Genomic DNA, 55,492 nt, shown 5'->3' with positions numbered 1-55,492 from the left:
CCTCGGGCGCACCCCGCCCGGCGGGCGCCGGTGGCCGGGGGCCGCCGGTGGCGGCGGCCGTCCGCGGCGCCGTCGACGGCGGGTCGGCCCCGGACGCCAGCAGCACCTCCCGCAGCTGCCTGAGGCAGCGCGACAGGATGCGGGAGACCTGCATCTGCGAGACGCCGATGACATCGGCGATCTGCTGCTGAGTGAAGTCCTGGTAGAACCGCAGACGCAGGACGAGCCGGTCCCGCTCCGGCAGCCGCCGCACGGCGGAGTCCAGCGCCACGCTGTCCAGGACCCGGTCCAGTTCCCGGTCCTCGGTCCCGACGAGGGACAGCAGCGTGCCGTCGACGCCGCTGTCGGTCTGCGCGTCCAGGGACCGCGCGCGGCACGCCTGGACGGCCCGCAGTGTCCCGGTGACCCGGTGCGGCTCCAGGCCCGTGTGCGCCGCGATCTCCACCGGTGACGGGGAGCGGCCGCCGTTGCGCTGCTGGAGCTCCTCGACGGCCTGCAGCACGGGGCCGCGGGCCTCCTGCACCGGGCGGGGGAGTCGCAGGACTCCTGTCCGGTCCCTGAGGTGCCGCCTGATCTCGCCGACGACCGTGGGCACCGCGTACGCCAGGAAGGCGTAGCCGCGATCCGGGTCGTACCCGTCGACCGCCTTGATGAGCCCGACGGAGGCGACCTGGACGAGGTCGTCGTCGTCCTCGCTGCGGCCGTGGAAGCGGCGGGCCAGGCGGCGGGCCAGCGGCACGAGCAGGCCGATGGTCCGCTCCCGTGCCGCCCGGCGCTGCGGGCCGGGCGGGAGCGCGGCGAGTTCGCGCATCAACGCGTCGATGTCCTCCGACGACGGGGCCGGGGACGTGGAGCCTCCGGCCGGAGGCGCGGTGGGGGTGGCTGCGGGATACATGACCTCGGGTGTGTCGGCGGGGCGGAGGGTCGGCAGAACACACCTGCGAGCAGACCCTGAGCAACGCGCGACCGCTCCGGTCGCAGGGCCCTCTCGGTGGCGGGCAGCTGCCGTTATCCGTGCGCACGGTCCGCACACGGTTGCCGGTATGGCGTCGAACCGGTGGCATGGGCGGACCCCTGTCACCATTCGGCTTGTGAAGTCACCCGTTGCGCCGCAGCGAAACATCGTGCGGACCCCTGATCACCCGGACGGCCCCGCCATCGGATCCGTCCGGCCCGCCGCCCCCGGCTTCCCCGCCCGCTCGACCTGCCGGCAGTCCGGGCCGCCGGTCGGCGGCCGGGCGGTCGGGGCGGCAGTGCGGAGCGGACACGGCGAAGTCCCCCGCACAGGCCGTGCGGGGGACGCCCGGACACACCGCGCGGCGGGGCGTGGCGACGGCGCGGAGCCGGCCGGTGCCTTCAGGGCACGACCGGCCTGCCGCGCGCCGGGTCACGCCAGGCCGCGGTGCGCCGGGTCACGCCTGCGGCGTGTTCCGACCCCACTGCGTGGTGGGCTGGAGAACGGCCTCCTCCAGTGCCCGGGTGCGCAGCTCGGTGACCTTCTGGTACTCGGGATCGGCCACCATCCTGCTGAACGCCTCGCGGTTCGGGTACCGCACGAGGATCACCGCGTCCCAGGCCTGCCCGTCCTCGGCCACCAGCGCGGTGGCGCCGGTGCCGGCGTACAGGACCTGGCCGCCGTAGCGGGGAAGGAAGGTCTCCTCCAGATGGCGGGCGTACTCCTGGTACGGGCTCCTGCCGCCCGGCGCGAAGCGCAGCAGGTTGAGCATGACCACCGGGCCACCAGGGTCCTCGGTGAGCAGGCGCTTGAGATCGGCGCCCGTGGGGTCGACGGCCACGTAACACCCCTTTCACGGAAGTCTTCGCCCTCGGCGGAGGGCCGGCCGCCTTCGAGCATACCGTTCGGTATGTCCGGATCCCGTGGGCGCCCGCCTCGCCCCGCTCCGGCGAGGGGGCGAGGGGCGCCCGTGCCGGCGCCGGTCCGGTGGACCGGCCGGATTCAGCGCTGGGTGCTGCGGCGGGTGAGCCCGATGGTCAGACCCATGGCAGCCAGGCCGAGAACGAACGTCGCGCCGCCCATCCAGCAGTTGTTCCAGACGATGCCGGCCCGCGCGCTGTGGCTCGCCGTCACCACCCAGGGCGAGAGCAGCAGCCATATGCCGAGCGGTGCCACGACCCAGGCCAGCCGGAACATCCGCTCCGGCGCGAGGGTCAGGGCGAAGCCGATCAGGCCGACGGTGATGCCGACGACGAGGTTGTTGACGGTGATGTTGGGTTCGTTGGTGAAATGCACGACCCACGGCGAGATCGCGGTGTAGACACCTGCGAGGAGGATCAGACCCTCCACGGCGATGGCCTGGCCGCTGGACGCGGTGCGTTCGAGGCGCTCCCGCATCTCGGCGATCTCGGGGTGTGTTGTCATCTCGCCGGTGTGCTGCGGATACGACATGGGGGTCGTCTCCTCTCCGGGAGTGATGTGTGACTTGTGTGACGAGTCCCCTTCACAGGAGCTTTATTCAGCTTCCCGGCATCTTGTTCAGCTCGCTGTCTGCGCACGCCTCCCCCGGCCGTCCCGTCGGCCTGTCCGCCCCTCCGGCCACCGGGCCTTTTCGGTACCTGCTCGCTCCTCTTCGGTACCTGCTCGCGTCCCGGTGTGCCGGCTCGACGTGTGTGGGGTCCGAAGCCCACCGGCCGACCCGCTCCACCGTGCCGGGCGCCGGCCCTGCCCGCTCCGGGGCGGACGTTCACCGGGCCACGCGCCCACCCTCGTGCCGTGCCCTTGACGGCCCGTCGCGTCCCCGGGGCCCGCACGCCCCCACCGGGCCCGCGCGCCTTTCGGCGCCGGGGTCCCGCGCGGACCCCCGGACGGCGGATCCTCGTTCCGCCACAGGAGGCGCCGCGGTGTGAACCGTGTGAGCGTGGTGGAACGCATGGCGGACGTAGGCCTTGCCAGCCGGACGAGGAGGCGAGATGGCGGTCGGTGCCCAAGAGGGATGTCCCGAGGGGACGGTGCTCCCCGACGACGTGTTCGAGCGCTTGCGCGCGGTTGCCGACGCCGTCCTCTACGAGGGCTACCTCCTCTACCCCTACCGCCGCTCCTCCGCCAAGAACCGGGTGCGCTGGCAGTTCGGCGTCCTCGCCCCGCGCGAATGGGCCGAGCGCGACGGCCCCGTGGCCGAGGGGCTGTCCGGGGCGGTGGACGCCTGGTACCAGCAGACGGAGTGCCTGGTGCGCGCCGTGCCGGGGGCCGTGTTGCGGGTGCGCGTGCGCTATCTGCACCTCCAGCGCAAGCAGGTCGAGGAGCGGCTGCCCGGCGGGGGCCATCGGCCGGTCGAGTCGCTGGCGGACGGCGACGACGTGCACCTCACCTTCGACGAGGCGGTGCCCCGCGAAGTGGATGTCACCGTCGCCCTGGACCGGTTGCTCGCAGGCGATCTGTGCCTGATGGCCGGGGCTGCCTCCGGGGAGGAGCACGAGAGCGTCGCCGGCGGAGCCGGGCGCGTGGTGCGCCGCCGTGAGCAGGTGGACGCGGTCACGACTGTTCGGGCCGAGCCCGTGCGGGACGGTCGGCCGGGCGCCCCGGCGCTCTACCGGATCCGGGTACGCACGGAGAACACCGGGCCCGCGCGCTGCGGCGCCGCCGCACCGCGTGGCGAGGCGCTCGCCCACGCGCTGATGGCCACGCACACGCTGATCGGCGGTGAGGGGGTCGAGTTCGTCTCCCTGACCGACCCGCCGGCCGACTGCGAGCAGCACGTCCGCTCGTGCCGGAACGTGCACACGTTCCCCGTCCTCGGTGGTGAAGCCGGGTGCGGTGAGGTGGTGCTGTCATCGCCGATCCTGCTGCCCGACCATCCGCAGGTGGCTCCCGAGAGTCCCGGCGACCTGCATGACGCCGCCGAGATCGACGAGATCCTCACCCTGCGCACCCTCCTTCTGACCGACGAGGAGAAACGCGAGGCACGGGCCACCGACCGGCGCGCCGCCGACATCCTCGACCGCGTCGAGACGATGCCGCCGGAGATCTTCGCCCGGCTGCACGGCGCCATCCGCTCCCTGGAACCCGCGGCGCAGCCGCCCGGGCAGCCCGGGCGGCCGCCCGGGCACCGAGCCGCACGGCCGCCGGCGTGGTCCGCCGTGCACGTGCAGGGCCAACCCTTTCCCGCGGCCGCCACCTCGGCGGCCGCCGGACCCGCCGCCGGCGTGCCGTGGTGGGGGGACGGTGCCGACGACGGGCTGTCCCCGACCACCGACAGCGTCCTCGTGGACGGCGTCCCGGTCGCCGCCGGCAGTGCCGTGCGGCTGCGCCCGGCCGCGCGGGGCGCCGACGCCCAGGACATGTTCCTGGACGGGCGTACCGCCCGCGTCGCCGCCGTCCTGCACGACGTGGACGGCAGCATGCACGTCGCCGTCACCGTCGACGACGACCCCGCGGCCGAACTCAACGGCTGGTACGGCCGTTTCCACTACTTCCGCCCCCACGAACTCGTCCCTCTGGCCGCGACCGACGAAGGAGGGCGCGATGGACGGCCTTGACCTGCTGGTCAACGACCACCGCAGGGCGGAGCAACTGTTCCGCAACTACCACGCCGCCGCGTCCGGCCGGCAGCGGCGGGCCGTCGTGGACCTGATGATCCGGGAGCTGTCCCGGCACGCGGCCCTGGAGGAGATGCTCGTCTACCCGCTGGCCAAGGAGGCACTCCCCGACGGGGAGCAGGAGGTCGAGCGGCACCTGGCCGACCACATGGCCCTGAAGAAGACCCTCTTCGCTCTGGACCGGCTGCCCGCGGGCGACGAACGGACCGGCGACCTCGTGGCCGAGTTGCGGGCCGAGGTCGAGGACCACGTGCGCGAGGAGGAAGAGGAGTTCATGCCCCGGCTGCGTGCGGCCGTGTCCCAGGGGGAACTGGACCGGCTCGGGCGGCACCTGGTGAAGGCCGAGCGCAGCGCCCCGACCCGTCCCCATCCCAACGCCCCGGAACAGCCCCCCGCCCTCACCCTGGCCGGACCGCTGGCCGCGGCCTACGACCGCTTCCGGGACCGCATCCAACGGAGGCCGATGACATGACCACCGACAGCGGAACCACCGACGTCAGCCAGGACACCGCCCGCGCCGAGCAGCGCGAGGGGTTCGACGAGGTCCACATCCTCTGGATCTCCGAGGGCATGAGCTGCGACGGCGACACCGTCTCGCTCACCGCCGCCGGACAGCCTTCGATCGAGGACCTCGTTCTGGGCCTCGTCCCCGGCCTGCCCAAGGTGAACCTGCACAACAAGGTGCTCTCGCCCAGCCTGGGCGGCGAGGACTTCCTCGCGCCCTACCGGGCCGCGGCCCGCGGCGAACTGGGGCCCTTCATCCTCGTGATCGAGGGATCCATCCCCAACCAGAACATCATCGAGGGCGACGGCTACTGGACGTCGTTCGGCAACGACCCGGAGACCGGCGAGCCCCACACCCTGAACTGGTGGATCGACCAGCTCGCCCCCCGGGCGTGGGCGGTCGTCGCGGCCGGCACGTGCGCCGCCTACGGCGGGATCCACGCCATGGCCGGCAACCCCACCGGCTCCATGGGCCTGTGCGACTACCTGGGCTGGGACTACAAGAGCCAGGGTGCCCTGCCCGTGGTCAACGTCCCCGGCTGTCCCATCCAGCCCGAGAACTTCATGGAGACCCTGGTCTGGGTGCTCTACCATGCCGCCGGTGCCGCCCCGCCGCCCCCGCTCGACCACATGCTGCGTCCCCAGTGGCTGTTCGGGCGGACCGTCCACGAGGGCTGCGACCGGGCCGCCTACTACGAGCAGGCCGACTTCGCCAAGGACTACAACGCCCCCAAGTGCCAGGTGAAGGTGGGCTGCTGGGGCCCGGTGGTCAACTGCAACGTCCCCAAGCGGGGCTGGATGAACGGCATCGGTGGATGCCCCAACGTGGGAGGCATCTGCATCGGCTGCACCATGCCGGGCTTCCCCGACGCGTTCATGCCGTTCATGGACGAGCCCACCGGCGGCAGCCTGTCGTCGATCCTCATCAAGCCCTACGGGTCGTTCATCCGGCGGATGCGCGGCATCACCAGCGCCGCCGTCAACCGGGAGCCGAAGTGGCGGCACAACGAGCCCGCGCTGAGCAGCGGATACGACCCGCACTGGCGTGCCTGAGAGCGCATCACACCCCCAACGAGCTAGGGCAGGAAGTGACATGACACAGACCGAGGACCGGGCCGGGACACGCCAACCCGGGCAGCTCGTGGAGATGTCCTGGGACCCGATCACCCGGATCGTCGGCAACCTGGGCATCTACACGAAGATCGACTTCGCCAACCGGGAGGTGGTCGAGTGCCACAGCACCTCGTCCATCTTCCGGGGCTACTCGGTGTTCATGAAGGGCAAGGACCCCCGTGACGCCGGGTTCATCACCTCGCGGATCTGCGGCATCTGCGGCGACAACCACACCACCTGCTCCAACTACGCGCAGCAGATGGCGTACGGCATCAAACCGCCGATGCTGGCCGAGCACATCGTCAACCTCGGCGAAGCGGCCGAGTACATGTTCGACCACACCATCTTCCAGGACAACCTGGTCTTCGTGGACTTCTGCGAGGCCATGGTCAAGGCGACCAACCCGGGCGTCCTGGCGCGCGCCGAACGCACCGACGCGCCCCGGGGCGAGATCCACGGCTACCGGACCATCGCCGACATCATGCGGGCCTTCAACCCCTTCGAGGGCGAGGTCTACAAGGAGGCCCTCAAGGTCAGCCGGCTGACCCGGGAGATGTTCTGCAAGATGGAGGGGCGCCACGTCCACCCGTCGACCCTGTACCCCGGCGGCGTCGGCACCGTGCCCACCCCGACGCTCTTCACCGACTACCTCTCCGGGCTGATGAAGACCCTGGACTTCATCAAGCAGGCCGTCGCCATGAACGACGACGTCTTCGACTTCTTCTACGAGGCCCTGCCCGGATACGAGGAGGTCGGCCGCCGCCGGGTCCTGCTCGGCTGCTGGGGCGCCTTCCAGGACCCCGAGGTCTGCGACTACCGCTACGAGACGATGAACGACTGGGGCAAGGCGATGTTCGTCACCCCCGGCATCGTCGTCGACGGCGAGCTCGTCACCAACAACCTCGTCGACATCAACCTCGGCATGCGCATCATGCTCGGCAGCTCCTACTACGAGGACTGGGCGAACGAGGAGCCGTTCGTCACCCACGACCCGCTGGGCAACCCCGTCGACATGCGCCACCCGTGGAACCAGACCACCGTCCCGGTGCCGCAGAAGCGCAAGCTCGACGACAAGTACAGCTGGGTGATGAGCCCGCGCTGGTACCACCAGCAGAGCGACCAGCACCTCGCCCTGGACACCGGCGGAGGCCCGCTGGCCCGGCTGTGGTCGACCGCGCTGAGCGGCCTGGTCGACACGCCGTACGTGAAGGCCACCGGCAACAGCGTCCGCATCACGCTGCCGAGGAGCGAGAAGCTGCCCGAGCAGACGCTGGAGTGGAAGATCCCCCAGTGGAGCAACACCATCGAGCGCGACCGGGCCCGCCCCTACTTCGTCGCCTACGCCGCCGCGATGGCCTTCGACTTCGTGGAGAAGGCGATGGGACTGGTCCGGGCGGGCGAGGTCAAGACGTTCGAGAACTTCGAGGTGCCCGACGAGGCGATCGGCTGCGGCTTCCACGAGGCCGTGCGCGGTGTCCTCTCCCACCACCTGGTGATCAAGGACAGGAAGATCGCCAACTACCACCCCTACCCGCCGACCCCGTGGAACGCCAGCCCCCGCGACAGCTTCGGCACGCCGGGCCCCTACGAGGACGCCGTCCAGGGCCAGCCGATCTTCGAGGAGAACGGCCCCGACGACTTCAAGGGCGTCGACATCATGCGCACCGTGCGCAGCTTCGACCCCTGCCTGCCGTGCGGCGTCCACATGTACCTCGGCAAGGGCAAGGAGATCACCACGATGCACACGCCGACCTACGGGGCCGGCAATGGCTGACGCGGAGCGGCTCGACGACACCGCGGTCAGCACGCGGCTGGCCCGCATCGACGACCTGCTGGAACGCCTGGAGAGCAGCCCCGGGCCCACGGCCCGGGACGCGGTGCAGGCGGTACGGGACCTCACCGACGTCTACGGCGAGGCGCTGGCCCGCGTCGTCGACCGCGCCGATCCGGCACTGACCGGGGCGCTCGCCGACGACGAACTCGTCGGCCACCTGCTGATCCTGCACGACGTGCACCCCGAGCCGCTGCTGACCCGGCTGGAACGCGCGGTGGGACGGCTGCGGGACGAACTGCGGCGGCACGGCGGCGACATCGAGCTGACCGGTGTGGACGAGGGCGTGGCCCGGGTGCGTCTGACGGCCGGGGGCTGCGGCTCCGCCGCCTCCGGTGTGCTGGACGCCGTACGCGAGAGGCTGCTCGCGGTGGCACCCGAACTCGACGACGTCCGGCGTGAACCGGACGCCGGGCAGGGGGTGGCGTTCGTGCCGCTGGACGCCCTCACCCGGCCCGCGGCGCAGCCCCAGGGGGCGCCGTGACCGGGGGCGGCGCCCTCGCCCGGGTCATCCGCTCGGCCGCCGGCCGGCGCGGCGCGGACGAGGAACGCTGCGACCTGTGCGCGGCACCCGTCGCCGGGGAGCACCGCCATGTGTACGACGGCGAGCGGCAAGAGGTGCTCTGCGCCTGCCGCCCCTGCGCGCTGCTGTTCGTGCGCGACGAGGCGAGCGACGGCCACTACCGGCTCGTCCCCGAGCGCCGCCTGCGGCTGCCGCCGCTGGACACCGCGCCCCTGGGCGTGCCCGTCGGCCTGGCCTTCTTCGTCCCCCACCCCGACGGCACCGTCACGGCCCACTACCCGGGTCCGGCCGGTGCGGTCCGCTGGCAGGTGGACGCCGCCGCCTGGCGGGAGGTCGCCGCAGGGTGTCCACTGGTGGGGAGCGTGACCCCCGATGTCGAGGCACTGCTCATGAACACCGCGCGCGACGCACGGCACCACTGGATCGTCCCCGTCGACGACTGCTTCCGCCTGGTGGCGCTCGTACGGAGGGAATGGCGGGGCCTGTCGGGCGGCACCCGGGTGTGGCCCGCCGTCGACGGGTTCTTCGCGGACCTGACCAGCACAGGGAGCACTTCATGGGAACCATCAGGGTCGGACACCCGGACGTGAAGCCGGACGCCCCCACCCACGTCTTCGGCCTGCACCAGGGCAACAAGGGGCCCTATTCCCACCAGGCCGGGCACCACGAGGACGGCACCGCCGACGCGCGGCGCTCCACCGGCATCCACAGCAAGAAGCACAACGCGATCCTGACGGTGATGCCGAACATCCCTCCGGGATGAGGCGGACGAGGAGTACAGATGGCACAGCTGACGGGCCGGAGCGTCCTGACCGCTCAGGCGGCGCTCCTGGCAGGAGCGGCCCTGGCCCTGTTGATCAGGGAGTTGCCGGGGCTGGTACGGGAGATCAGGATCTGGCGGATGGTCGGAGTGCGGTCCCGCTCCGGCCACCCCCGGTGACACCCGTGCACGAGTTGTCGATCGCCACGGCCGTCGTGGAACAGGCGGACGAGGTGGCCCGGGCCCACGGCCCGGGCCCCGTCTCCGCCGTGCACGTACGCGTCGGGGAGCTGTCGGGGGTCGTCCCCGAGGCCCTGGCCTTCGCCTTCGAGGTGGCCCGGGGCGGGACGGCGCTCGCGGCGGCCGAACTGGTCGTCGAGGAGATCCCCGCCGTCGCCCACTGCGGCCCCTGCGACGAGGACTTCCCGGTGGGTAGCCCCCCGTTCTTCTGGTGCCCGCGCTGCGACCGCGCTTCCGAAGGGCTTCGCAGCGGGCGGGAACTGGAGATCACGGGAGTCGAACTCGCCGACGCACCGGCCTGTCCCGGCCTTGGCGGCGCAGCACCCGCCGACGCACCGGGTTGACCCGGCCGCCTCGGCACGGCACCCGCCACGGCACGGGGTGCCGTCAACGAGCGGCGAACGAGGTGACGAGCGGCTCTCGGCAGCTGTGGCGGCGGGTTGTCGGCTCGTGCGAGGGCCAAGCGGCCGGTCGTCAGCGGTAGTAGTGATTCCGCCCGGCGCCGGTGAACCTCCGGAGCCTGCCCGGGGGCTGCTTGCTCCCCGGTGTCCGGGCTACGGCTACCGGGCCGTGACGTGCCCGTGCCGGCGCATCAGGTGTCTCCTGAGCGACGGGCCAGGAACTTGCCCAGTTCCCACAGGAGCAGCAGCGCGAGGGCGGCCAGCACGGCCCAGCCGAACTGCCGCGCGTCGATCTCGGTCGTGCCGAGGATGCGCCGGAAGCCGTCCACCTGCGTGACCAGCACCGCCAGCACGAACTGGGTCAGTGCCACCCGGTTCATCTGCCTGCTGTCGAACGTGGACGTCGTCAGCACCGAGTCCGTCTCGCTGCGGCATTCGAACGCGGCCACGACCAGACAGAGGGCGAAGGCGGTGAACGCGATCGACCGACCGGTCTCGACGCTGCCGAAGTGGGCCTGACCGAGCTTGATCAGTCCGAGCAGGAGGGCGGTGATCGCCAGCCCGCCGAGCCCGACCGTGACCAGTACGGGCCGGGTGAGGACGGACTCCCCTCGCGGACGCGGCCTGCGCCGCATGAGCCCGGGGCTCTCCCGGTCGAAGCCGAGCGCGAAGCCGAAGGAGGCGTTGACCACGAAGTGGATCCACAGCACCTGCGGCGGGGTGAAGGGCTCACCGGCGGCGATGTTCAAGACGGTGGCCCCGAGGAAGGTCAGGACGAAGGCGACGAGCAGGAGCAGGACGAATCGGATGTACTTGGTGAGGTTGTCGTAGATTCGCCGGCCCTGCTCCACGGCGTAGACGATGGTGGCGAAGCGGTCGTCGGAGAGGATCATGCGTCCGGCGTTCTTCGCCACGTCTGTGCCGCTGCCCATGGCGATGCCGATGTCGGCGGCTTTGATGGCAGGGGCGTCGTTGACACCGTCCCCGGTCATCGCCACGACATCACCCCTCTTCTTGAGGGTGTCGGCGAGCAGCACCTTGTGCTCCGGCGCGACGCGGCCCACCACACCGATGCCGTCGATGCGGGCGAGTTGTTCGTCCTCGCCCATGGCCGCGAAGTCGGCGCCGAGGACCGCCTCGCCGGGGATGCCGAGCTGCCGGGCGATCGCCGCACCGGTGGTGACGTCGTCACCGGTCACCATGCGGACCCGGATGTGCCCCGCCTGTGCTCCGGCCACGGCTGCCCTGGCGTCCTCGCGGGGCGGATCGACCATGCCGACGAGACTGGTCATCCGCAGTTCGGTGACGTACGCGAGCAGGTCGCCGTCCGGGTCGAAGCCGGCCGGGTCCAGATCACGGGTGGCCGCGGCCATCACCCGGTGTCCCTCGCCGCCCATCCGCCGGGTCTGTGCCTCGGCGCGCGCGATCAGTTCGGCGTTCCACGGGATGGTCCCGCCTGCCGCGAGCGCGGTGGCGGCCCGTGTCACCACCGCCGGGACCGCGCCTTTGACGAAGCACCGGACGACCTGCCGTCCGGAGGCGTCGACCGCCTGGTTGAACGTGGCCATCAGCTTGTAGTCCGGGTCGAACGGCAGCGTGGCGAGCCGGGGGAGGCCCTCGCGGGTGGCGTCGATGTCCAGTCCTGCCTTGTGAGCGAGCACCAGCAGGGCTCCCTCGGTCGGATCGCCCACCACCTCGCCGTCCACCAGCTTCGCGTCGCTGGCCACCACGTACGGCAGGATCGCGTCCTCGATGCCCGCGGCGGAACCCGACGTGCCCGCGGCGTGGTGGATCTTCCCGCCGAGCCCGTAGCCCGTACCCGAGACGGTGTACCGGTCGGTGGGACTGACGACTTCGACGGCGGTCATCTGGTTCATGGTCAGGGTGCCGGTCTTGTCCGAGTTGATCGCCGAGGTGAACGCCAGTGTCTCGACCGACGGCAACTCCTTGACGATGGCGTTGCGCTGCGCCAGGTTGAGGCTGCCGACGGAAAGGATCGCCTGGGTCACGGTCGGCAGGGCCTCGGGGATGGCCGCGATGGCCAGCGAGACCGCGCTGACGAACAGGGAGTCCCAGGCCTGGTCCCGTTGCCGTCCCAGGGCGAACATCACGATCATGGTCAGGACGGCAGCCCCGATGATCCACAGCGTCAGGGTGTCGAGTTCCCTGGTGAGCGGCGGTACCTCCTTCTCGGTGGCCGACAGCATTCCGGAGATCCTGCCGACCTCGGTCGTGGCGCCGGTCGCGGTGACGACGAGTACGCCGCTGCCGTGGGTGACCGGGGTGTTCTTGAACGCCATGTTCGTCCGGTCGCCGGGCGCTGGGCGGGGGCCGGCCAGCGTGCCGGCGTCCTTCGCGGAGGGGACGCTCTCGCCGGTGAGCGCCGACTCGTCGATCTGCAGGGCACTGGCCTCGATGATGCGTCCGTCGGCCGCGACCTGGTCCCCGGCGGCGATGAGCACGATGTCGCCGAGGGCGAGCTGTTCGGCGGGGATCTCGGCCTCCGTGCCGTCCCTGCGTACCCGCGCCGTCGCCTTCATCATCGACTGCAGCGCGTTCATCGCGCTCTCGGCCTTGCCCTCCTGGCGCAGGCCCACGACCGCGTTCAACAGGGTCAGGACGAACAGCAGGATCGCGGTGGCCCACTCCTGGATGAGCAGCGAGACGACCGCTGCGGCCACGAGGACGATCTGCATGTAACTGCGGTACTGCGCGAGGAAGCGACGCCAGGCCGGAGGCGGTTTCTCCTCGGGCAGCGTGTTCGGGCCGTGTGAGGTCAAGAGCTGCTCGGCCCGTGCCGTGGAGAGACCGACCGCCGGATCCACGCCGAACGCCGCCAGGACCTCCTCGGGAGCGTGCGCGTACCAGTCGTCCTGGGCAGCCCGGGGCTGCTGTCCCACGGAACTCGAACGCACCGTCATTGTTCCGCCTCCGGTCCGTGCCCCGTGCCCTGTGCCCCGAGCCGTGGCCGTGGACGTGTCCCGGCCGGTCGAGCGCTGGTTCGACGGGTCTCAGCCGCGCTTCTTCCTGGCCGACGGATGCCGGTCGGCGTAGGGATCGGCCGATGCCCCGGCGGGGGCCTCCCGCTCCAGCTCCCGTTTGGTGACGAGCAGTTCCCTCCGCGCGGCCTTCCCCACGTCGGGGTACTGCGGATCGATGTCCATCAGGGTGTGCGCGAGGATCGCGGCCGCGCAGATCCGCGCGAACCACTTCCGGTCCGCCGGCACGACGTACCACGGCGCCCACTTCGTGCTCGTGGCCGACAGCATCTCGGAGAACGCGTACTGGTATTCGTCCCAGTAGCGCCGTTCCCGGACGTCGGCCGCGGAGAACTTCCAGTTCTTCTCCGGCAGGTCGATCCGCTTCAGGAAGCGGGTGCGCTGCTCCTCCTTGGACAGGTTCAGGAAGATCTTCACCACCTTGAACCCGTTGTCCGTGAGGTAGCGCTCCCAGCGGTTGATCTCCCGGTAGCGCCGCTTCCATATGCCCGGTCCGCGTGCGTCGTCCGGCAGCCTCTGCCGGACCAGGTTCTCCGGGTGGACCCGCACGACGAGAACCTCCTCGTAGTGCGAGCGGTTGAAGATGGCGATCCCGCCGCGCTCGGGCAGTCGCCGGGCGTACCGCCACAGGTAGTCGTGGTCGAGTTCCTCGGCGGAGGGCACCTTGAAGCTGCTGACCCGTACGCCCTGGGGATTGACGCCGCTCATCACATGGCGGATCGTCCCGTCCTTGCCACCGGCGTCGAGTGCCTGCAGACAGAGCAGCACCCCGTAGGTGTCCTGGGCGGCCAGCCGCTCCTGGTACTCGGCCAGCAGCGACACCCCGGTCCGCAGCAGTTCCTTTCCGTCCCGCTTCTTCAGACCGGCTTTGAAGCGGGGATCGAAGCCGCGGTCCAGGCGCACCTTCGACCCTGGTTTCACCCGGAGGGTCGCGACGAGATCCGCAATGCGTTCGGCTCTCTCATCCGACATCACGATCAGCCCTTCGATCGTCATGACCGCACCGATCCCACGTCCCATGACCTCCGGACCGCAGAACCACGTGTCCCGCCACAGCCGCGGACAGGCTCCCTCGCGCCCATTGTCCGCGCGCCCGGACAAGATCGCCCCCTCAGGCCGGGTGGCCGGGAAGGCGTGGGGGAGGAGACGTCGGCACCGCGGCCGGTCCGCTCGTCGAGGGAACTCCTCGACCGGTGCCACCGGCCCCGGGCGCCCGTGCCGGGTCCGCACGCCCCGCCGGGCCGCTTCGCGGATGCCCGTGTCCGGTGTATGGCGGCGCCTCGACCGTCCAGCCCGCGGTGTCCACCTCTACGGGGTGGACACCGCGGGCTCCTCACCGTCAGCAGATGCGCGGTAGCTGCTCCCCGAGCGGCATGTCCACGACCCGGGTGCCGCCGAGCCCGGTCGACACCACCACCATGCCGGGGTGGTCCTCGACGCATTCCCCGACCAGCGCGGCCCCCGCCCCCTGCGGATGCGCCCGCATCGCCGCCAGCACGGCCTCGGCGTGCTCGCGGGCCACGAACGCCACCAGCCGGCCCTCGTTGGCGACGTACAGCGGGTCCAGGCCCAGGAAGGCGCAGGCGTTGGCGACGGCGTCCGGCACCGGGACCGCGCGCTCCGTCAGCCGCACCCCGGTGCCCGACGCACGGGCGATCTCGTTCAGCGACGCCGCGAGCCCGCCCCGCGTGGGGTCGCGCAGCACGTGGATGTCCGGGGTGACCCGCAGCATCGCCTCGACCAGCCCGGCCAGCGGCGCGGTGTCGCTCGCGACGTCCACCCCGAACTCCAGTCCCTCCCGGACGCTCATGATCGCGACACCGTGCAGACCGATCGGACCGCTCACCAGGACGGCGTCCCCCGGCCTGGCCCGCTGCGGCCGGATGTCCACCCCGTCCGCGACCAGACCGATGCCGGAGGTGGTGATGTACACGCCGTCGCCGTGGCCGCTCTCGACGACCTTGGTGTCGCCGGTGGCGACGGTGACACCGGCCGCCCGCGCCGCAGCGCCGACCGCCCCGGCGACCCGCTCGACGACGTCCATCGCCACGCCTTCCTCCAGCACGAAGGCCGTGGACAGGAACGCGGGCACCGCACCGCTCATGGCGAGGTCGTTGACGGTGCCGTTGACGGCGAGGTCGCCGATGCAGCCACCGGGGAAGAACAGCGGACGCACCACGTAGGAGTCGGTGGAGAACGCCAGACGTGCCTCGCCGAGCCGGACCACCGCCGAGTCGGCCAGCTGCGCGAGGACCGGATTGCCGAAGGCCGGCGCGAAGACGCCGTCGACGAGTTCCGCCGACAGGGCGCCGCCGCCCCCGTGGCCCATCACCACGACCGGCCGGTCGCGCAGCGGGGCGGGGCAGGACCAGTTCGCCGGGTCGACGGGTGCGGTGGCGGTCGAATCAGCCAACGGGGCTCATCTCCTTGCGCGTGGTGGTGTCCATCCGCCGGTAGAGGTAGTACGCGGCGCAGGCGCCCTCGCTGGAGACCATCGTGGCGCCCAGCGGGGTGCGCGGGGTGCAGCTCGTACCGAACGCCGGGCACTCGGTCGGCTTGATCAGGCCCTGGAGGACCTCGCCGCTGCGGCAGACCGAGGGCTCCTCGGTGCGGATGCCGGTGACGTCGAAGCGGTGCTCGGCGTCGTGGGCGCGGAAGGCCTCGGTCAGCCGCCAGCCGCTGTCCGGGATCCGCCCGATGCCGCGCCAGGAACGGTCGGTGACCTCGAACACCTCCTCGATCATGCGCAGCGCGGCCGGGTTGCCGGCCTCCTGCACCGCGCGGGCGTAGGCGTTCTCCACCCGGTGCTCGCCGCGCTCCAGCTGGCGCACCGCCCGCCGGATGCCCTCCAGGATGTCCAGGGGCTCGAAGCCGGTCACCACGAGGGGCACACGGTGCCGCTCGGCCAGGTCCGGGTACTCGGCGGTGCCCATCACGCTGCACACGTGACCGGCCGCCAGGAAGCCCTGCACCCGGCAGGACGGGGCGGTCATGATCGCCTCGATCGCCGGCGGCACCCGCACGTGCGACACCAGCAGGCTGAAGTTGGCCAGGCCCAGGCGGCGCGCCTGGTGCACCGCCATGGCGTTCGCCGGCGCCGTGGTCTCGAACCCGATGCCGAAGAACACGACCTCGCGGTCGGGGTGACGGCGGGCCAGGTCCAGCGCGTCCATGGGGGAGTAGACCACGCGCACGTCGCCGCCCTCGCTGCGGACCCGGAACAGGTCCCGGTCCGTGCCCGGCACCCGCAGCATGTCCCCGAACGAGCAGAAGATCACCCCGGGGCGCGCGGCGATGGCCAGCGCCTTGTCGATGACCTCCAGCGGTGTCACGCACACCGGACAGCCGGGGCCGTGGATCAGCTCGACCTCGTCCGGCAGGAGCTGGTCGATGCCATGGCGGATGATGGAGTGCGTCTGACCGCCGCACACCTCCATCAGCGCCCAGGGCCGGGTGACGGTGGCCCGGATGTCCTCCAGCAGCTTCCGTGCCAGCTCGGGGTCGTTGAACTCGTCGATGTACCTCATCGGGCTCCTTCCTCCGCGGCGGTCGCGCCGTCCGGGCCGGCGGGCCCCGGCAGCCCCGCCTCCTGCGCCGCCCGTCCCCAGGCGTCACCGAACTCCTCCTCCAGCAGGCCCAGTTCCTCGAAGAGCTTGAGGGAGGCCTGCGCGGATTCCTCGTCCAGCCGCTGGAGGGCGAAGCCGACATGGACGATGACGTACTCACCGACCTGCGTGTCGGGGACGTACTCCAGGCAGACGCGCTTGTGCACGCCGCCGAAGTCGATCAGTCCCGTCAGGGGGTCGGTGCCGTCCTCGATGGCCAGGACGCGGCCGGGCACTGCCAGACACATGGGTCACTCCGGGTTGTGGGCGGGCGATGGGCGGCGGGCCGCGACCACGAGCTGGCCCAGGGCGAGCCCGCCGTCACCCGGCGGGACCTCCGTGTGCCGCAGCACCGTGAAGCCGTCGGCCGCCAGCAGGGCCGTGCAGGCCTCCTCCAGCAGCGCGTTGGCGAACACCCCGCCGGTGAGGGCGACCGTGCCGGCGCCGGTGTCGCGGCGTGCCCGGCGGCACACCTCTGCGACCGCCGCCGCCACGGCCCGGTGGAACCGGGCCGCCAGCACCGGGCGGGGTGTGCCGCGGCGCAGATCCGTGATGAGCGAACGCAGCACGGGAGCCGGGTCGAGCAGCAGGGCGTCCCCGGCGCCGCGGGCCCAGGCGAAGGAGTACGCGCCGGAGTCGGCGCCCCACGCCTGTGCCGCCTGCGCCTCCAGCTCCAGCGCCGCCTGCGCCTCGTAACCCGCGCGGTGGCACACGCCCGCCAGGGAGGAGACGGCGTCGAACAGGCGCCCCATGCCGGAGGCCGGCACGCAGGCCACGTTCCGCTCCAGCTGGCGGGCCAGCAGGGCGCGTTCCTGCGCCGTGCAGGCGGTCGTGCTCGGCAGGTCCGCGTCCCAGGGCAGCCCGGCGGCACGGAGCCGGGCCAGGGCCAGGCGGCAGGGGTTGGCCACCCCGGCGTCCCCGCCCGGCAGGGGAGCGGGGGACAGATGGGCGTAGCGGCGGAAGCCGTCGTAGCCGGCGAGCAGCACCTCTCCGCCCCACACCGTGCCGTCGTCGCCGTATCCGGTGCCGTCGAAGGCGACCCCGATGACGCGGGCGCCGGCGGGCAGCGCGTGCTCGGCCATGGCGGAGGCGACGTGCGCGTGGTGGTGCTGCACCAGGTGCAGGTCCCGCTCGCCGGCCCGGCGGCGCGCCCAGCGCGCCGAGTGGTAGCCGGGGTGCCGGTCGGCCGCGATCCGTTCGGGTCCGATGCCGGTCAGGCGCCGCAGGGTGGCCTCGGCCCGCTCCAGAGCGGCCAGCGCCGCCAGCTCGCCCAGGTCGCCGACGTGCGGCCCGAACCACGCCTCCCGGCCGGCGCCGAGGCAGGGCGCGTTCTTCAGGTCGCCGCCCACCGCGAGCGTCGGCGGCACCGCGAACGGCAGCGCCAGCGGCCGGGGGACGTACCCACGGGAGCGGCGCAGCACCTGCCCCGTGCCGTCCGGGCGGATCCGCAGCACGGAGTCGTCGCACGGCGAGGTGATCGCGCGGTCGTGGGCCAGCCAGGCGTCCGCCAGTCCGGAGAGCCGCGCCACGGCCTCGCCGTCGTCGGTGACGATGGGCTCGCCGGAGCGGTTGCCGCTGGTCATCACCAGCAGGCGTGGGCCGGGCGGGTCGCCGGGCAGCCCGAACAGCAGCGTGTGCACGGGCGTGTAGGGCAGCATGACGCCGACATGCGGGCTCTTGGGGCACACCCCGGTGGCGAGCGGGCCGCCGCGGCGGCGGCGCAGCAGCACGATGGGGCGGCGCGGACCGGTCAGCTCCGCCCGCTCCGCGTCGTCTGCCTCGCCGATCCGGTCGACGGCCGTCAGATCGGCCGCCATCACCGCGAACGGCTTGCCCCCGCGCAGTTTGCGGGCCCGCAGCCGCTCCACGGCCTCGGCGTCGGTCGCGTCGCAGGCCAGGTGGTAGCCGCCGACGCCCTTGACGGCGACGATCCGCCCCGCCGCCAGCAGGCCGCGCGCCGCGGCCAGGGCCTCGGCGTCGCGCACCGGCCGCCCTCCGGAGCCGGCGGCGGGCACGAGACGCAGCCGGGGGCCGCAGTCGGGGCACGCGACCGGCTGTGCGTGGAAGCGCCGGTCACCCGGATCGGCGTACTCCGCGGCGCACGCCCCGCACATCGGGAAGGCGTCCATGGTGGTGCTCGCGCGGTCGTACGGCAGCGCCGTCGCGATCGTGAAGCGGGGGCCGCAGTGCGTGCAGGTGATGAACGGGTGGCGGTGGCGGCGGTCGGCGGGGTCGGCGAGTTCCCGCAGGCAGTCGGCGCAGGTGGCGGTGTCCGGGGGGAGCACCGTGCGTCCGCCGCCGGTTGTCGAGGCGCGGATGGTGAAGCCGTCCGCGCCCGTGACGGGCAGGTCGGCGCTGTCGACACCGGTGACGGCCGCCAGGGCGGGCGTCTCCCGGGTGAGGCGGGCGCAGAACCGCTCCACGCCGTCCGGCGGCCCCTCGACCTCGACCAGCACGCCCCCGGAGTGGTTGGTGACGAATCCGGACAGCCCCTCCTCGGTGGCCAGCCGGTGCACGAACGGCCGGAATCCCACCCCCTGCACCACACCGCGCACGCCGACCCGGCGCCGTACCGCGGTTGTGGCGGGGACCGTCATGACGCGGTGTGCTCGTGGTGCACCGATGCCGTCAGGGCCGGGCGGTGCGCCGGCATGCCGTTCCGGACGGCGAGTACGCGGTCCAGCAGGTCGTCGGCGCCCTCGCCGCGGCGTGCACTGGTGCCCACCACGTCGACGCCCGGGTTGACCCGCTCGACGTTCTCCGCGAAGACGGCCGCGTCGAAGCCCGCCGCCTCGGCCAGGTCGGTCTTGGTGACGACCACCAGATGGGCGGAGCCGAAGGCGGTGGGGTACTTCAACGGCTTGTCCTCGCCCTCCGTCACGGCCATCAGGACCACGCGCAGGGTCTCGCCGAGGTCGTAGGCCGCCGGGCAGACCAGGTTGCCGACGTTCTCCACGAACAGCAGCGTGGTGTCCTGCGGCATCCAGCCCTCCAGGTGCCCGCGCACCTGACGGGCCTCCAGATGGCACAGCCCGCCCGTCAGCAACTGCTTGACGGGCGCGCCCGAGCGGGCCAGACGACGGGCGTCGTTCTCCGTCGCGAGGTCCGCGGTGAGCGCCGCCACCGCGATGCCGTGGCGCACGGCCAGAGCGAGCACCTCGGTCAGCAGCTCCGTCTTGCCGCTGCCGGGACTGGAGAGGAGGTTGACGCTGGTGACTCCCTGCCGGCCGAGGTCGGTGCGCAGGGCCGCCGCCAGTGAGTCGTTCTTCGCCATGACGGCCTGTTGCACGTCCACGGACCGGCACATCATGCGTGCTCCTTGCTGGCGTAGGGGCGATTGCGGTGATCCTCGTCGGGCCCGGGCACGTTTCCCGGGGGACCGGCCGGGCCGTGTCCCGCGGATTCCTCCGGCCGGCCCAACGCGAGCGGGGCGGCGGGATCGGCGAGCAACCGCCGCACCACCGTGTGCAGCAGCGGCACCGCCGCCGCCACGGCCTCGCGCACCGGGGCGCTGAGCCCGCCGACGAGTTCGGTGTCGTCCTCGGGCAGGTGCTCCGGCTCGCACGCCAGCAGCACGATGCGGGGCAGCGGTCCCTCGGCCATGCGCGCGGCCAGCGCCAGCACCTTCACCGGGTCCATGCCGTGGGCCTCGGGCGCGGCCTGCGAGGCCTCGGGCGGCTCCGGGACGACGAGGGACAGCGTGCCGGGGCGGTGGCCGCGTGCCGCGGCGTCGACGAAGACCACCGCGTCGTAGCCGTCGAGGAGCCGGTAGGCGAGATCCAGGCCGCGGATGCCGAAGTCCCGCACCTCGACGGCGGCGGGCAGCGGATCCTCGCGCAGGGCCGCGATCACCTCGGGGCCGAAGGCGTCGTCGGCGAGGAAGATGTTGCCGATGCCGGCCACGAGCAGACGGGTGGATGCCAACGGACTCTCCTGCGGCAGGGGCGGGACGGACTCGGTGCGGGGCGGGGCGTGCACGGACGGGGACAGCTCGGGACGGCACGGCGGGAACGGGGCTGCGGCCCGTCCGGTCGGTCCGGCACCGGAAGGGCGCCGGTGCCCCGGCGGGGCCGGGCCGCCGGAGGCGGATCGGGCGCGCTCGGGTGCCCGGCCCGGCGCCTACGGTGTGCGCGGCGGCGCCAGGGGCCGGGGGGAACCACCCGGTGTCCTGCGGACGAAGGCCGACCGCAGCGCGTGGAAGGGGGCGGCGGGGTCGAAGAGGATGCGGCGCATGCGGGCCTGCTCGTCGCGCCGGTACGCCGCCAGCGGCCGGCGTGCCTCGTCCCGCTCCCGGGCGGCCTGCTTGGCCGCGATCCGCTCGCGCAGATCCGGCACCCCGGCCAGCGCCGCCGACAGACGGTCGACGTCGTGGGAGAAGCTGCCGGGGGAGGCCGGTACGAGACGGTCGACCAGCCCCGCCCGACGGGCCGAGAACGCGCTCACCGGCAGCGCCTGCCGGGTCAGCCGCGCGGCGGTCTCCTCCCCGGTCCGCCGGGGGAGGCTGTAGGTCCAGAACTCCGACCCGTACAGGCCCATGCGCCGGTAGTGCGGGTTCAGCACGGCTCCGGTACGGCACCACACCTCGTCCGCCGCCAGCGCGAGCATCACGCCGCCGGCCGCCGCGTTCCCGCCCAGCGCGGCCACCACCAGCCGGTCGGTCGTCCGCAGCACGGCCTCGACCAGGTCGTTCATGGCGGTGAGGTTGGTCCATGCCTCGCCGGCCGGGTCGGACGCGGCCTCGATGACGTTGAGGTGGATGCCGTTGGAGAAGAAGTCCCGCCCGCCGCCCAGGACCAGCACGGACGTCGGTCTGGTGAGGGCGTGGCGGTAGCCGGCGAGCAGGCGGCGGCACTGGGCGGAGCTCATCGCCCCGCCGGGGAAGGAGAAGTCCAGGAAGCCGACGTCACCGCGCTGCCGGTAGCGGACGTCGGACCAGGTGCGCCGCTCGGCGGGCAGGTCCAGGGGCACGGATGCCTCCGGCACGTTCCGGAGCAGCCCGCCCAGCACGTCGGCCGCGGGCCGCCGGAAGGGCGCTGGATCGCCGGAACCGCGGCGCGGCCTGAGCTCCGGGATCCACACCGCGCCGTCCCGGGTGGCCCGGCAGACCGCCCCGTTCCGCGTGGCCAGCACCTGCCCGGGACGGCCCCGCAGGATGTCCTCGGGATGCCCGCCGTGCAGGAACACCTCCCGGCCCAGCAGGGTGTCCAGGACCCCGGGACGGGAGTCGGCGCCACGCAGCTTGCGCAGGACCGTCTCCGTGGAGTCCGCCCGCCAGTCGATGCGGCGCGTCTCCTGCCGGAAGACGTCCCGCCAGACCACACCGACCGACGGGCCACTCTGCGGCTGCGGTTTGAACGAGCCGTCGGCGAAGCGCTGCACCGCCAGCAGGACGGCGGCCGCCGCCGCGTCGGCCACCTCGCCGCGGTACAGGTCGCTCTTGCCGACGGGCGGTAGCGTGCACGGGACGGAGGCCCAGATGTCCCCGGCGTCCAGGCCCGCCTCCGCCTGAAGGACGGTCACGCCCCAGCGCCGTGCGCCGTCGGCGACCGCCCAGTCGAGGGAGGACGGGCCGCGATCGCCCGGCGGACCCGGGTGGACGATCAGGCAGGTGTGCTCGCGCCACACGTCCTCGGGCACCGCCGTCCTCAGCATCGGCGCCACGATCAGCTCCGGAGCGGTCTCCCGCACGGCGGCGCGGACGGCATCGTCACCGTGCGGGGCCAGCACCACCTCCACGCGGTGTCCGCGGTCGGAGAGTTCGGCGTACACCCGTTGCGACAGGCTGTTGAAAGCACTGGCGACGAGGAGGATGTCCATGCGGCTCTTCCCGACGGCGAAGCGGAGGGCGGGCGGCGCCCCGGACGAGACAGCAGGATGGTCGCCGCCGCGGCCCGGGCGGTGCAGCGCAACGGCCGCCGCCCGCAAGTTCCACCGGATGGTCGTGCCGCGCACAGTGGGGCCGGTGGGGGAGGGCCGGGCGAGGGAGCGGCGGAACGGGGCCGGGGCGGGGCGGGCGCCGGTGACGGCGCGTGGCACGGCGTACGGCAGGCTGTGACATGTGTCTTTCATTCCTCACCAGCCTCAACCCCCTTTCCCCGGGGGCCACATGGTCGTCTGTGGTGACGACGCACTGGCGCGCCGCCTGGCCGCTGAGCTGCGCGACGTGTATCGGGAACGGGTCGTCCTCGTCGTCCCCGAGCCCCAGGCCGCGGGCGCTCCCACCCGCGCGGCGGCCCTCGCCTCGGCCCTGCTGGGGCGTGTCCCCTTCGCCTCCCCGCGCGTGCCCGGCACCCACGGCCCCGCCGCGGGGGACGACCTGGACGTGGTGTCGGCGCCGGTTCCCGACGAAACCGTGCTGGACGCGGCGGGCGTGGGCCGCGCGAGCGCTCTGGCGCTCGTGTACGAGGACGACGCGACCAACGTCCGCGCCGCCCTGGCCGCCCGCCGGCTCAACCCGCGGCTCCGGCTGGTCATCCGGCTCTACAACCGCAAGCTGGGCCAGCACCTCGCCCAACTGCTCGACCAGGCCACACCCGGTGTCGACCCCGCCGTGCTGGACACCTCCACCACGGTCCTGTCGGACGCCGACACGGCCGCACCGGCGCTCGCCGCCACGGCCGTCGCGGGCACCAGCAAGGTCGTCCAGGCGGACGGAATGCTGCTGCGCGCGGTCGAGCACCCGCCGCCCGGCGACGGACGCGTCCCCGACCCCGGCCTGTGCACGCTCGCCCTGCTGTCCTCCACCACCAGCAATCCGGCCGGAATGGAGGGCTCGGACGACAGCGGGCCGGAGGGGCCGCGGCTGCTGCCCGACGACGAGGAGGTCGCGGCGGCCGGCGCCCGCGGCACCATCGCGCTGGAGACCGTCACGTACGCCGGGCCGCCACCGCCCGTCAGCCGGCTCGGCGCCGCCCTCACCCCACTGGTCTCGCTCTTCTCCCGCCGCCTGTGGTGGTCGATCACCGGTGTCGTGGGCGCGGTGCTGGCGCTGACGGTGGCCTCGATGCTCACCCTCGACGACCATCCGCTGCACGCCGCCTACACGATCCTTCTGGACATCTTCGCCATCAACGACCCCGCGATCGGCCAGCCGGCGACCCGCAAGGTCCTCCAGATACTGGCCGGGCTCGCCGGTCTCCTGCTGCTGCCGGTGCTGGTGGCCGGCCTGCTGGAGGCGCTCGGCACGTTCCGCTCCGCCTCGGCCCTCGGGCGGGTCTCCCGCCGCATGTCCGGACACGTGGTGCTGCTCGGCCTGGGCAAGGTCGGCACCCGTGTCCTGGCCCGGCTGCACGAGCTGGACATCCCGGTGGTGTGCGTGGAGGAGAACCCCGAAGCGCGCGGCATCTCCCTCGCCCGCCGGCTGCGCGTGCCGGTCGTCCTCGGGGACGTGACCCAGGAGGGCGTGCTGGAGTCGGCGCGCGTGCACCGGGCCCAGGCGCTGCTCGCCCTCACCAGCTCCGACACCACCAACCTGGAGGCCACCCTCTACGCCCGCTCCCTCGGCCCGGCCCTGCGGGTCTCCCTGCGCCTGTACGACGACGAGTTCGCGACCGCCGTCTTCCGCACCCTGCGCACGGCGCACCCCGACGCCCTCACCCGCAGCCGCAGCGTCTCCCATCTGGCGGCGCCCGCCTTCGCCGGGGCCATGATGGGGCGCCAGGTCCTCGGGGCGGTTCCGGTCGAGCGGAAGGTCCTGCTGTTCGCCGCGCTGGACGTGATGGGGCATCCGCAGCTGCAGGGCCGTACCGTCGCGGAGGCGTTCCGGCCCGGGGCCTGGCGGGTCATCGCCCTGGACACCGCCGCGCCCGGGGAGCGGCTGCCCGACCTGTCCGCCGCCGTGCGCGGTGCGGGTGGCCGTGCCCCGAACCTCGTGTGGGACCTGCACCCCGGTTACGTCCTGAAGCCCGAGGACCGTGTCGTCCTGGCCGCCACGCGGCGCGGCCTCGCCGAGCTCCTCGGCCGGCAGCCGCAGCCGTGACCAGGACGACCCACCGGCGCCGGCAGGAGACCGGGGACCCGGCGGGCACGTCCTCCCGGACGCCCCCAGGGCCGGGCGTGTCCATGACCGGGACGGGAGGGCCGACGCGGCGGCAGCCCTCGTGGCGCACGGCGGCACGCGCGGGCGGCGGCCCCGCCGCCCGCGCCCGGCGGACCGCTCGTTCCCGGACGGGCAGGACGGCCGTGCGCGGTTCCGCCCCGGCTCAGGGGGCGCCGCACTCCGCGCACGGGCGTACCGTCCTGGTGTGGCCGAATTCGTTCGGCGGGAACCCGGCAACCGTACGCGGCACAAGGAGCGGCAGCGTGACCGGTGTGCACGAGGGGGCGACCGACGTGGAGGCACTGGACGCCGCGTTCGCGGAGACGGTGCGCCGGACGGGCGCGTCCATCGGCGCGCTCTACCTCGTCGCTCCGGACGGGCGGCACCTGGCCCTGGAGGCCCTGTACGGGGTGCCGTCCGAGCTCGCGGCGCCGTGGACGAAGGTCGCGGTGGACGCTTCGGCACCGGTGGCCGACGCCGTCCGTGAGGACCGCATCGTGTGGGTGGGCAGCCACGAGGAGCTGGCCACCACCTATCCGCGCACCGCGGTGGCGTTGCCGTACCCGCTGGCGCTCGCCGCCGTCCCGGTCATCGGCACGCGCCGGTGGGGCGCCCTGCTGCTCACCTGGCCGGCCAACCGCCCGCCGCACATGACCCGGCGGGAGCGCGCGCACATCACGGCCAGCTGCGGACGACTGGCCCGGCTCCTGGAGGAGTCGGCCGACCACGGTGGGCTCCCGGCTCCGGGCGACCGGCCACGTGTGCTGCCCGGCGGAGCGACCGGGCCGTCCGTGAGCCCGGTGTCGGCCGCCGCCGACTTCGCCGAGCGGCTGCCGGGCGGCAGCTGCGCCATGGACCTGGAAGGACGCTTCACCTACCTCAGCAAGGGCGCCTGCGAACTGCTCGGCCGCACGGCCGACCGGCTCCTGGGGACCCTGCCGTGGCAGTCCCTGCGCTGGCTCGACGACCCCGCCTACGAGGACCGCTACCGCGCCGCCGTGATCAGCCGCCAGCGCGTCGTCTTCACCGCCTGCCGCCCGCCCGACATCTGGCTCGACTTCCACCTGTATCCCGATGCCAGCGGCATCAGCGTCCGGATCGTGCCCAGCGGTGACCGGCTCCCGTCCGGACCGGTGTACCGCGGGACCTCGGGCGCCGGGGCACCGGCCCGAGCCGGCCGTCTCTACCAGCTCACGCACCTGGCGGCCGCCCTGACCGAGGTGGTCGGCGTCCAGGACGTCATCGACCTGGTGGCCGACCAGATCATGCCCGCCTTCGGCGCCCACGGCCTGGTCCTGTCCACAGCCGACGCCGGCCGGCTGCGCATCACCGGCCACCGCGGCTACACCCCGGCAGCCATCGAACGGCTCGACGGCCTGCCGCTCGACACCGGATTCACCCCGGCCGGCCGCGTGCTGGCCAGCGGCATCCCCGCGTTCTTCGCCACCGTGGAGGAGATGCGCCACCTCTACCCCGAAGCGGCCCTGGTCAGCGGCAAGCAGGCCTGGGCGTTCCTGCCGCTGATCGTCTCCGGCCGTCCTGTCGGCTGCTGCATCCTGTCGTACGACCGCCCCCACCTCTTCCCGGCCGAGGAACGCGCCGTGCTGACCTCGCTCGCCGGACTCGTCGCCCACGCCCTGGACCGTGCCCGCCTCTACGACACCAAACTCGGCCTCGCCCACGGTCTCCAGCAGGCGCTGCTCCCGCGGAACCTGCCCCCGGTCCCCGGGCTGCGGGTCGCCGCCCGGTATCTGCCCGCCACCCGGGGGATGGACATCGGCGGCGACTTCTACGACCTCATACCCCTCGGGGACACCGCGGCCGCCGCCGTCATCGGCGACGTCCAGGGGCACGACGTCGCGGCAGCCGCTCTCATGGGTCAGGTCCGCACCGCGGTGCGCGCCCACTCGGCCCTCGACGCCACGCCGGACCAGGTGCTCACCCGGACGAACCGGCTCCTCACCGATCTCGGCGCGGACCTGTTCGTCAGCTGCCTCTACGCCCACCTGGACTTCGCCGCGGGCCGCATGACCCTGGCCGGTGCCGGCCACCCGCCGCCGATCCTGCGACGGCCCGAGGGGGACGCCCGACCTCTCGACATGACCCCCGGACCCCTGCTCGGCATCGAAGCGGACGCCGACTTCCCCCTGACCGGGACCCCGCTCACCCCCGGCCTCATGCTCGCCCTCTACACCGACGGCCTGATCGAGAGGCCGGGCGTCGACCTCGACGACTCGATCGCCGACCTGGCACGGCAGCTCGCCCGCACCGGCGACCGTGACCTGGACGCGCTCATCGACTCCCTCGTGGAGAACACGGGGACCCGGGGCCGGCGCACCGACGACGTGGCACTGCTCGTCCTCCAGTGCACGGCGCGCTGAGACGCACCCGCTCTCCGCACGCCGGCCTTTCGGCCCGGCGCGTGCGTCGGTCCCGGCCACCGGCTCCGGAGGGCGGGGGACCGGTGGCCGGAGCCGTTCAGCGGGTCAGACCGTGCAGCAGCAGCTCCGCGAGGTGGGCATAGGCCTGGGCGTCGGTCAGGCCGGTGGTGGACGCCACCTGCCGACGCTGGATGCGGACCATCACCGAGGTGATGACGTCGGCGGCGAAGGCGACGTGCACCTCCCGGAAGGCGCCCGCGTCCGTGCCCTCCTCGATCAGCTGCTGGACGCGCCGCGCAGCCGCCCGGGTGTTGCGGTCGTAGACCTCGGCGGCCGGCCCGAAGGCCGCCACGTCGTCGAAGAACCGCGCGGAGGCGGGTGCCAGCTCCGCCGACACGGCGCGCAGGTAGGCGGCGAGCCGGCGGGCCGGCTCGGTCTCCGCCGCCAGGGCCGCCTCCACGCGCTCGGTCGCCCGCCGGAAGAAGTGCACCACGGCGGCCCGCACCAGCTGCTCCTTGCTGCCCGCTAGGCCGTACAGGGTGCGCTTGGAGCAGTGCAGCCGGGCGGCGAGGCCGTCCAGCGTCAGATGGGCGAAACCGTCCCGGACCAGAAGGCCCACCAGTTCCTCGAACAGCTCGGAGCGGCGTGCTGCGCCCCGGCCGGTGGGCTTCGGGCTCTCGGCGGCTGACGTCTCGATCACCCGGCCAGTATTCCAAGGCCCACCTTTGCGCTACGCTAAGCGGTACTGACGTACCTCTTTGAGTACCACTTGGAGCCACCGTGGACGTCGACCGCCTGCTCCCCACCCCGGAGGCCGCGGATCTGATCGCCCTCACCCGGGAGATCGCCGACAAGGAACTCGCCACCCGCGTCGAGCAGCACGAGAACGCGGAGACCTATCCCGAGGGGCTGTTCGCCACCCTCGGCCAGGCCGGACTGCTCGGCCTGGTCTACCCGGAGGAGTACGGCGGCGGTGGCCAGCCGTACGAGGTGTACCTCCAGGTCCTGGAGGAGCTCGCCACCCGCTGGGCCGCCGTGGCCGTCGCCACCAGCGTGCACACCCTCGCCTGCCACCCCCTGAACGCGTTCGGCACGGACGGGCAGAAGGACCGCTGGCTGCCCGCGATGCTGGCGGGCGAGCGGATCGGCGGCTACAGCCTGTCCGAGCCACAGGCCGGCTCCGACGCCGCGTCCCTGTCCTGCAAGGCCGAGCCCGTCGAGGGCGGCTACCGCATCACCGGCACCAAGGCCTGGATCACCCACGGCGGCAAGGCCGACTTCTACGCCCTGTTCGCCCGCACCGCCCCGGGAACCCACGGCATCTCCTGCTTCCTGGCCCCCGGCGCCGTCGACGGGCTCGGCTTCGGCGCCCCCGAGCGCAAGATGGGCCTGCACGCCGTGCCCACCGCCGCCGCCTACTGGGACGGGGCGTTCCTGGACGCGGACCGGCGCATCGGCGACGAGGGCCAGGGCCTGCAGATCGCCTTCAGCGCGCTCGACTGCGGGCGCCTGGGGATCGCCGCCTGCGCCACCGGCCTGGCCCAGGCCGCCCTGAACACCGCCGTCGCCTACGCCAACGAACGCACCTCCTTCGGCCGGCGCATCATCGACCACCAGGGCCTCGGCTTCCTCCTCGCCGACATGGCCGCCGGCGTCGACTCCGCCCGCGCCACCTACCTGGACGCCGCCCGCCGCCACGACCTCGGCCGGCCCTTCAGCCGGCAGGCCAGCGTGGCCAAGCTGGTGTGCACCGATACCGCGATGCGGGTGACCACCGACGCCGTGCAGGTGCTCGGCGGGTACGGCTACACCCGGGACTTCCCGGTCGAGCGCTACATGCGGGAGGCCAAGGTCATGCAGATCTTCGAGGGGACCAACCAGATCCAGCGGCTGGTCATCAGCCGAGGTCTCGCCGCCTGACGGGTCCCGCGCCCGACCGCCCCACCCGTGCCGTACCGGCCGCCCTGTCGGCCACCCTCACCGCCGAGGAGTTCCATGGACATCGCAGGATCCGCCGCCCTGGTCACCGGCGCCGCCTCCGGGCTCGGCGCCGCCACCGCCGCCGCACTCGCCGCCCGCGGCGCCACCGTCTACGGCCTGGACCTGGAGAAGGCCGTCGCCGAGGCCGGCCCGCAGCCCGACGGCGTCACGCTGCTGCCCGCCGACGTCACCCGCGAGGAGCCCGTCGAGGAAGCGCTGACCCGCATCGAGGCCGACGGCGCCCGGCTCCGCCTCGCCGTCAGCTGCGCCGGCATCGCGCCCTCCGCGCGGGTCGTCGGCCGTCGAGGCCCGCACGACCTCGACCTGTTCCGCGCGGTCGTCGACGTCAACCTGGTCGGCACCTTCAACGTCATGCGGCTCGCCGCGGCGGCCATGACCCGCAACGAGCCGGACGACGGCGGGCAGCGCGGTGTCATCGTCAACACGGCTTCCATCGCCGCCTTCGAGGGCCAGATCGGCCAGATCGCCTACGCCGCCTCCAAGGCCGGAGTCGCCGGGATGACCGTCACGGCCGCCCGCGACCTCGCCCAGCACGGCATCCGCGTCGTCACCATCGCTCCCGGCATCGTGGACACGCCGATGATGGCGGGCTTCAGCGAGGAGGTCAGGGCCGGTCTCGGCGCGAGCGTGCCCTTCCCGCAGCGTCTGGCCCAGCCGGCCGAGTACGCCCGCCTGGTCGCCATGATCACCGAGCACGACTACCTCAACGGCGAGACGATCCGCATGGACGGCGCCCTGCGGATGGGCGCCCGCTAGGGGCCGACGGCCGTCGTACCGCCGTCGTCCAGGGCCGCGAACAGCGGTGAGGGGCCGGAGCGCGAACGCTCCGGCCCCTCACTCATGCGCGGACCGCCGTGCAGGACGGCTCAGGCGGCCACGGCCTCGCCGGCGTGCCCGTGGAGGCGGGCGACGACCTCCGTCAGCTGACCGGCGACCTCGGCGTCGTCCGCCGGGTGGATCTCGGCGAAGCGGGTCACCGAGCCGGGGATCGCGAGCTTGATGTCCTCGATCACCTTGCCGCCGGCGACGCCGACGGCCTTGCGGGCGTCGTCCTGCGCCCAGATGCCGCCGTGCTGGCCGAACGCGGTGCCGACGACGGCCACGGGCTTGCCCGCGATGGCGCCGGCGCCGTAGGGGCGGGACAGCCAGTCGATGGCGTTCTTCAGCACGGCCGGAATGGTGCCGTTGTACTCGGGCGCGAACAGCAGGAAGGCGTCGGCGTCGGCGGCGGCCTCGCGCAGCTGTGCGGCGGCGGCCGGGATGCTGCCCTCGACGTCGATGTCCTCGTTGTAGAAGGGAACGTCGGCCAGGCCCTCGTGCAGCACGACCTCCGCGCCTTCGGGAGCGAGCTTGACGGCCGCCTCGGCGAGCTGGCGGTTGTGCGACCCGGCGCGAAGGCTGCCGACGAGCGCGAGGATGCGAGCAGACATGAGAACTCCAAGGGCTGAAACTGTGCCGATACGATCCGGACCGAGGTCCGTTTAAATGTGTACCAGGTAACCGGACTGCGGTCCAGTTTTGTTCCCGATGCTCTACGCTTGGCCTCATGCCCGCCGCACAGCCGCCGTTTCCGCCGCCCGACCGCGACTTCTTCGGCCCCGATCTGATCCAGCTCGGAGCCGTCGATGACGAGCCCTGCCTGCGCGCCGATGCCGCCCGCAACCGGGCGAAGCTGCTGGAGGCGGCGGCCCGTCTGATCGCCGAGCACGGCGCCGACGGCGTGACGATGGAGGCCGTGGCCGCAGCGGCCGCGGTGGGCAAGGGCACGGTGTTCCGTCGCTTCGGCGACCGCACCGGACTGCTGACGGCGCTGCTCGACCACTCCGAGCGGAAGTTCCAGGCCGCCTTCCTCGGCGGGCCGCCCCCGCTCGGGCCCGGTGCTCCACCGGTGGAGCGCCTGCACGCGTTCGGCCGCGCGCTGCTGCGCCGCACCGTGGAGGAACTGGACCTGCAACTGGCGGCCGAGCCCGGCTCGGACCGCCGCTTCGGCGTGCCGGCCTGGCGGGTCCAGCACCACCACGTGGTGCTCCTGCTGCGGCAGTCCGTCCCGGACGCGGACTGCGACCTGCTCGCCCATGTGCTGATGGCGCAGCTCGGCCCCGCCCTGGTCCATCACCTCGTACGGCAGTGCGGGATGCCCGTCGAGCGGCTGGAGGCGAACTGGGCGGACCTGGTCGCACGGATCACGGGGACCGGACCGCACAGCCGAGCCGCCCGCGCCTGAGCCCGCTGCACCTGGGCCACCCGCGCCCGCGCCAGCACCCGTGCCGACGCCGACGACGGGCTGGTGGGGGATCCGCGTGTCTCCACGCCGCCGGTCCGCCCGCCCCGGGGCCCCACCGTCACGGTGCGCGCTCGCTGTCCCACCCGACCGGAATCCCGGTCCTCGCTTCTGCCAGGATGCGCAGTGTCATGGTGCAGATACCGAACACGCCCCCGTCCGCGTCGCCCGCACCCCGCTCCGTGCCCACGAGCGCCGATGTCGCCCGCCTGGCCGGGGTCTCGCGCGCGACCGTCTCCTACGTGCTGAACAACACCAGCGCGGTCCGGATCAGCGAGGCCACCCGCCGCCGCGTCCACGAGGCCGCACGCGAACTCGGCTACGTCCCGCACGCCGCCGCCCGCAGCCTGCGCGCCGGGCACAGCCGCATGGTCCTGATGCCCGCGCCCGCCATCCCGGTCGGCCCGCTGTACAACGCGTTCATCAACGAACTCCAGTGGGCCCTCGGCCGCCTGGACTACACCGTCGTCCAGCACGGCACCGTCGCCCTCCGGGGTGACGAGGCCGCCCGCGCCTGGGCCGAACTGCGGCCGGTGGCCGTCCTGGTACCCGGTGCCGGGCTCGGCCCGCAGGGCGTGGACGTCCTGAAGCGGTCCGGGGCCCGAGCCGTGGTCACCCTCGGTCCCGGGTCCGTCGAGGGCGCGCACGCCCTGCTCATGGACCACACCACCGTCGGTCACGCCGCCGTGGCCCACCTGTACGCCCGGGGCCGCCGCCGCATCGGAGTCGTGGTTCCCGAGGAGACGGGACTGGACACCTTCTCCCGGCCCCGCCTCGACGGCGCCCGCGCGGCCGTGCAGGACACCGGTGCCGAGGTGACCGCACTGCCCCTCGCCTACGAGGAGCGGTCCGCCGCCCGGCTCGCCGGCCGGTGGCCCGGACTCGGCCTCGACGCCGTGTTCGCCTACAACGACGAGTACGCGATGCTGCTGATGCGCGCCCTCCAGGACGCCGGCGTCCGCATCCCCGCCGACACCGCCGTCATCGGCGCCGACGACCTCATGCTCGGCCGGCTCCTGCGCCCCCGGCTCAGCACGGTCCACATGGACCTGCCCTCCGGGCGCGACCTCGCCGAACTGGTCGACCGCGCGGTCCGCGACCCCGGCGCCGAACCCGAGACACACACCATCCTGGGAGCCTCGGTGGTGCACCGGGAATCGAGCTGAGGAACGGACCGCCCCGCCCCCACACCGGTCGGGGACGGCCCACCGGCCGCACCCACCGCCCCCGCACCGCTCCCGCACACGCGTGGGCCGCGCGGGAAACGTCTGCGCCCCGCACGCGAACGGGCCCGCTCCCCCGTGGCACGGGGGAGCGGGCCCGCGGAGGCGTCGGTCACCGCCCGTCCTGCCCCGACTTGGCCTGCTGCTCCGCGATGGCCCGGCGCACCTCGTCCATGTCCAGTTTGCGGGCCTGGCCGATGACGTCCGTGAGCGCCTCCGCGGGCAGTGCGCCCGGCTGGGCGAAGACGGCGACCTGGTCGCGGACGATCATCAGGGTCGGGATGGACTGGATGCCGAAGGCCGCGGCCAGCTCCGGCTGCGCCTCCGTGTCCACCTTGCCGAACACCAGATCGGGGTTGTCCTGCGCGGCCTTCTCGTAGACCGGCGCGAACTGGCGGCACGGCCCGCACCAGGACGCCCAGAAGTCGATCAGGACGAACTCGTTGTCCGTGACCGTCTGGTCGAAGTTCTCCTTGGTGAGCTCCACGGTGCTGCTCATCGGATGCATCCTCATTCCTGGCTAGGGGGTGAAGCCGTCCGCACAACACGGCCGGGCCACCGGCTATTCCGTCGATTTCCGGCGCGCGTACCCATCTGGCTCCCACGGCACACCACCCGGAAGACTGACCCCATGACGGAATCGGAATCCATCGCGTACGACGTCGTGGTGCTCGGAGCCGGACCTGTGGGGGAGAACGTCGCCGACCGTACCCGCGCGGCCGGCCTGTCCACCGCGGTCGTGGAGAGCGAACTGGTCGGCGGCGAGTGCTCGTACTGGGCCTGCATGCCCAGCAAGGCCCTGCTGCGGCCGGTCGTCGCCCGTGCCGACGCCCGCCGCGTACCGGGACTGCGCCAGGCGGTCAGGGGGCCCCTCGACGCCGCGGCAATCCTCGCCCACCGCAACGACTACACCTCCCACTGGCAGGACGACGGCCAGGTCCGGTGGCTGGAGAGCATCGGCGCGGACCTCTACCGGGGCCAGGGCCGGCTCACCGGTCCGCGCACCGTCGCCGTGACCGACGCCGACGGCGTACGGCACGTGCTGACCGCCCGGCACGCCGTCGCCGTCTGCACCGGCAGCCGCGCCCGCCTGCCCGACCTGCCCGGCCTCGCCGGCGTGCGGCCCTGGACCAGCAGGGAGGCCACGAGCGCCCAGCACGTGCCCGGACGCCTGGTCGTCGTCGGCGGCGGGGTGGTCGCCACCGAGATGGCGACCGTCTGGCAGGCCCTCGGCAGCCGCGTCACCGTCCTGGTGCGCGGCAAGGGCCTGCTCAACCGCATGGAACCGTTCGCCGGTGAGATGGTCGCCGACTGCCTCGCCGAGGCCGGAGCCGACGTCCGCACCGGCACCGCCGTCGAGTCCGTCCGCCGCGTCGACGGCACCGTGGTGGTCGTCACCGACCGCGGCGACACCGTCGAGGCCGACGAGATCCTCTTCGCCACCGGACGCGCCCCGCGCACCGACGACATCGGCCTCGACACCATCGGCCTGGAACCCGGCTCCTGGCTGGATACCGACGACAGCCTGCGCGTACCGGGCACCGAGTGGCTGTACGCCGTCGGCGACGTCAACCACCGCGCCCTCCTCACCCACCAGGGCAAGTACCAGGCCCGCATCGCCGGTGCCGCGATCGCCGCCCGCGCCGCCGGGGCGCCGCTGCCGGAGACCGGCCCGTGGGGCGCGCACGCCGCCACCGCCGATCACCACGCCGTCCCGCAGGTCGTCTTCACCGACCCCGAGGCCGCAGCGGTGGGCCTGTCCCTGGCGGAGGCGGAGGAGGCCGGGCACCGGGTGCGAGCCGTCGACGTCGACCTGTCCTCGGTCGCCGGTGCGGGCCTGTACGCCGACGGATACCGGGGACGGGCCCGGATGGTCGTCGACCTGGACGACGAGATCCTGCGCGGCGTGACCTTCGTCGGCCCCGGCGTCGGTGAACTGATCCACTCGGCCACCGTCGCCGTCGCCGGACAGGTCCCGATCGAACGGCTGTGGCACGCGGTCCCGTCCTACCCGACGATCAGCGAGGTGTGGCTGCGGCTGCTGGAGGCCTACCGCGGCTGACCCGCGCGGAACTCCGGCAGAGGTTCACTCCGGCAGGTCGAAGCCCAGTTCCCCGGCCGCCGTACGGGGTGTCGGCTGGTTCCAGCGGCCGGTCATCGCCTCACTCGAGGACAGGGAACGCAGCTCCGCACGGTCGAGGTGGAGCAGGCCGTCGAGGTGGTCCGTCTCGTGCTGCACGATACGGGCGGGCCACCCCGAGAACACCTCGTCGAACGCGCGGCCGCGCTCGTCCTCGCCCCGCAGCCGCACCTCGGAGTGACGCGCCACCACCGCCTGCCACCCGGGCACACTCAGGCACCCCTCGAAGAAGGCGGCGCGGGCCGTCCCGACCGGCTCGTACGACGGGTTGACCAGCACCCGGAACGGCTGCGGCACCCGCCCCCGCGCCGACCGCACCTCCGGCGGCACCGGAGCGGGATCCTCCAGCACCGCGATCCGCAACGGCACACCGACCTGAACGGCGGCCAGGCCCACACCGGGCGCCGCGCGCATCGTGAGGCGCAGGGCCGCCACGAAGCGGGCCAGCAGGTCCGGGCCCAACTGCCCGTCGTAGCGCGCGGTACCACGGCGCAGCACCGGATCACCGGCCGTGACGATCCTCAACGGGCTGCCGCCGGAGAGGAGTTCCTCGACCCGGTCGGTCAGCGGCGCACGATCGGGGGGACATGCCATCGTGCCAGCATGCCACGCCGCTCACCGGCGACCACCCCGCGGACGGCGCCCGCCCGCCGGGGCACGGGGGCGTCACGGGGGGCGCCGCCGTCGCCCGTCAGTCCTGCTCGAAGTCGCCGGCGAACGCCGCGGCGATCCGCAGGTGCGTCCGGGCCTCCTCCTTCCGGCCCTGGCGCTCCAGGGTGCGGCCCAGCATCAGCCGTGCGTAGTGCTCCACCGGGTCGCGCTCGACGACGAGGCGCAACTGCGCCTCGGCGCGTCGCAACTGCGCCGAGTGGTAGTAGGAACGCGCCAGCAGCAGCCGCGGCCCCGTCTGCTCGGGCACCTCCTCGACCAGCCCGTCCAGCACCCGGGCCGCGCCGGCGTAGTCCCTGGCCGCGAAGAAGAGCTGCGCACGCTCCCACCGCTCGGCGAGCGTGCCGTGTGCGTAGTAGCCGGCCTCGTGTGTCCTCTCCACCGGGAACCTCCTTCGGGTGCGGCAACCCGGCAGCCCGGTGCGGTATTCCAGCACCTGACCGGGGTCCGACGGTCCCGGATCCGGCCCCGGGAACGTCCGGGGAGTTGGCCTGCCGAAGGCAAGGGGCGGCGCTAGGTTGAGCGGTATGAGCAACCTTGACCGCCAGGCGGTGCCCAGTGTGTGCGGAGGCCGCGGCTTCGTCGTGGCGGAACCGGTCCGCGAGCTCCTCAGCCCCCGCCGCGTCCCGCTCGGCGAGTCCACCGAGGTACGCCGCCTGCTGCCCAACCTGGGCCGTCGGATGGTGGGCGCCTGGTGCTTCGTCGACCACTACGGCCCCGACGACATCGCCGACGAACCCGGCATGCAGGTGCCGCCGCACCCGCACATGGGCCTGCAGACGGTGAGCTGGCTGCACGAGGGCGAGGTGCTGCACCGCGACTCCACCGGCAGTCTCCAGCTGATCCGCCCGCGAGAGCTGGGCCTGATGACGTCCGGCCGGGCGATCAGCCACTCCGAGGAGAGCCCCCGCTCCCACGCCGGCTTCCTGCACGGCGCCCAGCTGTGGGTCGCCCTGCCCGACAGCCACCGGCACACCGAGCCCCGCTTCGAACACCATGCCGACCTGCCGACGGTGACCGCGCCCGGCCTGACGGCGACGCTGATCCTCGGCTCCCTCGACGGAGTGGTCTCGCCCGGCACGGCCCACACGCCCATCGCCGGCGCCGACCTCGCCCTCACCCGCGGTGCCGACGTCCGCCTGCCCCTGGAGCCGGACTTCGAGTACGCCGTCCTCTCCATGTCCGGCGAGGCCCACGTCGACGGTGTCCCGGTCCTGCCCGGCTCGATGCTCTACCTCGGCTGCGGACGCACCGAACTCCCCCTGCGCGCCGAGTCGGACGCCGGCCTGATGCTCCTGGGCGGAGAGCCGTTCGAGGAGGAGCTGGTCATGTTCTGGAACTGGATCGGACGCTCCCAGGACGAGATCGAGCAGGCCCGCCGGGACTGGACGGAGGGGACGCGGTTCGGAGAGGTGAAGGGCTACGACGGCGATCCGCTACCCGCCCCCGAGCTGCCCGCGACACCGCTGAAGCCGCGGGGGAGGGTGCGCTGACCCGGGGAAGCAACCGACCTCGGCGCCGGCTCGGGTGACGTGTGCTGCCCGGCGTTCCCCGCGCCCGGCGGCGTGGCGGCAGGGACCGCCGTCCGCCGAGAACAAGCCGAGCTTCGTGATCGCGGAATGCGCTGGTGCCGGCGCGGAACTAGGATCATTCCCAGGGCACGGACCACAACGCCATGAGGGGCCGCCCCCTCGGCCGGCCACCCCACAGGAGGTCCGCGATGGCGACGCTGCTGTCCGTCAACGTGGGCTTGCCCAAGGACGTCTCCTGGCGGGGAAGGACCGTCCACACCGGAGTCTGGAAGTCCCCCGTCCAGGGCCCACGCATGGTCCGGCGGCTGAACATCGAGGGCGACGGTCAAGGCGACCTGGCCGGGCACGGCGGCGAATTCCGAGCCGTCCTCGTCTACCAGCTGGAGTCCTACCACCACTGGCGGAGGCATCTCGGTCGCGATGACCTGACCTTCGGGATCTTCGGGGAGAACTTCACCGTCGACGGCCTGCCCGACGACGAGGTGTGCATCGGCGACCGGTACCGCATCGGCGAAGCCGAATTCGAAGTGACCCAGCCACGCGTCACCTGCTACCGCGTCGGCATGCGCCTCGGCGAACCCGGCATGGCCTCCCTGCTGGTCGCCCACCACCGCCCCGGCTTCTACCTGCGGGTGATCACCGAGGGACGCGTCCAGGCAGGTGACGCGATCGTCCTGACCCGCAAGGGCCCGGAGGAACTCAGCGTCGCCGACACCGACGCACTGCTCTACCTCCCCGACGGCGACTCCGCGAAACTGCGCAGGGCACTGAACGTCCCCGCCCTCAGTCCCGGATGGCAGCAGTCCTTCCGCGAACTCGCCGCCGCCCGGCAGCCCGCACGGGAACCGGTGCGGCCGGGCCGACGCGACGGCACCCGGCATCCGAGAGAAGAGCCGGCGCGTCCGGGCTTCAAGCCGATGCGCGTCGCCCGCATCGTCCCCGAGACCCCCACCGTCTCGTCGATCTACCTCGACACCACCGACGGCACACCCCTGCCCGAGGCCCTCCCCGGCCAGAACCTCGCCCTCCGCCTCGCCGTCGGCGATGCCGCCTCCGCAGTACGCTCCTACTCCCTGTCCTCTGTGCCCACCGCTGCCGGCTACCGCATCAGCGTCAAGCACGAACCGCTCGGTCAGGTCAGCAGCCGCATCCACACCGCGCTGCTCCCCGGGGACCTCGTGGACATCGCCGGCCCCCACGGAGCGTTCGTACTCGAAGACGGCACCCGCCCGATCGCCCTCATCTCGGCGGGGATCGGTGCCACGCCCCTGCTCGCCATGCTGCACCGGCTCGCCGCCACACGGGACCCACGCCCCCTCTGGTGGATCCACACGGCCCACGACCGTGCTCACCACGCATTCGCGGATGAGACCCACACCCTTCTGGCGCAACTCCCCGACGCCCACGAGTACATCTACTACACCTCCGAAACCCCACGTCCCGACGAGGCCCACGTCACCCGTGGCCGCCCGACGGCCCCATCGGTCAGGGCCATGGGGATCCCCACCGATGCCGACGCCTACCTCTGCGGACCACCCGCCTTCATGGACGACCTCGGTGGCTTCCTGCGCGACCAAGGCCTGCGCCCGGAACAGATCCGTACCGAACGGTTCAGTGCCCTGCCCGCCATCAACCCCGGTGTCACGCCCACCGGAGCGCCACGGCCGCACCAACCCCTCGGCCCCCAGGGCACCGGACCCCTCGTCACCTTCGCCCGCAGCGGCATCACCACCCCCTGGTCACCGGCCCACCGCTCACTGCTCGAACTGGCCGAAGCCTGTGACATCCCCACCCGCTGGGCCTGTCGTACCGGCGTCTGCCACACCTGCATCACCCCTCTCGTGTCCGGCGACGTCACGTACACCACACCACCTCTGCAACTCCCCGAAGCCGGCACCGTCCTCGTGTGCTGCAGCGAACCGATCACGGAAGCCGTCCTCGACCTGTAGGGCCCGTTGCGCCGACGAGAAGGGACCCGCGGATCGAGGAGCGGCCTTCCGCCCACCGTTCCCGCACCTCGCCCGGGTTGCTCACTCCCGCACACGGCGGGGCACGGGGCCGCCGGACGCGACGTTCAGAAGGCCCGGTGGCGCCACGGGGCCGAGGACGCCAGCCAGGAGGAGACCCGGCCGATGTCCGAGGGGGTGACCACGCCCGCGAGCCGGCCGTCCTCCACGACCAGGGCGCGGTGCGCCGGGCTGTCGTCCAGCGCGGGCAGGAGGCCCGCCAGGGGCTCGTCGGGGTGCGGGGTGGGGATCTCGCCGACCGGGATCATCACCGCGGTGACGGGAAGGCGCCGCTGCGCCTCCGGAGCGTCGGACGCGGCCTTGACCCGGACCAGGCCGACGGGGCGCTGTTCCCCGTCGACGACGGGGAAGGCGGAGTGGCGGTGGCGGAACTCGGGCGCCGTGAGGAACCGGGCCACGGTGAGGGAGGAGGGCACGGTGACGGGGTCGGGCGTCATCGCCTGGCGCACCGGCACCCCGTTCAGCAGCCTGCGTGCGCGCGCCGGCCCGGCCTCCGCACCGGCCATCGCGATCAGGAACCAGCCGATGACGGCGAGCCAGAAGCCGCTGAGGAAGGAGCCGAACACGAAGAGCACCAGTCCGGCGGCGATCAGCACCCATCCCAGCGCCCGCCCGGTCCTGACCGCCGCCGCGGTGCCGCGCAGCGGGCTGCCCGTCCTGCGCCACACCAGCGCCCTCAGCAACCGGCCGCCGTCCAGCGGGGCGGCCGGCAGCGCGTTGAAGACGGCGAGGAGGAGGTTGAGGCCCGCGAGTGACGCGAGCGCGTCGACGGCGAGTGCCCCTGCGGCCCGGGCGTCGAGCAGTGCCGCCAGGGCCGCGAGGAGACCGCCGAGCAGCAGGCTGACCAGCGGGCCGACCGAGGCGATCCGGGTCTCGACGGCCGGTGTCGGAGCTTCGCTCCGCAGCCGGGCGATGCCGCCCAGGAGCCACAGGGTGACGTCGTCGACGTCCACACCGTTGTGGCGTGCCACCAGCGCGTGACTGAGTTCGTGGGCCAGCAGCGACAGCAGGAAGGCCGCCGCGCCCAGCGCGCCGGTGAGCCAGTACTGCCAGGCCGGGCTCCCCGGTAGCGCGCCGCGGAGCCGGTCGGTGAGGCCCAGGGCGACCGCGACGACGATGACGAGGGCGCTCCAGTGGACCCCGATCCGGATGCCGGCCACGTGTCCGAGCGAGAAGGTCGCCTTCACCGCGGATACGCCTCTTTTCCTTGGGCCGCTGGTCTCCGGGTTCCACGGGACCGGCCGTCCACCCGTCAGCCCTCACGGCGTCGCCCTGGCGGCGAAGCGGTGAGGGCGAGGGCACCGGGTGCCGGCGCTCGGCACCGGTCCCGAGGCACCCTGCGCACCGGGACCGGCGAGCAGCACCGCGTGGTGCTGCTCGGATCCCGGTGGCCCGCCGGGGCTCAGCCGGAGGGCAGCCTCAGGACCTCGTGGTCGTAGTCCAGGGAGATCTGCCCGAACCGGCTCAGCACGTCGGATCCGAGCAACCCCTGGATGGTGGGGTCGCTCCCCGAGTTCCGCAGGGTGACGACCGCGGCGTCGGTCGGGTCGAGAGCGACCTTGCCGATCTTCCAGTCGTCGATCGTCACCACGGGAACCTTCTCCGTGCCGACGACGCCGATGATGAGCCGGCGCTCACCCGTCCGGGGCAGGTCCAGCGACTGCGCCACGTCGGCGGCGACGACGCTGGAGGCGGCACCGGTGTCCAGCACGAACCGGAAGGGGCCCTGCCCGTCGATCGTCACCGGCACGAGCGCCAGTACCCGGCCGTCGCTCTCCACGACCGTGAGCCGGACCTGCCGGGCGCCCGTCGTGACCGACGGGGCGGACGGGTTGCCGGAGGTGTCCCCCGATCCGACGAAGCAGCCCGCCAGCAGCAGTGTCGCCAGCAACGGAGCCAGCAGCCGTGCGGCACGGCCGGGGGGCCCGGTGCCGGAGGCGCGGGCGGTACGGACGGACCGGGCCATGGCGGGATACCTCCGTCTGCGTACGGTCTCTCCCAGCCGGGGTCACCTTCGGGCGCCCGCGCAAACACCCCGCGTCGCCCCTGGCGCGGCCGACGCCTCTGCCAGGGGTACGTCCGGTGAGTCGGTTCTTGCCCTGTACGGCCGTGTTCCGCTGGACTCACTGGAGCTCGACGGCGACCGGCGCCTGTTCGACCTGCTCCCGGCCCGGGAGCCGGAGGAGCAGGGCACGGTGCCGCGCCACCGCGGGTGGCCCGGGAGCGTTCCTCCCACGAACGGCCGCCGCGGGAGGCACCCGCCGGGTCGCGTGCACCTGGGCTGTGTGTGCCGCGGTCACACGTCCGGCGGCTCGGTGGAGGCCTCCGGACCTGCGGGGGCGACCGCATCCGCGGACGCGTGGTCCGGCGCGCACGCGCCGTCGGCGCCGGGGTACGGGCCGCAGGCGGCGGCCCGGGGGCGGATCGGGACGCCGTTGCCGCGAAGGACCTCGCGCACGTCCAGGATCAGCGGGAAGACCTCGTGGTTGCGGTCCTCGCCCTGCTCGTCCCACGCGCGCTGCTCCGCCTCGACGGCCATGCGGTCCTCGGCGAACACCCGTTCCGTGAAGCGCCTGATGAGGGGCCACGCCAGGTGCAGGGCGCCCGCGAACCGCGGCTTCTCGATCATGAGGAGGCCGTAGGCGTGACAGGTGCGCTGTTCGGCGTCCTTCGGGACGTACACGGCCCAGAGGCGGAAGGCCGGGCGTTCCGCCTGCTCCGGAACGAGGTCCAGGGTCTGGTAGGGGTACTCGGTCCGGATGGTCATGACGTCGGCGGAGTCGCGGCCCGTGAGGCCCTCGGCGGCCAGCAGCCCGGCGCCTCGGTTCCGCTTCCCCCCGGTGTGGGTGAACAGGTACCGCGCCTCCACCGACTGCGGCCCCGTCCGGTACCCCAGCAGTTCGGGGTGGAGCCTGCCGACGACGCCGCGGTGCAGGAACTGGTGGTTCATGTCGAGCAGGTTCTCGTGCATGAACGAGTAGTGGCAGTGGACGGTCCGGGAGAACGTCATGGTCCGGTAGTGCGGTGAGCCGAAGGCGGGCAGGTCGGGCAGCGCGGTGGCCGCCGCCTTCTCGGGGTCGCCGGGAAAGACGAACACCATGCCGTAGGCCTCGCGGACGGGGTAGCCGCGCACACCCCGCGGTGGCCGGGCGTCGCCCTTGGACAGGTAGGGGATCTGGGAGATGCGTCCGTCGCCGCGGTAGGCCCAGGCGTGGTAGCAGCAGCGCAGCGTCTCGCCCTCCACGACACCCATGCTCAGCGGAACCTGGCGGTGGGCACACCGGTCCTCCAGCGCGTGCACGGCGCCGCTCCTGCCGCGGTACAGGGCGATGCGCTCGCCGGCGAACGCGGTCGCGATCACCCGCTCGCCGCGGACGCTCCGGGACAGCGCGACCGGGTACCAGAAGTCGGGGTGCACCCCGACCCGCCTGAGGTCGGCGACGCCTGGGCGGCGTTCCGGGTGTTCCGGGCGATGGCCGTTTCTGGTCCCGTCGGGGTCGGTCCGGGTCATACCTCTCCCTTGCGAGGGGGGATACGGGCATGGAGACAGTCCTGCATCATGCCGGGCGGCACCGGCCGGCTCGGGAGGCGGGGCCGGTGCCCTTCCATCGTGGCGGACGACCGCCGTGCTGTCCCTCTGTCCGCGCCTGGAGGGGTGAGCGCTTCGACGCTCGCCGGCGTACGCGGACGGGCGGGGCGCGCGCCCCGGAGGGCGATATGGGCGGATGATGCATATCAGGGCCGGTGGTGTCGGCCGTGCCCGGGACCGGCGAGCGACGGGAGCCGAAGGTGAGGTGGACAGGGCCGCTGCGGCGGGGCGCGGGTGATCGGCGGCGCCGGCTGGCGGTCGCGGCCGCCTACGTGATCGGGCTCGTGGCCCTGGCGCTGGCCGCGATCGCGCTGGCGGTGCAGATCACTCCGCTGCAACCGGTGTCGGCGGCCGGTCAGACGATGCGGGTGGGTGCCGCACCGCTGAAGTGGAGTCTGTCCGGTCCGGGGCAGCTCGACCTGTTCGGTCAGAGCATCCCCACCCGGCCCCTCTTCGACGGGCCGATCCGGCCCCGGCTGGAGCTGACCCACATCCGGGAGGACGCCGAGGTGGCCGGGCTGCTGCGGTCCGGAGAACACGACCGGCTCACGCTGGAGGTGGGCCGGAAACTGGCGGCGGGCTGGGCGCGCTACGGCGCGTGGGAGACCGCCGTGGCGGCCGGGCTGGTCCTGCTGCCGCTGGCCGCCTGGACGGGCTGGCGCCGTATGCCGGTGCGCCGGACCGTGCTCGTGCTGACCGGAGGGGTCTTCCTGGTGGCCTCGGTCAACGCCGTGGGCTTCTATCTGCTGGCCTTCGACACGCCCCGGGTGCTGAGTGACGTCCGGTCGCTGCAGGACCTGCTCGGTCACAGCACCCTGGCCCCGGTGCCCCGGGCGGAGGGGCCGGCCCTCGGCGACGTGCGGGCCGTGTTCCTGGGCGATTCCACCGCCGCGGGCACCGGGAACCGTCCCCTGCCCGACCCCACCTCGCTCGACACGGCGTGCCGGCGCAGCGCCGACTCCTACCCGCAGATACTGGCGCGCACCAACGACTGGCGGGTGCTCGATCTCGCGTGCGCGGGCGCCACCGTCCGCGACGGCCTGCTCGGTGTGCAGATCCTCGGCGACCAGGTGGCCCCGCCGCAGCTGGCCCAGGCGCAGCGGGCCACGCAGGCGTCGGTGGTCGTGGTCGGCGTCGGGGCCAACGACGTGCGGTGGGCCGACCTGGTCAGGCTCTGCGCGGCCTCCCCGACCTGCGACGACCGTGCCTCGACCGCGTTCTTCCAGCACCGTCTCGCGGGGTTCGCCCTGGACTACCGGGAGCTCCTGCGGCAGCTCTCCGCCCTTCCACAGCGCCCGACCGTCCTCGTCAACGAGTACTACGACCCCTTCGGCCCGGATGTGGACTGCCTGCGCAAGGAAGGGCTCACCCGCCAGAAGGCGGAGGTCCTGCGCTCCCGGCTGACGGCGCTCAACACCGTTCTCCGGCAGGGAGCCGAGGAGGCCGGGTTCAGCACCGCGCGCCCGGACTTCTCCGGGCACGGGTTGTGCAGCGCGCAGCCCTACGTGCAGGGGTCCGCGGGCCGGGCTCCGCTGCATCCGACGGCCGCGGGGGCGCTGGCCATCGCGCTCGCCGACCAGCAGGCGCTGTCCGGCCTGGAACGCTGACCCCGGCGCACCCGGTGCACCGCTGTTCGGCGTCCGCGCGGGGCGCGGTTCGCCGGCGCGTCGCGTCCTTCGGACCGGGGCCGGCGGCACGGCCGGGGCTGCCGCGCCCGCCGTACCGTCAGCCTGTCGGTCGGCGGGCGCGTTTCGCCGCGGCGAGGGGCCTCACGCGGCCGGCCCGGCGGTGCCCGGGCCTACTTGCTGACGGCGAATCGCATCAGGGCGTGCTCGTCGCCCTGCTTGATACGGCCCGTCACGTTGATGACCTCGAGCTTCCACGACCCGCCGACGCGGACCGCCTTGGCCACCGCGCAGCCGTTGTCCTGGGTGAGCATGCTGGGCCAGATGTCGGCGACCTGCTGCGTGCTTCCCCCGGTCGCGTCGTAGACCTTGAAGCTGATGTTGCGGGCCTTCTGGAAGGAACTCCCCTTCTTGTAGGCGGCGGCGACGAACACGATCGACGTGATGTGCGCCGGGATGCGGGCGAACTCGACGGTGATCGTCTCGTCGTCCCCGTCCCCGTGCCCGGTCTGGTTGTCGCCGCTGTGGATGAGCGAGCCGTTGCCCATGGGGTCGAGCGAGTCGAGGCCGGCGAGGCGCACCGGGTCCCCGCCCTGCATGGCGATGGCGATCAGGTCGAGGTCGGTACCGGTCTTGCGGCGCAGCTTGCCGAGCACTCCGCCGCTGCTGCCCGCGGTGGGGTCCCAGGAGACCCCGATGGACAGATGGGTGACTCCGTCGAGGTCCGCCGGGCCGTCTTCCTTGGTGAGCGTGATCATGCGTGCGTCATCCCCTTCTCGGTGCATGGCATGGGCGCAGTCGTGCGGGGCGGGCCGTCCCGCGACGCGGACGCGGCGGTCCTGTGGTTTCGGCCGCCGTGGGGCGCCGCTACGTGCGCTGCGTCCTCGTGTCCGGCCGCCGGTCCGGGCGTCGCGGCAGCCCGGCGCGGAACCGCGCCGCGGTGGCGATGGCGAACACTGCCCCGGTCGTTCCCATGCGAATCCCCCCTCGACACGGCCTGCGGACGTCTCGCCGGTTACCTTACGGGTGGCTCGATACCGCTGTGCAGGCCGGGGGACACAACGGCGGGGTCCGGTGGTCGTCCGGTGGCCGGCGGAGGGGACGGCGGGTGAGCCGGCGCGGCAGGGGCGTTGGGCTCGCACCGGCCCTGCCGAGCGGTGCGGGTCTGCCCGTTGCGGTGGTGGTGCCCCGGTGGCCGGGAGGCGGCGGTGGCGGCGCGGGACGTGGCGGACCGGCGGTGGTGACAGGGAGCGGGGCCCGGGGGCAGGGTGGTAGGTGTGGCCGGCGACGGGGTTCCGGACGCCGACGACGGCGTGCCGTGGTCACGCGCGCCGGCCGCGCGTTCCGCGTCGCCGCCGTCGCGTGACCGGGCGCGGATCCGGAAAGGGGCCGGACACCATGACCGCATACACGCTGCGCCCGATCGGGCGCGTCGAGTCGCCGCTGACCGGGCGCGCCGCGGCACCCCGGCAGCCCGGCGAGGGAGCTCCCGAGGCCTGGCTCGTCTTCGACGACCGCTACGCGCCCGCTCTGGACGGTCTGGCCGCGGGCACCGACGTACTGGTGCCGACCTGGCTCGACCGTGCGGATCGCGACACGCTCACCGTGCACCCGCGCGGTGACGCCGACCGGCCGCTCACCGGTGTCCTCGCCACCCGCGCGCCCGACCGCCCCAACCCGATCGGCCTGCACACCGTCCACGTCCTCGACATCGCCGGTACCCGCGTCCACGTCCGCAGCCTCGAGGCCCTGGACGCCACACCCGTCCTGGACGTCAAGCCCCTGCTTGCGGCGCACCGCTGACGAGTGGTGGGCCCGAGGACCGGGACCATGCGCAGGCGGGTGCGGGCGCCGGAGCCCGGTGCCGGGCGCGCGAGGCCGCCCGGCACGGACTCAGTCCTGGGTGTTCGCGGTGGTGAGCGCGGCCAGGGCGGCGTCGAGGCGGCGGGTGGCCTCCTCGGCGACCGGGCGGAGTGCGTCGATCCCGGTCAGGGCGACCATCGTGTCCGGGTCGAGGGCCTGTACGACGGTCCGGTCGCCGTCGGCGCGGACGACGACGTTGCACGGCAGCAGCAGGCCGACGGAACGGTCGGCCTCCAGCGCCCGGTGGGCGAGCGGCGGGTTGCAGGCACCCAGGATGACGTAGTCCTCCATGTCGTGGTCGAGCTTGGCCTTCAGGGTGGCCGTCACGTCGATCTCGGTGAGGATCCCGAACCCCTGAGCGGCCAGGGCGTCGCGGGTGCGGGTGACGGCGGTGGCGAAGTCGGTGTCGAGGCGGACAGTGCGGTCGTAACGCATGGTGGCGGCCTTTCTCACAAGTGCTCCGGGTGTCTCCCGGACCGCAAAAATACCCCCCGGGGTAATCATGTTACCGTCGAAGACATACCCCCCGGGGTAATCTTTCAGTGGAAGGGAGTACTTCGTGTTCTTCATCGACACGATCGAGGTGCCGGGCCTCGGCAACCGCAGCTATCTGGCGGGCGGCGGGCGGACGGCCGTGGCGGTCGACCCGCCCCGCGACATCGACCAGGTGATCGCGGCGGCGGCCCGGCGCGGTGTGCGCATCTCCCACGTCGTCGAGACCCACGTGCACAACGACTACGTCACCGGCGGACTGGAGCTGGCCCGCGTCACCGGAGCCGACTACCTCGTCCCCGCCGGGGCCCGGGTGGGTTTCACGCGCGTGCCGGTGCACGACGGCGACCGCGCGGACGTCGACACCGGTGCCGGACTGGGGCTGCGGGCGGTGGCCACGCCCGGTCACACCCCGCACCACACCTCCTACGTCCTGGAGGAGCGCGGCGCGGCGGTCGCGGTGTTCACCGGTGGTTCACTGCTGATCGGCACCGTCGGCCGCCCCGACCTCGTCGAGCCGCGGCTGACGCGGCAGCTCGCCCGGGCACAGCACGCCTCCGCTCACCGCCTGGCCGACGAGCTGCCCGAGGAGACCGCGGTGCTGCCCACGCACGGCTTCGGCAGTTTCTGCTCCTCCTCCCAGGCCGAGGGCAGTGCCACGACCATCGGCAAGGAGAGGGTGTCCAACGAGGCCCTCACCCGGGACGTGGACACCTTCGTCGCCGACCTGCTGGCCGGCCTGGACGACATCCCCGCTTACTACGCCCACATGGGACCGGTCAACGCCACCGGCCCCGCGCCCGTGGACCTCACCCCGCCCGCGGTCGCCGACGCCGAGGAGATCTCCGCCCGGCTGGCCGCGGGGGAGTGGGTGGTGGACCTGCGCAACCGCGTCGCCTTCGCCGAGGGTCACGTGGCCGGGTCCTTCAACTTCGAGGCGGAGGGGCAGCTCGCCACCTATCTGGCCTGGCTCGTGCCCTGGGGCCGGCCCGTCACCCTGCTCGCCGAGTCACCCGAGCAGCTCGCCGCCGCCCAGCGCGAGCTCGTGCGCGTCGGCATCGACCGCCCGGCCGCCGCGGCCACCGGCGACCCGGCCGACTGGGTGCCGGCGGGCGAGCCCCTGGCCTCCTTCCCGCGCGGCACCTTCGCCGACCTCGCCCGCCGGCAGCGGGTCGAGGGCGTCGTCGTACTCGACGTCCGCCGTGCCTCGGAACGCGCGGGCGGATACCTGGAGGGCTCGGTGCACATCCCGATCCACGCCCTGCCCCGACGGCTGGACGAGATCCCCGACGGCGAGGTGTGGGTGCACTGCGCGGCCGGAATGCGCGCCGCCGTCGCGGCCAGCCTGCTGGACGCCGCAGCACGCGACGTCGTCGCCGTGGACGACTCCTTCGACGCCGCCGCCGGGGCGGGCCTCGCCGTCCGTACCCCGTGAGGCGCGCACCGCAGCTCACCCACCGACAGGAACGACAGGAGCGAGAATCACCATGAGCATCTTCCGACGCCGCACGGGCGGGGCGGGGCGGGTGACCGTCCAGGAGGCCGCCGCGCGCACCGGCCATGGGCGGTCCGCCGCAGACGGGGCGGACGCCGTCCTGCTCGACGTCCGGGAACCGTACGAGTGGCGGGCGGGGCATGTTCCCGGTGCCGTCCACCTCCCGCTCGCGGCGCTGTCCGCGGGGACGGAACTGCCCGGTGAGGCGCAGGCGCGTCCCGTCGTCGTCATCTGCCGCTCGGGCAACCGCTCCCAGCGTGCCGCCGAGTTGCTGGTGTCGCGGGGCACGGAGGCCGTGGACGTGATCGGTGGCATGCGCGACTGGGCCGCAGCGGGACTGCCGGTGGTCGACGGGCGCGGCAGGACGGGCACCATAGCGTGAGCGTGCTCATCCTCGCCCTGGCCGCCGGAGCCGTCGTGGGCCTCGCCCTCGGCGCCCTGGGAGGCGGCGGCAGTGTCCTGGCCGTCCCCGCCCTGATCTACCTGCTCGGCTTCACCCCGGTCGCGGCCACCACCGCGAGCCTGCTCATCGTCACCGCCACCTCGGTCACCGCACTCGCCGCGCACGCCCGTGACGGCCACGTCCGATGGCGTACGGGACTGTTGTTCGCCGCGGCCGGCATCGGCCCGGCGATGCTGGGCGGCGCGCTGGCCGGCCGTATCCCGGCGGGCGCCCTGACGGCCGCCTTCGCCCTGCTCGCCGGAGTCGCCGCGCTGCGCATGCTGCGGTCCGGCCCCGTCGCCGAGGAACCCGTGACCGTGCGGCCCGGCCGCGCGGCGGCGGCCGGCGCCGGACTCGGCGCCGTCACCGGCGTCCTCGGTGTCGGCGGTGGCTTCCTGGCCGTGCCGGCGCTGGTGAACGTGCTCGGCATGCGCATGCGCGAGGCGGTGGGTACCAGCCTGCTCGTCATCACCGTGAACTCGCTGGCCGCGCTGGCGACCCGCGCCGGGACGGCCGACGGCGTCGACTGGGCGGTCGTCGCCCCCTTCGTCGGAGCCGCGATCCTCGGCGCGTGGGACGGAAAGCGGCTGGCGGCAAAGCTGTCCGGGCGCTCCCTGCAACGGATCTTCGCTCTGGTGCTCCTCGCCGTGGCCGCCTTCATGCTCGTCGACGTGGTGGCCTGAGGAGACCGCGTCGCATGATCACGCCAGCGACAGGAACAGCTTCTCCAGGCGCGCGCGCATCTCCTCGCTGTCCTCGCCGTTCTTGCGGCCGGACTCGATGTCCGCCACGCACTGCTGAAGACCCGTCGCGATGATCGCGAAACCGGCCCGGTCCAGTGCACGTGAGGCGGCGGCGAGCTGCGTGACGACGTCCTCGCAGTCACGCCCCTCCTCGATCATCCGGATCACGCCGGAGATCTGACCCTGCGCACGGCGCAAACGGTTCAGCACGGCCTTCAGGTTCGCGCCTTCGAGCTCCAGTTCCACGACCACTCCTCCGAAAATACCCCGAGGGGTACTCTACGTCCCGGTTCGGGACGCCGTCGACCATCAAGGATCACACCTGCCATGACCCCCACGCCCACCCCCGTCGCCTTCGGCGCCGACCAGGCCCGTGACCGGCTCCACGACCTCACCGTCATCGACGTGCGCACGCCCGCCGAGTATGCCTCCGGTCACCTGCCCGGCGCCCTGAACATCCCGCTCGACAGCCTCCGCCGGGCCCTGCCGGAGATCCGGCACGCCGCCGGGCGCGGCGACGTCCTCGTCGTGTGCGCGTCCGGCGCCCGCTCGGAGAACGCCTGCCGGGTCCTGGCGGAGCAGGGCGTCACCACGGCCACCCTGACCGGGGGTACCGGAGCCTGGTCGGCCGCGGGCCACGACCTGCACCAGCCCGTGGCCTGCGACACCCGGGCCGGCTGGAGCATGGAGCGCCAGGTGCGTTTCACCGCGGGCGCCCTGGTGCTCCTCGGCCTCGTGCTCGGCCTGCTGGTGCATCCGGCGTTCCAGCTGCTGTCGGCGGGGGTGGCGGGCGGTCTGGTCTTCTCCGCCCTCACCGACACCTGCGGCATGGCGGCCGTCCTCGGCAAGCTGCCCCACAACCGCCCGCCCGCGGCAGACCTCGAGACGGCGCTCGCCGCTCTGCGCGACCGTTGACCCCCGCGTCGCCGCCGCCGGCGGCGACGCACGCGGCAGGGCACCCACGCGATCCGCGTGGGTGCCCTGCCGGTGCAGCCGGAGTGTCAGCCCCGCCCCGCCGCTCCCGCGGCGGCCTGGCGGCGGAGGTCGTCCATGTCGACCGACCGGATCCGGGCGATGAGATCCTCCAGCGCCTGCGGCGGCAGGGCGCCCGGCTGTGCGTACAGCACCGTCCGGTCGCGGATGGCCATGAGGGTGGGGATGGACGAGATCTGGAACGCGCCCGCGAGCTCCGGCTGGGCCTCGGTGTCGACCTTGCCGAACACGATGTCCGGGTGGCTCCCGGCCGCCTTCTCGTAGATCGGGCCGAACATCCGGCACGGCCCGCACCAGGCGGCCCAGAAATCGATGAGCACGATCTCGGAGCCGGTCACGGTCTCCTCGAAGTTCTCCTTGGTCAGTTCCACGGTCGGCATGGCGTTCCCTCTCCTTCCCTATACCCGGTGGGGTATCTGCTGGGTTCAACCGGTGCGGGTCCGGGTTTGTTCCGCCCGGTGTGTGCCGGACCGGGCTGCGCAGGGCCGGACGGCGGAGAGGGGGGCACGCGCGGTACCACCGCGGCGGTCGTGTGTGCCGAGGAGATACGGCCGGGTCCGCCCGTACTGCCGCCGACGTGCCGGCGCCGGATGTCGCAGTAGGCCGAGCCCGGGCGTGGGGGCCGGGTGCCCCGGCCGGCGCGGGCCGGGCGCCGAACCGCGATCGGTGGAGGTCAGGCGCCGGGACCGGCGGGAGCGTTCTCCCGCGGCGGTCCGAGAGGTGCGGGGCCGCGTTCGGCCAGGCCTGCCTGCACCAGGAGCAGCCGGGCCAGGTCGCGGGCCTCTCCGGCGGTGAGCGACGCCCACACGCCGGGCTCCTCGCCCTGGTCCCGGCCGACGTCGAGGGCGACACGCCCGATGGGCCGCTCCGCGGAGGCGAGCCGCAGGCAGCGCACGGCGATCCTGCGTCCGCACGTGGTCACGAGGGAGCCGTCCCCGTCCGAGGGGTTCCTGTCATGTCCGCGGGCCGTCATCACTCTCACGCTCCTGTCCCGGTCGGTCGTGGTCCCCTGTGGGCCGCCGGCGACCGGCATACCCGACGGGGTATCAGGGACAGCGTCGGCGGAGGCCGTCTTGTTCCCGGGGCCGCCGGACCACCCCCGTGTCGTCCTGGGCTTCCCCGCGTCTCCCGGCACCTCCCCGTGCCTCCCGGGGACCCGGGACCCTTCCCGGTCCCCGGGAGGGCGGCGCGCCCACCGCCGCTCTCCCGAGCCCCCGGGGCGGCCGCAGGGGCGTCCCCCGGAGACCGCCCCCTCAGGTCCCGTCCGCGTCGGAGAGCCCCGCGGCCCAGCGGCGGCGGACCGCGTCCTCGTGCTCGGCCTGCTCCAGCAGGGCGTCGGTGCGGCAAAGGGCGTCCTCCAGGCGGGGGATCCACTGGCGGCGCAGGGCGCGCGTCCGGCGCCGGGTCGTGAGGACCTCCTCGCCGAGCGCCCGGGCCGCGGCCCGCGCCGCTCCGTACTGCGCGGCGGCCCGCACCGCCTCGGCGTAGGCGGACTCGGCGCGGGCCAGCGCCGTGTTCGCGGGAGCCGGTGCGTCGGGATCCCGCTCCGGTACCGCGCACACGGCGGAGGCCGGATGCCGCACGCCCATCGTGGACGTCCAGGACACGTCGACCGCGGCACGCTGCCCGGCCCCCGGGACGTCCAGCGCGTCCTCCCCGCCCAGCAGCAGACCCCGCCGCAGCCAGGTCTCCGCCTCCCGCAGCTGCTGCCGCCACCGCTGGGCACCGTCGCGTTCGGCCCGGAGCAACTCCTCGTGGCGGGCGCGCAGGATGCGCAGCTTCCGGTCGAGCAGGTCCGCACCGCGCGCGGCCGCGTCGAGGCTGCGGCGCAGCCGCATCCGGCCGGCCCGGCCGGGCGTGACACGCAGGTCCGCCATGGGATCACCCGCTCTCCGGCGCGCCGTGCGCGTCCAGCAACTCGGCCGGCAGCATGGTCAGCTGACTGCGCGGCAGCGTCAGCAGCACCTGCCAGGCACGTTCCAGGGTCTCCTCCAGCGTGCGTGACTCGTCGCGCCGCTGGTCCACGAGCCGACGGCCGAACGCCTCGTCGAGGTCGAGGTAGCGGCGGTCGGTGGCGCTGAGCGCCGCCAGCCCGACCAGGTCGGCCAGCTCCCTGACCTGGCGGGCCCGCGCCAGCGCGGACAGCAGCTGGGCCGCCACGTCGAGATGGTCCGCGCGGGTCCGGCCCGGTCCCGCGCCCTTGCGCATCAGACGGGACAACGACGACAGCGCGTCCACCGGCGGGTACACGCCCAGGGCGTGCAGGTGCCGGGAGAGGACCACCTGGCCCTCGGTGATGTAGCCCGTGAGATCCGGCACGGGATGGGTGATGTCTCCGGCCGGCATCGTCAGCACCGGCAGCACCGTCACCGACCCCGGCAGGCCGCGGACCCGGCCACAGCGCTCGTACAGCGATGCCAGGTCGCTGTACAGGTAGCCGGGGTAGGCGCGGCGGGCGGGGACCTCGCCGCGCGCCGCGGACACCTCCCGCAGGGCCTCGGCGTAACTCGTCATGTCACACATCACGACGAGGACGTGACGGCCCAGGGCGAAGGCCAGGTGCTCGGCGACGGTGAGCGCGATCCGTGGGGTGAGGATGCGCTCGATCACCGGGTCGTCGGCGGTGTTGAGCAGCAGCACCAGCTCGCCCGCGGCCGACCGCTCCTCCAGGGCGTCGCGGACGAATCCCGCGTCGGCGTGGGTGACGCCCATGGCGGCGAACACCACGCAGAACGGCTCCCCGCCCGCGGTGGACTGCGCCGCGATCTGGGCGGCGAGCTCCAGATGCGGCAGGCCCGCGGCCGAGAACACGGGAAGCTTCTGCCCGCGCACCAGCGTGGTGAGCGCGTCGATCGCGCTGACGCCGGTCAGCACCGGCTCGGCGGGCGGCTCCCGGCGCACCGGGTTGAGGGGGTTCCCGCCCACCGCGGAAGTGACCGCCCCGAAGACGGGCGGCCCGCCGTCCAGGGGCTCGCCGCGCCCGTTGCACACCCGCCCCAGCCAGCCGGTCCCCACCGGGATGCGCAGCGGCGCCCCGGTGAACGCCGCCCGCGTGCGGGCGGGGTCCATGCCCGCGGTGCCCTGGAGGACCTGCACGACGGCGGTGCCGCGGTCGACCTCCAGCACCACGCCGTGCCGCTGCCCGGCCCCTTCGCAGGTGAGGACCACGAACTCGTCCCACCCCACGCCCTCCACCTTGTCGACGACCGCGAGCGGGCCGCGCAGCTCGCGCACCGACGTGAACTCCACCCGGCCGGGGTCCACGGCGCCGTTCCCGCCGTCCGCGTTCATGCCACCTCCCCGAGGCGGGCCAGCATGGCCTCGCCGAGCGCCGCGACCTCCGCCGCGTCGTCCGGACCCGCTTCCTCCCGGGCCCGCAGCACGGGCGAGAAGTCGACCTCCTCGATACGGGCCGCCGGGACTCCCGCGTCCGCCAGCTCCCGGCAGCGGTCGACCACCGCCAGCACCGCCTCCGCGAGCGCCGCCGTCTTGCCCGCCCCGCTGTGGGCGTCGCGGGCCGACAGGGCGCTCTGCTGCAGCAGTCCCTCCCGGACGAGCCGCCCGCCCAGCACGCTGACGCGTTCCTGGTCGGGCAGGGCGGTGATGCCCAGGAGGTCGACCAGGTCGGCGAGCCGGTCGGCCTCGGCGAGCAGGGACGCCACCCGGGCCCGTCGGCCCGGCCAGCCGGGGTCGCCGCGGGCGGCCAGACGGGCGCCCAGGTTCCCGGCGTCCCGGGAGAAGGACTCCGCCCAGGAGACGGCCGGATAGTGCCGGGCGTAGGCGAGGTCGCGGTCGAGCGTCCACAGGCATCGCACGAAGCGCTGGGTGTGCGCGGTGACCGGCTCCGCCATGTCGCCGCCGGGCGGGGACACGGCACCGATCACGGTGACCGAACCCCGGCGCCCGCCGAGGGTGGTCACCACGCCGGCCCGCTCGTAGAACGCCGCGACGGCCGAGGCCAGGCCCGCCGGATAGCCCTCCTCGGCGGGCAGGTCGCCGGTACGGGAGGCGAACTCCCGCAGCGCCTCCGCCCAGCGGGAGGTGGAGTCGGCGATGACGACGACGTCCAGCCCCATGTCCCGGAAGTACTCGGCGACGGTCACCCCGGTGTGGATGCCCGCCTCGCGCGCCATCATCGGCATGTTCGAGGTGTTCGCGATGATCACCGTGCGGTCGGCCAGCCGCCCGCCGGTCCGGGGGTCGGTCAGCGCCCCGAACTCGTCGATCACGTCGGCCATCTCGTTGCCGCGCTCGCCGCAGCCGACGTACACGATGACGTCGGCGTCGCACCACTTCGCGATCTGCTGCAGCAGCATCGTCTTGCCGGTGCCGAAGCCGCCCGGCACGGCGACCGTGCTGCCCAGCGCCACCGGGAAGAGCAGGTCGATGGCCCGCTGACCGGTGTGCAGGGCCCGACCGGCGTCCAGCCGCTCCCGCACCGGGCGCGGTGTGCGGACCGGCCAGCGCGCGGTCATCCGGACCTCGGTACCCGCCACCGTCGCCACCACCGCGTCCGCCGGGTATCGTCCGGCGCCGGCCACCCGCCCCACGGGCCCGGCGCACCCGGGCGGCACCAGGACCCGCACCGGCACCGGACCGGTGCCGCGAACCTCGCCCAGCACGTCCCCCGGCTCCACGACCGCGCCCGCGGCGGCCACGGGGACGTAGCCGAGGTCGCCCGCCGACGCGGCGACGTCGCCCCCGACGGGCCGCGGCTCCAGCCACGTGCCCGCGCTCGACAGCGGACGCAGCAGCCCGTCGAAGATCCCGCCGAGCAGGCCGGGCCCCAGCGGGGCCGACAGCGGCCGGCCCAGCGGCCTCACCGGCATCCCCGGCACCAGGCCGCCGGTGTACTCGTAGGCCTGGACGGTCACCTGCGCGTCGCGGATGGCCACGACCTCCCCGGGCAGCTCCGCCTCGCCCAGGGCCACCAGGTCGTGCATCGCGGAGCCGCCCACGGCCTCCGCCTCCACCAGCGGCCCGGCGACCCGCAGGATGCGGCCCGTGCCGTGCGGGGTGTGCGTCATGGCGCCCACAGCTCCTCCACCTCCACCCCGGCGTGCTCCAGCGTCCGGCGGGCCACCGCGGCCAGGCTGCAGTCGATGCGACGGCCCGGAGCCCGGCCGGTCACCCCTCCGCCGGGCGCCTCGGCGATGTGCGCCCGGGCGCCCAGCTCGCGCCGCACGTGCTCGGCGAGCCGGTCCCGCAGCGCCGGGTACGCCGCGGTGCCGTGCAGCGCCTGAACGCCCTCCACGACCTGCCGGCACAGCTCCTGCCAGCACTCCCGGCGTGCAGCCAGCTCGCGGGCCCGGGCGGTCCGGCGGGCGCGCACCCGCGCGGCGGACCGGGCGGCATCGGCATCGGCCGCGCCCTGCCGCCGCGCCTCGGCGAGGATCTCCGCAGCCCGGGACTCCGCCGCGCGCAGCAC

53 protein-coding genes are annotated in these 55,492 nt (G+C 73.7%); 24 read left to right on the top strand and 29 right to left on the bottom strand.

What is annotated here, in order from left to right; genetic code table 11:
• The 3 genes from I3F54_RS26825 to I3F54_RS26815 form a co-directional block, all read right to left on the bottom strand.
• On the bottom strand, nucleotides 1–895 hold an 895-nt coding region (locus I3F54_RS26825), incomplete at its 3' end, for a sigma-70 family RNA polymerase sigma factor (RefSeq protein ID WP_240121493.1).
• Nucleotides 896–1,412: 517 nt separating this feature from the next.
• The gene (locus tag I3F54_RS26820; RefSeq protein ID WP_240121492.1) at nucleotides 1,413–1,796 is read right to left on the bottom strand and encodes a DUF1330 domain-containing protein; all 384 of its coding nucleotides are present in this window, start codon (nucleotides 1,794–1,796) and stop codon (nucleotides 1,413–1,415) included.
• A 161-nt stretch (nucleotides 1,797–1,957) separates the two neighbouring features.
• Complete coding sequence (locus tag I3F54_RS26815) at nucleotides 1,958–2,407, bottom strand: SPW repeat protein (protein ID WP_240121491.1); 450 nt, start codon at nucleotides 2,405–2,407, stop codon at nucleotides 1,958–1,960.
• A gap of 521 nt (nucleotides 2,408–2,928) precedes the next feature.
• Here I3F54_RS26815 and I3F54_RS26810 point away from each other — a divergent pair.
• Genes I3F54_RS26810 through I3F54_RS26770 form a run of 9 tightly spaced genes read left to right on the top strand, consistent with a single transcriptional unit; the run spans nucleotide 2,929 to nucleotide 9,869 of the window.
• Nucleotides 2,929–4,494 (top strand): hypothetical protein, encoded by a 1,566-nt coding sequence (locus tag I3F54_RS26810; RefSeq protein ID WP_240121490.1) that lies wholly within the window; start codon nucleotides 2,929–2,931, stop codon nucleotides 4,492–4,494.
• The gene (locus I3F54_RS26805; RefSeq protein ID WP_240121489.1) at nucleotides 4,481–5,026 is read left to right on the top strand and encodes a hemerythrin domain-containing protein; all 546 of its coding nucleotides are present in this window, start codon (nucleotides 4,481–4,483) and stop codon (nucleotides 5,024–5,026) included. The genes I3F54_RS26810 and I3F54_RS26805 overlap by 14 nt, the downstream gene beginning before the upstream one ends.
• Nucleotides 5,023–6,111, top strand: coding sequence for a hydrogenase expression protein HypE (locus I3F54_RS26800; protein ID WP_240121488.1), 1,089 nt, complete (start codon nucleotides 5,023–5,025; stop codon nucleotides 6,109–6,111). Before I3F54_RS26805 ends, I3F54_RS26800 begins: the two co-directional genes overlap by 4 nt.
• Before the next feature lie 40 nt (nucleotides 6,112–6,151).
• Nucleotides 6,152–7,945 carry a nickel-dependent hydrogenase large subunit gene (locus I3F54_RS26795; protein WP_240121487.1) on the top strand — a complete coding sequence of 598 codons (1,794 nt, stop codon included), beginning with the start codon at nucleotides 6,152–6,154 and terminating at the stop codon, nucleotides 7,943–7,945.
• Nucleotides 7,938–8,486 carry a NifU family protein gene (locus I3F54_RS26790; RefSeq protein ID WP_240121486.1) on the top strand — a complete coding sequence of 183 codons (549 nt, stop codon included), beginning with the start codon at nucleotides 7,938–7,940 and terminating at the stop codon, nucleotides 8,484–8,486. Before I3F54_RS26795 ends, I3F54_RS26790 begins: the two co-directional genes overlap by 8 nt.
• Entirely contained in the window at nucleotides 8,483–9,115 is a 633-nt protein-coding gene (locus I3F54_RS26785) for a DUF5947 family protein (RefSeq protein WP_240121485.1), read from the top strand. The genes I3F54_RS26790 and I3F54_RS26785 overlap by 4 nt, the downstream gene beginning before the upstream one ends.
• Nucleotides 9,082–9,288, top strand: coding sequence for a hypothetical protein (locus I3F54_RS26780; protein WP_240121484.1), 207 nt, complete (start codon nucleotides 9,082–9,084; stop codon nucleotides 9,286–9,288). The genes I3F54_RS26785 and I3F54_RS26780 overlap by 34 nt, the downstream gene beginning before the upstream one ends.
• Nucleotides 9,289–9,306: 18 nt before the next feature.
• Nucleotides 9,307–9,465 carry a hypothetical protein gene (locus I3F54_RS26775; RefSeq protein ID WP_240121483.1) on the top strand — a complete coding sequence of 53 codons (159 nt, stop codon included), beginning with the start codon at nucleotides 9,307–9,309 and terminating at the stop codon, nucleotides 9,463–9,465.
• Nucleotides 9,466–9,470: 5 nt separating this feature from the next.
• Nucleotides 9,471–9,869, top strand: a complete 399-nt coding sequence (locus I3F54_RS26770) for a hydrogenase maturation nickel metallochaperone HypA (RefSeq protein WP_240121482.1) — start codon at nucleotides 9,471–9,473, stop codon at nucleotides 9,867–9,869.
• A 248-nt stretch (nucleotides 9,870–10,117) separates the two neighbouring features.
• Here I3F54_RS26770 and I3F54_RS26765 read toward each other — a convergent pair whose 3' ends face one another.
• From I3F54_RS26765 to I3F54_RS26725, 9 genes are all read right to left on the bottom strand, one after another.
• A complete protein-coding gene (locus tag I3F54_RS26765; protein ID WP_240121481.1) occupies nucleotides 10,118–12,847 on the bottom strand; it encodes an HAD-IC family P-type ATPase in 2,730 nt (909 codons plus the stop codon).
• A gap of 90 nt (nucleotides 12,848–12,937) precedes the next feature.
• Complete coding sequence (locus I3F54_RS26760) at nucleotides 12,938–13,897, bottom strand: polyphosphate kinase 2 family protein (RefSeq protein ID WP_240121497.1); 960 nt, start codon at nucleotides 13,895–13,897, stop codon at nucleotides 12,938–12,940.
• Between the two features lie 367 nt (nucleotides 13,898–14,264).
• Nucleotides 14,265–15,338, bottom strand: coding sequence for a hydrogenase expression/formation protein HypE (gene hypE / locus I3F54_RS26755; RefSeq protein ID WP_275676858.1), 1,074 nt, complete (start codon nucleotides 15,336–15,338; stop codon nucleotides 14,265–14,267).
• Nucleotides 15,331–16,452, bottom strand: coding sequence for a hydrogenase formation protein HypD (gene hypD, locus I3F54_RS26750; RefSeq protein ID WP_240121480.1), 1,122 nt, complete (start codon nucleotides 16,450–16,452; stop codon nucleotides 15,331–15,333). The genes hypE and hypD overlap by 8 nt, the downstream gene beginning before the upstream one ends.
• A complete protein-coding gene (locus I3F54_RS26745) occupies nucleotides 16,449–16,778 on the bottom strand; it encodes a HypC/HybG/HupF family hydrogenase formation chaperone (protein ID WP_240121479.1) in 330 nt (109 codons plus the stop codon). Before I3F54_RS26745 ends, hypD begins: the two co-directional genes overlap by 4 nt.
• 3 nt (nucleotides 16,779–16,781) lie before the next feature.
• On the bottom strand, nucleotides 16,782–19,127 hold the full coding sequence (gene hypF, locus I3F54_RS26740) for a carbamoyltransferase HypF (RefSeq protein WP_240121478.1): 2,346 nt from the start codon (nucleotides 19,125–19,127) through the stop codon (nucleotides 16,782–16,784).
• Nucleotides 19,124–19,837, bottom strand: a complete 714-nt coding sequence (gene hypB, locus I3F54_RS26735) for a hydrogenase nickel incorporation protein HypB (protein WP_240121495.1) — start codon at nucleotides 19,835–19,837, stop codon at nucleotides 19,124–19,126. Before hypB ends, hypF begins: the two co-directional genes overlap by 4 nt.
• A complete protein-coding gene (locus I3F54_RS26730; protein ID WP_240121477.1) occupies nucleotides 19,837–20,454 on the bottom strand; it encodes a hydrogenase maturation protease in 618 nt (205 codons plus the stop codon). The genes hypB and I3F54_RS26730 overlap by 1 nt, the downstream gene beginning before the upstream one ends.
• A 195-nt stretch (nucleotides 20,455–20,649) precedes the next feature.
• On the bottom strand, nucleotides 20,650–22,347 hold the full coding sequence (locus I3F54_RS26725; RefSeq protein WP_240121494.1) for an enoyl-CoA hydratase-related protein: 1,698 nt from the start codon (nucleotides 22,345–22,347) through the stop codon (nucleotides 20,650–20,652).
• A gap of 289 nt (nucleotides 22,348–22,636) precedes the next feature.
• Between I3F54_RS26725 and I3F54_RS26720 the strand changes: the two genes are divergently transcribed.
• Nucleotides 22,637–24,508, top strand: coding sequence for an NAD(P)-binding protein (locus I3F54_RS26720; RefSeq protein ID WP_240121476.1), 1,872 nt, complete (start codon nucleotides 22,637–22,639; stop codon nucleotides 24,506–24,508).
• Between the two features lie 323 nt (nucleotides 24,509–24,831).
• Nucleotides 24,832–26,949 carry a SpoIIE family protein phosphatase gene (locus I3F54_RS26715; RefSeq protein WP_240121475.1) on the top strand — a complete coding sequence of 706 codons (2,118 nt, stop codon included), beginning with the start codon at nucleotides 24,832–24,834 and terminating at the stop codon, nucleotides 26,947–26,949.
• A gap of 97 nt (nucleotides 26,950–27,046) precedes the next feature.
• Here the strand turns inward: I3F54_RS26715 and I3F54_RS26710 are convergent, their stop codons facing one another.
• On the bottom strand, nucleotides 27,047–27,649 hold the full coding sequence (locus I3F54_RS26710) for a TetR/AcrR family transcriptional regulator (RefSeq protein WP_240121474.1): 603 nt from the start codon (nucleotides 27,647–27,649) through the stop codon (nucleotides 27,047–27,049).
• Nucleotides 27,650–27,729: 80 nt separating this feature from the next.
• On the opposite strand from I3F54_RS26710, the gene I3F54_RS26705 reads away from it, so the two are divergent.
• Together I3F54_RS26705 and I3F54_RS26700 are read left to right on the top strand one after the other, a co-directional pair.
• Nucleotides 27,730–28,869 (top strand): acyl-CoA dehydrogenase family protein, encoded by a 1,140-nt coding sequence (locus I3F54_RS26705; RefSeq protein ID WP_240121473.1) that lies wholly within the window; start codon nucleotides 27,730–27,732, stop codon nucleotides 28,867–28,869.
• A 75-nt stretch (nucleotides 28,870–28,944) separates the two neighbouring features.
• Complete coding sequence (locus I3F54_RS26700; RefSeq protein ID WP_240121472.1) at nucleotides 28,945–29,706, top strand: SDR family NAD(P)-dependent oxidoreductase; 762 nt, start codon at nucleotides 28,945–28,947, stop codon at nucleotides 29,704–29,706.
• A 110-nt stretch (nucleotides 29,707–29,816) separates the two neighbouring features.
• On the opposite strand, the gene I3F54_RS26695 is transcribed toward I3F54_RS26700, so the two are convergent.
• Nucleotides 29,817–30,380: an NAD(P)H-dependent oxidoreductase gene (locus tag I3F54_RS26695; RefSeq protein WP_240121471.1), complete on the bottom strand. Its 564-nt coding sequence runs from the start codon at nucleotides 30,378–30,380 to the stop codon at nucleotides 29,817–29,819.
• A gap of 116 nt (nucleotides 30,381–30,496) precedes the next feature.
• Here I3F54_RS26695 and I3F54_RS26690 point away from each other — a divergent pair, with 116 nt between their 5' ends.
• Nucleotides 30,497–31,174 (top strand): TetR/AcrR family transcriptional regulator, encoded by a 678-nt coding sequence (locus I3F54_RS26690; RefSeq protein WP_240121470.1) that lies wholly within the window; start codon nucleotides 30,497–30,499, stop codon nucleotides 31,172–31,174.
• Between the two features lie 188 nt (nucleotides 31,175–31,362).
• A complete protein-coding gene (locus I3F54_RS26685) occupies nucleotides 31,363–32,397 on the top strand; it encodes a LacI family DNA-binding transcriptional regulator (protein ID WP_240121469.1) in 1,035 nt (344 codons plus the stop codon).
• A 169-nt stretch (nucleotides 32,398–32,566) separates the two neighbouring features.
• Here I3F54_RS26685 and trxA (I3F54_RS26680) read toward each other — a convergent pair whose 3' ends face one another.
• Nucleotides 32,567–32,953 (bottom strand): thioredoxin, encoded by a 387-nt coding sequence (gene trxA / locus I3F54_RS26680; RefSeq protein WP_240121468.1) that lies wholly within the window; start codon nucleotides 32,951–32,953, stop codon nucleotides 32,567–32,569.
• A gap of 132 nt (nucleotides 32,954–33,085) precedes the next feature.
• Here trxA (I3F54_RS26680) and I3F54_RS26675 point away from each other — a divergent pair, with 132 nt between their 5' ends.
• Nucleotides 33,086–34,516 carry an NAD(P)/FAD-dependent oxidoreductase gene (locus I3F54_RS26675; RefSeq protein WP_240121467.1) on the top strand — a complete coding sequence of 477 codons (1,431 nt, stop codon included), beginning with the start codon at nucleotides 33,086–33,088 and terminating at the stop codon, nucleotides 34,514–34,516.
• Nucleotides 34,517–34,540: 24 nt separating this feature from the next.
• Here I3F54_RS26675 and I3F54_RS26670 read toward each other — a convergent pair whose 3' ends face one another.
• Nucleotides 34,541–35,188 (bottom strand): peptide deformylase, encoded by a 648-nt coding sequence (locus I3F54_RS26670; RefSeq protein WP_240121466.1) that lies wholly within the window; start codon nucleotides 35,186–35,188, stop codon nucleotides 34,541–34,543.
• Between the two features lie 97 nt (nucleotides 35,189–35,285).
• Nucleotides 35,286–35,645: a tetratricopeptide repeat protein gene (locus I3F54_RS26665; RefSeq protein WP_240121465.1), complete on the bottom strand. Its 360-nt coding sequence runs from the start codon at nucleotides 35,643–35,645 to the stop codon at nucleotides 35,286–35,288.
• 145 nt (nucleotides 35,646–35,790) lie between these two features.
• Here I3F54_RS26665 and I3F54_RS26660 point away from each other — a divergent pair, with 145 nt between their 5' ends.
• Nucleotides 35,791–36,756, top strand: coding sequence for a pirin family protein (locus tag I3F54_RS26660; protein WP_240121464.1), 966 nt, complete (start codon nucleotides 35,791–35,793; stop codon nucleotides 36,754–36,756).
• 227 nt (nucleotides 36,757–36,983) lie between these two features.
• A complete protein-coding gene (locus I3F54_RS26655) occupies nucleotides 36,984–38,744 on the top strand; it encodes an MOSC and FAD-binding oxidoreductase domain-containing protein (protein ID WP_240121463.1) in 1,761 nt (586 codons plus the stop codon).
• Nucleotides 38,745–38,869: 125 nt separating this feature from the next.
• Here I3F54_RS26655 and I3F54_RS26650 read toward each other — a convergent pair whose 3' ends face one another.
• From I3F54_RS26650 to I3F54_RS26640, 3 genes are all read right to left on the bottom strand, one after another.
• Nucleotides 38,870–40,009, bottom strand: a complete 1,140-nt coding sequence (locus I3F54_RS26650; protein ID WP_240121462.1) for a site-2 protease family protein — start codon at nucleotides 40,007–40,009, stop codon at nucleotides 38,870–38,872.
• Nucleotides 40,010–40,224: 215 nt separating this feature from the next.
• A complete protein-coding gene (locus I3F54_RS26645; protein WP_240121461.1) occupies nucleotides 40,225–40,788 on the bottom strand; it encodes a retropepsin-like aspartic protease in 564 nt (187 codons plus the stop codon).
• 330 nt (nucleotides 40,789–41,118) lie between these two features.
• The gene (locus I3F54_RS26640) at nucleotides 41,119–42,333 is read right to left on the bottom strand and encodes an aromatic ring-hydroxylating dioxygenase subunit alpha (RefSeq protein WP_240121460.1); all 1,215 of its coding nucleotides are present in this window, start codon (nucleotides 42,331–42,333) and stop codon (nucleotides 41,119–41,121) included.
• A 278-nt stretch (nucleotides 42,334–42,611) separates the two neighbouring features.
• Between I3F54_RS26640 and I3F54_RS26635 the strand changes: the two genes are divergently transcribed.
• Nucleotides 42,612–44,018 (top strand): GDSL-type esterase/lipase family protein, encoded by a 1,407-nt coding sequence (locus tag I3F54_RS26635; protein WP_240121459.1) that lies wholly within the window; start codon nucleotides 42,612–42,614, stop codon nucleotides 44,016–44,018.
• A 191-nt stretch (nucleotides 44,019–44,209) separates the two neighbouring features.
• Here I3F54_RS26635 and I3F54_RS26630 read toward each other — a convergent pair whose 3' ends face one another.
• Nucleotides 44,210–44,794 (bottom strand): TerD family protein, encoded by a 585-nt coding sequence (locus I3F54_RS26630; RefSeq protein WP_240121458.1) that lies wholly within the window; start codon nucleotides 44,792–44,794, stop codon nucleotides 44,210–44,212.
• A gap of 640 nt (nucleotides 44,795–45,434) precedes the next feature.
• Between I3F54_RS26630 and tsaA the strand changes: the two genes are divergently transcribed.
• The gene (tsaA, locus tag I3F54_RS26625) at nucleotides 45,435–45,839 is read left to right on the top strand and encodes a tRNA (N6-threonylcarbamoyladenosine(37)-N6)-methyltransferase TrmO (protein WP_240121457.1); all 405 of its coding nucleotides are present in this window, start codon (nucleotides 45,435–45,437) and stop codon (nucleotides 45,837–45,839) included.
• Between the two features lie 90 nt (nucleotides 45,840–45,929).
• On the opposite strand, the gene I3F54_RS26620 is transcribed toward tsaA, so the two are convergent.
• Entirely contained in the window at nucleotides 45,930–46,334 is a 405-nt protein-coding gene (locus I3F54_RS26620; protein WP_240121456.1) for a DUF302 domain-containing protein, read from the bottom strand.
• A gap of 124 nt (nucleotides 46,335–46,458) precedes the next feature.
• On the opposite strand from I3F54_RS26620, the gene I3F54_RS26615 reads away from it, so the two are divergent.
• Genes I3F54_RS26615 through I3F54_RS26605 form a run of 3 tightly spaced genes read left to right on the top strand, consistent with a single transcriptional unit; the run spans nucleotide 46,459 to nucleotide 49,011 of the window.
• Nucleotides 46,459–47,826, top strand: coding sequence for a rhodanese-like domain-containing protein (locus I3F54_RS26615; protein WP_240121455.1), 1,368 nt, complete (start codon nucleotides 46,459–46,461; stop codon nucleotides 47,824–47,826).
• Between the two features lie 52 nt (nucleotides 47,827–47,878).
• The gene (locus I3F54_RS26610; protein ID WP_240121454.1) at nucleotides 47,879–48,268 is read left to right on the top strand and encodes a rhodanese-like domain-containing protein; all 390 of its coding nucleotides are present in this window, start codon (nucleotides 47,879–47,881) and stop codon (nucleotides 48,266–48,268) included.
• Nucleotides 48,265–49,011: a sulfite exporter TauE/SafE family protein gene (locus tag I3F54_RS26605; RefSeq protein ID WP_240121453.1), complete on the top strand. Its 747-nt coding sequence runs from the start codon at nucleotides 48,265–48,267 to the stop codon at nucleotides 49,009–49,011. Before I3F54_RS26610 ends, I3F54_RS26605 begins: the two co-directional genes overlap by 4 nt.
• Nucleotides 49,012–49,029: 18 nt before the next feature.
• On the opposite strand, the gene I3F54_RS26600 is transcribed toward I3F54_RS26605, so the two are convergent.
• The gene (locus I3F54_RS26600; protein WP_205381007.1) at nucleotides 49,030–49,317 is read right to left on the bottom strand and encodes a metal-sensitive transcriptional regulator; all 288 of its coding nucleotides are present in this window, start codon (nucleotides 49,315–49,317) and stop codon (nucleotides 49,030–49,032) included.
• A gap of 81 nt (nucleotides 49,318–49,398) precedes the next feature.
• Here I3F54_RS26600 and I3F54_RS26595 point away from each other — a divergent pair, with 81 nt between their 5' ends.
• Nucleotides 49,399–49,986, top strand: coding sequence for a rhodanese-like domain-containing protein (locus I3F54_RS26595; protein ID WP_240121452.1), 588 nt, complete (start codon nucleotides 49,399–49,401; stop codon nucleotides 49,984–49,986).
• Between the two features lie 86 nt (nucleotides 49,987–50,072).
• Here the strand turns inward: I3F54_RS26595 and trxA (I3F54_RS26590) are convergent, their stop codons facing one another.
• The 6 genes from trxA (I3F54_RS26590) to I3F54_RS26565 all read right to left on the bottom strand — a co-directional run.
• Entirely contained in the window at nucleotides 50,073–50,444 is a 372-nt protein-coding gene (trxA, locus tag I3F54_RS26590) for a thioredoxin (RefSeq protein WP_240121451.1), read from the bottom strand.
• 293 nt (nucleotides 50,445–50,737) lie between these two features.
• Complete coding sequence (locus tag I3F54_RS26585; protein ID WP_240121450.1) at nucleotides 50,738–51,037, bottom strand: hypothetical protein; 300 nt, start codon at nucleotides 51,035–51,037, stop codon at nucleotides 50,738–50,740.
• A 280-nt stretch (nucleotides 51,038–51,317) separates the two neighbouring features.
• Nucleotides 51,318–51,941 carry a V-type ATP synthase subunit D gene (locus I3F54_RS26580; protein WP_240121449.1) on the bottom strand — a complete coding sequence of 208 codons (624 nt, stop codon included), beginning with the start codon at nucleotides 51,939–51,941 and terminating at the stop codon, nucleotides 51,318–51,320.
• A 4-nt stretch (nucleotides 51,942–51,945) separates the two neighbouring features.
• Nucleotides 51,946–53,355, bottom strand: a complete 1,410-nt coding sequence (locus I3F54_RS26575; RefSeq protein WP_240121448.1) for a V-type ATP synthase subunit B — start codon at nucleotides 53,353–53,355, stop codon at nucleotides 51,946–51,948.
• A complete protein-coding gene (locus I3F54_RS26570) occupies nucleotides 53,352–55,091 on the bottom strand; it encodes a V-type ATP synthase subunit A (RefSeq protein ID WP_240121447.1) in 1,740 nt (579 codons plus the stop codon). The genes I3F54_RS26575 and I3F54_RS26570 overlap by 4 nt, the downstream gene beginning before the upstream one ends.
• A partial coding sequence (locus I3F54_RS26565) for a hypothetical protein (protein ID WP_240121446.1) occupies nucleotides 55,088–55,492 on the bottom strand: 405 nt, incomplete at its 5' end. The genes I3F54_RS26570 and I3F54_RS26565, both read right to left, overlap by 4 nt.

Origin of the sequence: Streptomyces sp. MUM 2J (assembly GCF_022414535.1) — a bacterium.
Taxonomy (GTDB): Bacteria; Actinomycetota; Actinomycetes; order Streptomycetales; family Streptomycetaceae; genus Streptomyces.
The sequence above is the reverse complement of the archived record's forward strand: the minus strand, read 5'-3'. Positions and strand labels throughout refer to the sequence as shown.

Bases quoted from the DNA above. Each gene is read 5' to 3' on its own strand.
- I3F54_RS26720 (WP_240121476.1), top strand. From the start codon at position 22,637: ATGGTCGTCTGTGGTGACGACGCACTGGCGCGCCGCCTGGCCGCTGAG.
- I3F54_RS26815 (WP_240121491.1), bottom strand. From the start codon at position 2,407: ATGTCGTATCCGCAGCACACCGGCGAGATGACAACACACCCCGAGATC.
- I3F54_RS26670 (WP_240121466.1), bottom strand. From the start codon at position 35,188: ATGGCATGTCCCCCCGATCGTGCGCCGCTGACCGACCGGGTCGAGGAA.
- I3F54_RS26595 (WP_240121452.1), top strand. From the start codon at position 49,399: ATGACCCCCACGCCCACCCCCGTCGCCTTCGGCGCCGACCAGGCCCGT.
- I3F54_RS26765 (WP_240121481.1), bottom strand. From the start codon at position 12,847: ATGACGGTGCGTTCGAGTTCCGTGGGACAGCAGCCCCGGGCTGCCCAG.
- I3F54_RS26760 (WP_240121497.1), bottom strand. From the start codon at position 13,897: ATGTCGGATGAGAGAGCCGAACGCATTGCGGATCTCGTCGCGACCCTC.
- I3F54_RS26810 (WP_240121490.1), top strand. From the start codon at position 2,929: ATGGCGGTCGGTGCCCAAGAGGGATGTCCCGAGGGGACGGTGCTCCCC.
- I3F54_RS26790 (WP_240121486.1), top strand. From the start codon at position 7,938: ATGGCTGACGCGGAGCGGCTCGACGACACCGCGGTCAGCACGCGGCTG.
- I3F54_RS26805 (WP_240121489.1), top strand. From the start codon at position 4,481: ATGGACGGCCTTGACCTGCTGGTCAACGACCACCGCAGGGCGGAGCAA.
- I3F54_RS26570 (WP_240121447.1), bottom strand. From the start codon at position 55,091: ATGACGCACACCCCGCACGGCACGGGCCGCATCCTGCGGGTCGCCGGG.
- I3F54_RS26775 (WP_240121483.1), top strand. From the start codon at position 9,307: ATGGCACAGCTGACGGGCCGGAGCGTCCTGACCGCTCAGGCGGCGCTC.
- I3F54_RS26685 (WP_240121469.1), top strand. From the start codon at position 31,363: ATGGTGCAGATACCGAACACGCCCCCGTCCGCGTCGCCCGCACCCCGC.
- I3F54_RS26610 (WP_240121454.1), top strand. From the start codon at position 47,879: ATGAGCATCTTCCGACGCCGCACGGGCGGGGCGGGGCGGGTGACCGTC.
- I3F54_RS26655 (WP_240121463.1), top strand. From the start codon at position 36,984: ATGGCGACGCTGCTGTCCGTCAACGTGGGCTTGCCCAAGGACGTCTCC.
- I3F54_RS26795 (WP_240121487.1), top strand. From the start codon at position 6,152: ATGACACAGACCGAGGACCGGGCCGGGACACGCCAACCCGGGCAGCTC.
- I3F54_RS26640 (WP_240121460.1), bottom strand. From the start codon at position 42,333: ATGACCCGGACCGACCCCGACGGGACCAGAAACGGCCATCGCCCGGAA.
- I3F54_RS26580 (WP_240121449.1), bottom strand. From the start codon at position 51,941: ATGGCGGACCTGCGTGTCACGCCCGGCCGGGCCGGCCGGATGCGGCTG.
- hypF (WP_240121478.1), bottom strand. From the start codon at position 19,127: ATGACGGTCCCCGCCACAACCGCGGTACGGCGCCGGGTCGGCGTGCGC.
- trxA (WP_240121468.1), bottom strand. From the start codon at position 32,953: ATGAGCAGCACCGTGGAGCTCACCAAGGAGAACTTCGACCAGACGGTC.
- I3F54_RS26585 (WP_240121450.1), bottom strand. From the start codon at position 51,037: ATGACGGCCCGCGGACATGACAGGAACCCCTCGGACGGGGACGGCTCC.
- I3F54_RS26695 (WP_240121471.1), bottom strand. From the start codon at position 30,380: ATGTCTGCTCGCATCCTCGCGCTCGTCGGCAGCCTTCGCGCCGGGTCG.
- I3F54_RS26620 (WP_240121456.1), bottom strand. From the start codon at position 46,334: ATGCGTTACGACCGCACTGTCCGCCTCGACACCGACTTCGCCACCGCC.
- I3F54_RS26745 (WP_240121479.1), bottom strand. From the start codon at position 16,778: ATGTGTCTGGCAGTGCCCGGCCGCGTCCTGGCCATCGAGGACGGCACC.
- I3F54_RS26575 (WP_240121448.1), bottom strand. From the start codon at position 53,355: ATGAACGCGGACGGCGGGAACGGCGCCGTGGACCCCGGCCGGGTGGAG.
- hypD (WP_240121480.1), bottom strand. From the start codon at position 16,452: ATGAGGTACATCGACGAGTTCAACGACCCCGAGCTGGCACGGAAGCTG.
- trxA (WP_240121451.1), bottom strand. From the start codon at position 50,444: ATGCCGACCGTGGAACTGACCAAGGAGAACTTCGAGGAGACCGTGACC.
- I3F54_RS26690 (WP_240121470.1), top strand. From the start codon at position 30,497: ATGCCCGCCGCACAGCCGCCGTTTCCGCCGCCCGACCGCGACTTCTTC.
- I3F54_RS26725 (WP_240121494.1), bottom strand. From the start codon at position 22,347: ATGGACATCCTCCTCGTCGCCAGTGCTTTCAACAGCCTGTCGCAACGG.
- I3F54_RS26700 (WP_240121472.1), top strand. From the start codon at position 28,945: ATGGACATCGCAGGATCCGCCGCCCTGGTCACCGGCGCCGCCTCCGGG.
- I3F54_RS26645 (WP_240121461.1), bottom strand. From the start codon at position 40,788: ATGGCCCGGTCCGTCCGTACCGCCCGCGCCTCCGGCACCGGGCCCCCC.
- hypB (WP_240121495.1), bottom strand. From the start codon at position 19,837: ATGTGCCGGTCCGTGGACGTGCAACAGGCCGTCATGGCGAAGAACGAC.
- I3F54_RS26630 (WP_240121458.1), bottom strand. From the start codon at position 44,794: ATGATCACGCTCACCAAGGAAGACGGCCCGGCGGACCTCGACGGAGTC.
- I3F54_RS26780 (WP_240121484.1), top strand. From the start codon at position 9,082: ATGGGAACCATCAGGGTCGGACACCCGGACGTGAAGCCGGACGCCCCC.
- I3F54_RS26800 (WP_240121488.1), top strand. From the start codon at position 5,023: ATGACCACCGACAGCGGAACCACCGACGTCAGCCAGGACACCGCCCGC.
- tsaA (WP_240121457.1), top strand. From the start codon at position 45,435: ATGACCGCATACACGCTGCGCCCGATCGGGCGCGTCGAGTCGCCGCTG.
- I3F54_RS26660 (WP_240121464.1), top strand. From the start codon at position 35,791: ATGAGCAACCTTGACCGCCAGGCGGTGCCCAGTGTGTGCGGAGGCCGC.
- I3F54_RS26675 (WP_240121467.1), top strand. From the start codon at position 33,086: ATGACGGAATCGGAATCCATCGCGTACGACGTCGTGGTGCTCGGAGCC.